Source organism: Sphingomonas sp. MM-1, assembly GCF_000347675.2.
GTDB classification, from domain to species: Bacteria; Pseudomonadota; Alphaproteobacteria; order Sphingomonadales; family Sphingomonadaceae; genus Sphingomonas_E; species Sphingomonas_E fennica.
In genome coordinates this window covers 1-53841 of the sequence record NC_020543.1, presented here as the reverse complement: position 1 = coordinate 53841, position 53841 = coordinate 1, and the positions used below count along the sequence as shown (strand labels likewise).

Sequence of the window (53841 nt, the reverse complement as noted above, 5' to 3'; positions counted from 1 at the left end):
TGACGGCCACCGTAGATTCGGGGTTTCATTGACGCAACGAAAAAGTTCGGGGTTTCATTGACGCTCGCCGACGATTCGGGGTTTCGTTGACGCAGATTCGGGGTTCTGGAGTCACCGGATTCGGGGTTCCGTTGACGCCCAAGGCCAAAAAATGGCCGATTTCACTATTATATTCAGTATCTTACGGAGACGCCAAAATCCCGTAACACGACTCTTTAACCCATATATTAACACTAGGCCGCCCTGTGGATAACTTTTGCCGCGACGTGGTTTCACCCACCAGCATCCCGCCAGATCGGACAACCTGTCCCGGAAATCGGGACAGAGGCAGCGCGACTCACTGGCGCAGTGCTTGAAGCACGGTCAGAGGGAAGAAAAGCGCCGCCTCTTGGGGGCTTCGCCCCCGCCGGCTCGCGGCCTGCGGCCGCCCCGGATCGCTTTGCGATCCTCCCACCCGGCATCCCCCATGATGAGCCGGCTTCGCCGGCACGCTTTTTGTTGGATTAGGGATCGTTTAAACGCTGCGCCCCTGCCGCGACCACAGCGCCAGCGGCACCGTCGCAATTGGCTTTCCAGAAAAGCCAGGCGGATAGGGCAGCGATCAAGCCGAGAGGGCAGGGGAGGCGGAAACGTCGCGGCAGGGGCGATTTCCGGGCCGCTGGGCGTCATTCTGAGCGTTCGGCAGGGTTGGAGAGGTCGAGCGCCCGATGCCGCTCTACGGGCTTCCTAGGCGGCCGATTTTTTGGAAGCTAGATCCTCGCACGATCGCGCGCGACGACACGGAAGTGCGTTTTATGGACGCTAGGGCTGAAAAACGGCAACATCGGGTCCGAGCGGCCGCGATCGGCGCGGCGAGCTTCAAGATTTGTGCGCCAGACAACGATTTCGCGAACCTGGCCCGATCATCGTTGCGGGAGAGGGCGGAATCCTACGCTAAGAACCGGCAGGGGAGGGCGCGGAAAGTCCGCTAAACAACGCCCAGGCCGAACAGACGGCGAACTTGTATATTTGTATACGCCTATACATTCGCGCCCTGTGGCGCGTGGTGCTATCGCTTCAATTCAGGACGGGTTTGTCGTCGGCCGATGGATCAGCGTGGAAAAGGCCCTCCATCGGATTGTCGCGAATATACTCGCCGCCTTCGGCAAATGCCCGGAGAGGATCGTTGCCCTTCATGCGGCCAGCGGTGATTTCGCGTTCGGTCACGCGCAAAAGCACGGCCTTGTCGATCTGCCCGTCAACCAAACTCTCCTGGCGGAGCATGAGATGGTAAGTCGAAAGGTTATCGGCCAGAAAGCCGATGATCTGAGAGCCTGGGGCTTGTGCCTTGGCCAAGCCTTCGGCAGCGATGTTGGTCAACGCAATGTGCATACTTATCAGGCGGACACGGTTAAATTCGTCGCGCTCGACAGCGTGCAGTTCTATCAGCTCATCGACCAATGCTTGTAGGTCACAGCCCGGCTCGCCGATGCTTTTCATGAATCGATCGGCAAATTCCTCAAATCGTTCATTAGGCATGGTCGAAATACCTTGTGTTTGAGACGGTTTAAACGCTCTACACCTTGTCGAACTTCCCCGCGAACTCGCGATCGGCGAAATAGCGTAGCTTGGCGGCGACGATCGGCCGTTGCCCCGCGAGGAACAGGAGCTGCAAATCCTCGCGCAGCGTGCGGACCTCATCGGGCGTGAGCAAGGGGCGGCCGACATGCTGCGATCCGAACGATATGCCGGTCTCTTCCGCGTCGATCGCGCGGCTCATGCTCTCGAACACGACCGTTTCCTGGCCGAGCAGATCGGAGACGAGCTTGGCGCTGTCGTGATCGTTGACGCCGAATATCTGCAAGACGCCGGCGTTCGACAGGAAGGTGCCGGCGCGGCGCTCGTAGAGCGCGCGGAGCTGGTGAACGTCTTGCAGGATCGGCCAGAGCTGGATGCCGTAGCCGGCCATGAGGCCCATAGCGCGCTCGACGGGTTCGAGGCGGCCGAGGGCGGCGAACTCATCGAGCAGGAACAGGACGGAGCGGGCAGGGGAGGCCGGCGCGCGCGCGAGATCGGTCAGCCCTTGCGCGAGCATCAGGCGCAGCCAGCGCGCATAGGTGGCGAGCCGATCGGGCGGCAGCACCAGATAGACGCTGGTAGGCTGCGCCTTCACATCGGCGAACGTGAAATCCGAGTGCCCCAGCACCGCCGTCATGCGCGGGCTGTCGAGAAAATGGGTATGGCGCTGCGCGGCCGACAGCACGCCAGCGGCTTCGCGATCGGACTTGCCGAGGTGGCGATTGGCGGCGCGGGCGGTGAGGCCGCCTTGCGCCTGCATGGCTTCGAGCTGGGCGGCGAAGGCTTGCGGAGCGAGGGTGAGCCGGTCGCGCAGCGTGGCAAGGGTTCGTGTGCCCGCCGGCTCCTGGCAAACGATATGCAGGATCAGGCCGGCGATCAACGCCTTGGCTTCCTCGTTCCAATGCGCCTCGCCCGCTTCGCCGGGGGCGTCATAGACCAGTGCGTCGGCCAGCGTCATGCAGTCGTCGGCGAGATCGAGGCCGGCAGGGTCGATACGATCCAATGGATTGAACGCGGCCCCGACCATGCCCGTTACGCCGAAGGGATCGAGGACATGGACCGGGCCGAAGCGTGCGCGATAGTGGGCGGTGATACGCGCGTTCTCGCCCTTGGGGTCGATGCAGACGACCGGGCCGGGATAGTCGAGCAGGTTGGGGATGATGGTGCCCACGCCCTTGCCGGTGCGCGTCGGCGCGATCGTCAGCAGATGGGCGGGGCCGGCATAGCGCAGCGGCTTGCCCGATTTGCGGTCGCGGCCGATCAGCAGGCCGTCGCCATTTTGGGCGAGGGGGCGCGTCTCGCGATCGGTGGCGAAGCGGGCCGAGCCGTGGGTATCGTCGCCGGCAGGGCCACCATAGCGCAGGATCAGCGGTTGGAAGAGGGCGCGCAGCGTGACCAGGATGATGACGAGGAACGTCAGCATCATGCCGAGCTGGTAGAGATTGGAATCGCGAGCCAGGCCGAGCAGGGAGGCGAGGACGAATTGCATCCCGCCGGCCAGGACGATGCCGACGATCAGGAACAGGATCGCGGTGCGAAACAGATGGCGGATGAGCGCGAGCGGGCTAAGGGTCAGCGCCGTGATCGCCCAAATCGGTTGCTCGCGCGCGAGGCGGGCGAGGTTGCGGATCGCGCGGCCGAGCTGGCGGAACCATTCCATGCCGGATCACTTCGCCGCCAGGGCGAAATCCACCCGCACGGTCACGATGTTCATGTTGGTCCCCGCCATCACCGGGGGCGCTGCCTGTGGCACGACTGTCGGGGGAGCGGCGATGCGGGCCTCCATGTCGGCCATTTGCGGCATATAGCCGCCCTGGCCGCCATCGCTGATCGCCAGCACGCGCGTAACGCGCAGGTTGGCGGCGGCGGCATAGGCATCGGCCTTGGCGCGCGCGGCCTTGTAGGCGGTGCCATAAGCGCCGAGGTTGGCCTTTTCGGGATCGGCGACCGAGAGATTGGGGCCGGAGACGATGTTGGCCCCGGCAGCGGTGACGGCGGCGAGAGCTTCGCTCACCCGTTTGTTGTCGCGGACCCGCACGGCGACGCTGTTGCTGGCCTCATAGCGGCCCTTGTTCGCGCCATAGTCGATCCGGTTGACCGAGAGGTTGCGGGTCTGAATATCCCGCGCCGGAATGTCGAGCCTGGCGAGCGCGGCGGTGATCTTGTTCATGGTTTCCGCGTTGCGGGCGCTGGCGGCCTGCGCGTCGGCGGCGATGCTCGACAGGCCGGCAGTGAACAACGCCTGATCGGGGGTGGCTTCGGCGCGCCCCGTGCCGGTGACGGTCAGCACGGTTTCGTCGCGATCGACACCGCGAGGGTCGGGCGCAGCGGGGGTGCAGGCGGCGAGGCCGAGCAGGGGCGTGAGGAACAGGGCTGGTTTCATGGCAATCCTCCTGGGTCGTTTTTGGTGTCGATCGTGGCGAGATGTTCGGCGCAGATCGCGGCGGCGATCGTGTGGAAATGCCTCACGCGCTCGACGAGCCAGGCCAGTTCGTCGGGGGTGATTTCATAGGCGTGGGAATAGCGGGCCTCGACATAGGCGCGCTGCAACTGTGCGAAATGGCGGCGGGCCGCGCGAGTATCGCGCGGCCATGCTTCGATCAGCCGGGGGTCTAGATTTTCGGCGAGCGAGCGCAGGATGCCGAGACGGTGCGATTTGGGCGCGTAGAGCGTCAGGACGAGCAGCACGGCATTGTAAGCCCGCTCGACGGCCTGGTGCAGCATGAACGCCGCATCGCGCGGCACGCCGTCGGCGATGCTGTCCTGGGCGAGCTTGAGCGCGTGCGCGGCGAGCGGGAACCAATGGTCGCGATGGCGCAGGGCTTCGGCGTGGCGTTCCTGCGCGTCGAGCTGGCGCGGCATGGCGAGGCCCTGTCCCGGCGCTTCGTAGAGGGCAATGCCATCGCGGGCTATGTCGGCAAAGAAGGGACGGCCGCGCGCGAGCTGGTCATTTACGTCCATCAGGGAATGGACGATGAAATTGACCGGCGTTGAGAGATGGCGGGTGACGGTCAGCTCGCGCACCAGATGATCGTCGGCGACCGCCCACCATGTTTGCAGATCGGTGAAGGTCTCGGAGTTGACGACGACGAGAAGGTCATAGTCGGAGATGTAGCCGCTGGCGCGATCCTCGACCCAATCGCCGCGCGCGTAGGAGCCGAACAGGATCAGCTTGAGGATGCGGCCGCCCTTGCGTTTGTCGGAGAGCTTGGTTTTGACGGCATCCTCAAATTCATCGAACAGGACGCGGGCGACCCGTTCCAGTTCGCGGCGCTTGGCGGCGGGAAGATGATCGAGATCGGCCCGCATCGTCATCCGATCGTTGCCGGCGTGATCGCCAGCGCCGGGTCCGCGTCGGGATGATCGAGCAGCTTGAGGACGATCGCGGTGGCGAGGGGAGGGGGGACAGCTTCCGCGCGCAGCATGTCGAACAGGGCGTGTTCGTCGGCGTCGAGGTCCATGCCTTCGATCGCGAGATTGGCGCGGGCTTCGGCATCGCCTTCGCGCCACATCGCGACTTCGGCGGGGGTGCCGCGCACATAATCGAGCGCGCGGACCTGGGCGCGGATCGCCCCGATGTCGAGGGCGCGCGTCACGGTTCCTGTCCTTCGCTTGCCGGCAGCGCGATATGGGTGATGCCCGGAGCGGCGGCGATTTCGTCCACCAGGCTATCGACGGTTTCCATGCGGTGACTGGGCCAGTCGCGCGAGACGGTGACATAGCCGGCATCGGTCTGGACGGCTCTGTTGCAAAAATCGTGAAGCTTGAGCATGCTTGGCGGAGATTGGACGGACGGAACGATGACGGATTTCAAGTGGCGCCATTTCCAGGGTGATGTGATCCTGTGGGCGGTGCGCTGGTATTGTCGCTATCCGATCAGCTATCGCGACCTTGAGGAAATGCTGGCGGAACGCGGCATTTCGGTCGACCATACGACGATCTATCGCTGGGTCCAGTGCTACGCCCCGGAGATGGAGAAGCGGCTGCGCTGGTTCTGGCGGCGTGGCTTTGATCCGAGCTGGCGCCTGGATGAAACCTACGTCAAGGTGCGGGGCAAGTGGACCTACCTGTACCGGGCAGTCGACAAGCGGGGCGACACGATCGATTTCTACCTGTCGCCGACCCGCAGCGCCAAGGCAGCGAAGCGGTTCCTGGGCAAGGCCCTGCGAGGCCTGAAGCACTGGGAAAAGCCTGCCACGCTCAATACCGACAAAGCGCCGAGCTATGGTGCAGCGATCACCGAATTGAAGCGCGAAGGAAAGCTGGACCGGGAGACGGCCCACCGGCAGGTGAAGTATCTCAATAACGTGATCGAGGCCGATCACGGAAAGCTCAAGATACTGATCAAGCCGGTGCGCGGTTTCAAATCGATCCCCACGGCCTATGCCACGATCAAGGGATTCGAAGTCATGCGAGCCCTGCGCAAAGGACAGGCTCGCCCCTGGTGCCTGCAGCCCGGCATCAGGGGCGAGGTGCGCCTTGTGGAGAGAGCTTTTGGCATTGGGCCCTCGGCGCTGACGGAGGCCATGGGCATGCTCAACCACCATTTCGCAGCAGCCGCCTGATCGGCGCAGAGCGACAGCCTACCTCTGACTGCCGCCAATCTTTGCAACAGAGCCCGCTCGCGGACCTGGACGGGATCACCGCCCCGGATCAGATCTCGCGCGAGGAAGCCGACGCCGGGCTCGATCGCGCTGACTTCATAGACGCTCATGACGGAGGTCTTCAGCGCGCGCATGTAGAGCTTGTTGGGGCCGGCCTCGTTCCATCCGCGGCGCTTGAGATATTCGTCCACGATGTTGCGGCCATCGGGCTCGAAGACGCGGGTCACCAGGTCCTCGAACGCGCAGCCCCACAAGGTCATGGCCCAGTGATCCCCGATGATGCCGGGCAGTTCGTCGGAATCGATGTCGAACTGCGTGAGAACCGGCCCCAGATGATCGTCGAGCGCGTCATGCAGGTCGTCGGCCCACTCGGGCCGTGTCGCGAACTTCATCAGCCCGGTCAGGTCGTGGCCGCGTTTCATGCCGGTAGCTCCATAGTCTGTCGGTGCGCGGCGACGATGCGCGAAACGGTCGGCTCGCTGACATGATAGAGCCGCGCCATCTCGGCGCCGGATTTTCGTCCGGAGATGACGGACTCCGCGATCTCGCGCCGTTGCTTTTCGCCGAGTTTGCGCCGGCGTCCGCCGATCCGCCCTTCGGCACGCGCCTGGGCGAGGCCGGCGGAGGTGCGCTCGCGGATCATGGCGCGCTCGAACTCGGCGAAGCTCCCGACCATCTGCATCATCATGCGACCTGCGGCCGTGGTGGTGTCAATCGCCTCGGTCAGCGAGCGGAAGCCCGCGCCCGCCGCCTCGATCCGCTCCATAATGTGCAGCAGATCCTTGAGGCTGCGCGATAGCCGGTCGAGTTTCCAGACGACGACGACGTCACTGTCGCGTAACTGGCCGATCATCTCCAGGAGCTTTGGCCGGTCCCAGCGCCCGCCACTGGCAATTTCCTCGAACACGCGCCTGCACCCAGCCGCGTCGAGGGCGCGGCGCTGGGCGGCGTTCGACTGCTCGTCACCCTTCGACACCCGCGCATAGCCGATCAGATAGGGTGCCCTGGTCAAATCCTGCCTTTCACAAACGGCCGTATCCGGAGGCCAGTGCGGCATGAACGGATTCCTGCGGCCTCTTGTCTTTCACAATCCTCTTTCAGAATCATGCCGAAAGGCAAGTGGTTTTTGGAGGTTCAAAGATGCCCGGACGGATTCCGATGACGACGCGGCAGCGCGCTGCCCTGCTGATGTTGCCCGACGACGAGGCGGCGATCGTGAAGCACTATAGTCTGTCAGGTGAGGACATGACCGCGATCGACACCGCGCGCACGCCCGCCACCCGACTCGGCTACGCCCTGCAGCTTTGTTGCCTGCGCTACCCGGGCCGGCATCTGCGCCACGGGGAACTGCTGCCTGCGGTCATGCTCGACCATATTGCCGAGCAGGTCGGGGTGGATGCAAAGGTCATAGCTGATTTCGCCAGACGCACGCCCACGCGCTACGATCAGCTCGCCGCGATCAAGACGCGCTTCGGCTTCAGCGATCTGAGCCGCCCGCACCGCGTGGAATTGCGGACATGGCTGACAAACGAGGCGGCGAGCATCATCGACGGACGCGCGCTGCTCGGCCGGCTTCTGGATGAGATGCGCGCGCGTCGGATCGTGATCCCGGGTGTCAGCGTCGTGGAGCGCATGGCGGCCGAGGCGATACATCAGGCGGAAACGGATCTCGTGGCCGCGATCGATGGCGGCCTTGGCCATGAGATGCGTCAGCAACTCGACGCGCTGATCGATGACAAGGTGCATGACCGGCAGAGCCGTCTGTCCTGGCTGCGCGAGCCAGAACCGCGTGTCGCATCCGCTTCGCTTTTGGAAATCGTCGAAAAGATCACGCTGATTCGTGGGACGGGCATATCGGCTTTCTCCCCTGATGTTCGCCACGAACCGCGCCTGGGGCAATTCGCCCGGGAGGGTGTGCGCTACACGGCACAGGCTTTCCAGCAAATGCGCCCGGCCCGCAGGCGGGTCGTGCTGCTCGCGACGCTGCGCGAGCTGGAGGCGACACTGACCGATGCGGCGATCGATATGTTCATTGCGCTCGTGGGGCGGGCCCATCTGCGCGCCCGCAAACGGCTCGAACAGCGCGTGGCCGTTTCCGGCCGCGAGGGCCGCGAACGGATGTTACGCATCGCCAGGGTTCTGGAAGCGATCAGCCAGGCGGCCCGGGCTGGCGGCGATGTCGCCGCGGCGGTCGATGCCGTGGCATCCCTCGACATCATCGACGCCGACGCCGCTATCATCCGACGTACCGCCTCACCGCACCGGAACGAGGTTCTGGACGAGATCGCGGCGGAATATCGCGCCTTCAAGCGGATGGGGCCGTCGTTCGTGCGCGCTTTTGATTTCCAGGGCCGGGCCGGAATGCAGCCGTTGCGCGATGCGATGGCGATCCTCGCCGATCTCGACGGAGACTGGCGCAGGGCGTTGCCCGATGACGTGCCGCTTGGCCATGTCGAGCACCGCTGGCGTCGGCATGTCATGACCGCAGGCGGGATCGATCGCACCCATTGGGAGATGGCGACTTACAGCGCGCTTTCCAATGCTTTGGCATCCGGTGGTATCTGGGTGCCGACCGCGCGCGTCCATCGCGCGCTCAGTGTGCTGCTTGCCCCACCGGCCAGCCCCGTACCGAAGCCCGCTTTCTCGCTCGGCGATCCGCACGCCTGGCTCGACGAGAGGGCGGCAAGGCTTGATAGCGCCCTGCGCGAGGTCGCCCGCGATCTGGACAAACGCGATCCCCCCCTTTTTGCCGGCGAGCGGCTGCGGTTTCCGAAAGACCCCAAAGAAGACCCTGGTCAGGATGAAGGGCGGCAACTTGCGCTCACCTGCTACGGCATGGTGCCTGCCACCCGTATCACGGATGTGCTGTCGCAGGTTCAACGATGGACCGGCTTCATCCAGCATTTCGGCCATGTCTCGACCGGTCTGCCTCCCGCCGACGAACGCGCCTTTCTTGCCACCTTGATCGCGGAGGCGACCAACCTTGGTCTGTCGCGCATGGCCGAAGTTTGCGGTGTCGCCTCGCGTCGCGCACTGTTGCGTATGCAGACGTGGCATATGCGCGAGGAAACGTTTCGCGCCGCGCTCGCCAGCCTGACCGACGCTATCCATGCCGAACCGCTCGCCGCCTGGTTTGGTTCGGGGCATCGCGCATCGGCCGATGGGCAGGCTTATTATCTCGGCGGTGCCGGCGAAGCCGGAGGAACGGTCAACGCACATTACGGTCGCGACCCCGTGGTCAAGATCTACACCACCATCACCGATCGATACGCACCGCTTCATCAGACGGTCATCGCCGGGACGGCGGGCGAGGCGATCCACGCACTCGACGGCATCCTCGGCCACGAAAGCAGCGCGGACATCACCGCCCTCCACACCGATGGTGGCGGCGTCTCCGATATCGTGTTCGCCGTCATGCATTTGCTCGGCCTCGATTTCGAGCCGCGCATTCCGCGCCTGTCGGATCGACAACTCTATGGTTTCGAGCCCGCGCGGCGCTATGGTCGGCTCGCACCGCTGTTCGGGCGCCGCCTCGGTCGGGACCTGATCGTCAGCCATTGGGCCGAAATTGCGGAGGTCATCGCGGCGATGCGCGACCGCACTGTCACACCGTCGCTGATTTTGAAGAAGCTGTCCGCCTATCGTCAACAAAACAGTCTTGCTGCGGCACTTCGGGAGGTCGGACGGATCGAGCGCACACTGTTCACGCTGCGCTGGTTCGACGACACCGATCTGCGCCGGACGGTCACCGCCGAACTCAACAAGGGCGAGGCACGCAACAGCCTGGCCCGCGCTGTCGCCTTCCATCGGCTCGGGCGGTTTCGCGACCGTGGCCTGGAGAACCAGCAGACCCGCGCGGCAGCGCTCAACCTCGTCACGGCCGCCATCATTCTTTTCAACTGCCGCTATCTCGGTCGTGCCGTCGATGAACTGCGGCACCGCGGCACACCTGTCGATCCCGCCATGCTGTCCCGATTGTCGCCGCTGGGATGGGACCGCATCAATCTCACCGGCGATTATATCTGGTCCGAGAGCCTCGACCTCGATGCCGATGGCCTCATGCCGCTGCTCATCAAGCCGCTACCGTGAATCTGTGTCCGAATAATGTACAGAGGCCAACTGGTATCTGTCGCCCGAAAATTATCAGGCTGCGCTGGGCATGATCGTAGCCGCGCACCATGATCTTCCCTTCACCCGCCATTGGGGTGCCGGCACCAGTTCATCCTCCGACGGGCAGTTTTTCCGCTCAGGTCGCAGCCGATCGGCGGCGGCCGACATCAATGCGAAATATGGCAGCGAGCCGGGCCTGAAGATCTACTCCCACCTGTCCGATCATTTTGCCTCGTTCGGATCGCGGATCATGTCGGCCACCGCCGGCGAGGCCCCTTATGTGCTGGACGGTCTGATGCTCGGCGCCGGCTCGCTGCCGCTGCATGAGCATTATACCGATACCGGCGGCGCGACGGACCATGTCTTTGCCCTTTGCCATCTTCTCGGCTTCCGGTTCGTGCCCCGTCTGCGCGACATCGCCGACCGGAAACTCGGCTCGATCGCCGCACGATCCACTTACAAGGGCATCGAAAGCCTTATGGGCCGCACGATCAAGATCTCCGCGATCGAAGCCGATTGGGATGACATCGTCAGGATCGTCGCCTCCATCAAGGAGGGAACCGTCGCGCCCTCCGCGATCCTGCGCAAGCTGGCCGCCTACAAGCGCCAGAACAGGCTGGATTTCGCGCTGGCCGAACTCGGCCGCATCGAACGGACGCTGTTCACGCTCGACTGGCTTGAGCAGCCCGACTTGCGCCGCGCCTGCCAAGCCGGCCTCAATAAAGGCGAAGCACGTCATACCCTCGCCGCCGCGATCTACACTAACCGGCAGGGGCGGTTCACCGACCGTTCGATCGAAAATCAGGAATATCGGGCATCGGGCCTCAATCTGCTGATCGCGGCGATTTCCTACTGGAACACCATCTATATGGACAGGGCCGCCCAGCATCTCAAATCATCCGGCGGCACCATCGACGATACGCTTCTTGCCCATCTCTCGCCGATGGGCTGGGCACACATCAGCTTGACCGGCGACTATCTGTGGCACCGGGCAAATCGGCTCTCCCCTGGCGAGTTCCGCACCCTCAACGATCCGATGGCCCGCCTCAAACTCGTGGCATAGCCGATGTTCTCATTATGTCCGCCAAATCGTTGTCTGGCGCACAAACCTTGAGGTGACGCCCGATAGGCAAAGAGGTCGAGTGCGACGCGACCGTGATGGGCGCATTTCGGGAGCAAATCGTTGCCTTGATCCCACAACCATCGACTGGAGCGGCTCATGCAGTCGAACCCGCGGACAGGCTCAAGCCAATCCTCAGGCATTCTGTGTCGATGGATTTGGCAACCGCTGTCGCCAACTGATGCATACCAGCTGATCACGAACTGATCACGTTGGGACAGGCCGGGGTTCGTCCTTCGGAGCTCGGCGAATAAAGGTGGGGCGAACCTCCTGGCAGCGGCCGGTAGCGCTTCACCAGCCTTGTGGGCATCGACGAGTTGGGATGCTAGCCGGGTTCGATCGACGTTCTGACCGCCTATGGCGAATGCAGCGGTTTCGCTGGCTCGATGGAGCTTCCGTACTGGCCCGAGATTGCGCTGCTGAACGAAATCCCAACGAGCGCTGTCGGCTGCGAGGAACGCGAACTCTGGCGTGGCATAGGCAATGATGGCGGTCATGCATGGCCAATAGGTGGTTTCGGCCGGCCGTGCGAGCCTGACTATACCTGGCCCCGAGGCGCCGCGTTAAACGATATGATATATCGTTTAACATAATCCCTATTATCAGTCTTTTATCCTTTTATATCAATATGTTATAAAATCACTCCCTCTATGTTCCAAGCTTCAGCGCAAGCCGGTCCGCCCGGTCGAGCACAATCATCGGCAAATCGCCAAGACGAGACACATCCTCAAGTCCGGGCACTTCGATCCCAGCGATGATGGCGCCCCGGATATCGGTAGTCATACTGGCCGGCCCGCCATCACGATCCCATCCGGTCGCCGGATCTGGAGTTCACAGCCCAATGCTGCAAGGACCGCGATGACTTTACCGATCTGGGCTGTCGCCTTGCCTCGCTCGAGTTCGACAAGGAAGCGCAGCCCGACCCCGCTTGCGGCCGCCAATTCATCCTGGCGGAGCCCAAGCGCCTTGCGTTCGTCGCGAATGATTTGTCCGATCGCTGTTGTGTCGAGCATAGCACCCTACTTTCCCGAACGGGAAATATTGGGCCCGACACCGATTTCAAGCAGAAATTTACCCGATCGGGTATTTCTGGCCCGATCCCAGCAGGAAAGCTAATAAATTTCCCGTCCGGGATATCGCCGCGCACATGCTGCAATTGAATCAGCCCATATCTGAAGTTGAGACAAGCTGCTGTAAGTCCCTTTGCAGACGTCGACGACCGCTGGTACCTTCCCGGCCATGGTATCTGCTTGTCTCCTCTGTTGAATTTTATGGTCACGCCGCAAACGATCCTGCTGCCCACCGACTTTACCGGCCGGTGCGACCGCTCCCGCGACCGGGCGGTGCTATTGGCACGCGCCTGGGGCGCCAGGTTAGTGCTTCTTCACGTCCTCGAGGACGATGCGACGATACCGTGGGATCGCGAAGAAGCCATCGATCGGGCCCAGGCGAAGCTTGAGAGCGAAGTGCAAAACAGTGATATCGCAATTTGCACGAGGGTCGCGTTCGGTGATGTCACTTCGACCATTCTCGATGTCGCTGCCGAATTCTCGGTCGATCTCATCGTCACAGGCATTTCCCGCAAGGACGAGCTCGGAGATTTCCTCATTGGAACCACGGTCGAACGCCTGGCACGACGGGCAGGCTTGCCGCTCCTGATCGTCAAGGGCCGCGCGGAAGATGAATATCGGCAGCTGATGGCGACCACGGATTTTTCGGAATGCTCGCGAACCGCGCTGATAACCGCGGTTGACCTGTTCCCATCGGCGGCGATCACGCTCGTCCATGCCTATCACGTCCGGCTTGAGGCGTTGCGCGGCCGCGAAGGCCCCGCCGCGGCGCAACAGGCGGAAATCGCGATGGAGCTAGACGCGTTTCTGAACGCGACCGCCCTGCCTCATGGGACGCAAGCACTCATTGATGTCAACGTGGATTATGGTGACGTCTGCCAGGTTGCGCGCGACCATGTGCAGGCGAACGTTGTCGATCTCGCGGTCATTGGAACCCATGGGCGCTCGGCGCTGGCAACAGCAATGCTCGGTAGCACGGCGCGCGCCCTTGTCGGCTGCCTCGAATGCGACGTCCTGCTGGTTCCGCAGAGCAGCCGGGCCAACCAGCCGGCGCACCACATCATCCGCTGAAGCGTGCCTGTCGATGCAGGACAATAAGCCAGTTGAGGAGAAGCGAGCGAGGTTCGCGCATCTCGTCATCCTCGTCGCCCTGCAATCCGTGATGGCAGCGGAACTTGTTTTTCTGGTCGTCGAGGAGCAATGGGTCCACGTCTTCCTGGTGGCTGGAATCATGCTGACGATGGCGTTGCCTGTCGTGCTGAAAGCCCGCTTTTCCGTTCAGATACCACCTGAAGTACAGATACTTGCCATCCTGTTTGGTTTTGCCACTCTCTTCCTCGGTGAGGTCCGCGATTATTATGAACGCTTTTGGTGGTGGGATCTGGTCCTTCATACAACGGCAGGACTACTCTTGGGCCTTCAAGGGTTCATGACGGTCTACATCCTCAATGAAGACCGCCATGTGGACCTTCATATGAGGCCTTCGTTTCTCGCAATCTTTGCATTCTGTTTCTCCCAGGCGATCGGCGCCCTTTGGGAGATATTCGAGTTCGGGATGGACCAGATTTTCGGGTTGACCATGCAAAAGCCCATGCTCGGCGACCCGTCTGGACTTACCGACACAATGTGGGATCTCATCGTCAACGCCATCGGTGCGCTCGCGATCAGCGTGGCTGGCTGGCGCTATCTCAGTCGCGCCCGATCCTCCTACGTGGACGACTGGGTCAAACGCTTCATCGCTCGCAATCCCCAGCTCTTCGGTGATTGAAACGATCGCCGTCCCGCCGATGGCGTGAGAGAAGCACCTGAAGCAGCCGGGCTGACCAAGCATTTGACGGCAAAGCCCGCGAAAATCGCCGGTGCCGCCCTGGCCAACAGGCTCCATCGGATGGCTTGGGTCGCCACAAGCCGAAGCAAAACATATCGGACCGCGGCCGCCCCTTAATCCCGGTCCTTCTGTGCTCTGCGGCGCATAGGACCCTTACGTAATGACCCTCGCCACCTCCTCGGCGATGGTCACCTGCGAAAACGAGGCGATCAAGGCGGTAGCGCGCCTGGCGCCGTACCCAAGCTGGAGGGGAGCCATGCCCAAACCATTGATCCTGTGGTTCGAGGAAATCGCCATCGCAGACGTGCCGGCCGTTGGCGGCAAAAACGCGTCTCTGGGCGAGATGACGGCGGCGCTTTCTCAAAAGGGCGTCAAGGTGCCATCCGGTTTCGCCACAACCGCTGAGGCTTATCGGGCATTTGTGCATCACAACCAGCTTGCCCCGCTGATCACCCAACATCTCGCCGCTTTCCATTCCGGCAAAAAGACGTTGCAGGAAACCGGGCAAACCATCCGTCGCCTGTTCCTGGAGGGTGAGATGCCTTCCTTCATCACGGAAGATATACTGGCCGCCTATGAGGAACTCGGCCGTCGCGCAGGAATTGATCGTCCGGCCGTTGCTGTCCGTAGCAGCGCCACCGCCGAAGACCTCCCCGATGCAAGCTTCGCGGGACAGCAGGAAACCTTCCTGAACGTGAAAGGGCAACTGGCACTTCAGGACGCCTGCCGGCGCTGTTTCGCATCGCTGTTCACGGACCGGGCCATCAGTTACCGCGATGCGATGGGCTTCGATCATCTCGACGTTGCCCTTTCGATCGGCATCCAGCAGATGGTGCGTTCGGATTTATCCGGTTCGGGCGTAATGTTCTCGATCGACACCGAAACCGGATTTCCCAACGCGATCGTCATCAGCGCCGCCTGGGGCCTTGGTGAAACCGTGGTTCAAGGAACCGTCAACCCGGACCGATATGTCGTTTTCAAGCCGCTTCTCGTACAGCCGGGAAACGAGCCGATCATCGACAAGGAGCTTGGCGGCAAGGCTTTCCGCATGGTTTACGGCGAAGGCGGCAGCCACCGCACGCGCATCGTCGAAACGACAGCGCAGGAACGCCGGTCGTTCGTGCTCGACAATGCCGATATCCTCCTACTCGCGCGCTGGGCCGTCGCGATCGAGGACCATTATCAATGTCCGATGGACATCGAGTGGGCGAAGGACGGCGAGACAGGTGAACTCTATATTGTCCAGGCCCGGCCCGAGACGGTCCAGGCGCAATCCAGCACCACCACCTTCCGACATTACAGGCTCCAATCGAAAGGCACCGCGATCGCGACCGGCGCCGCGATCGGCACCGCCATCGCCGCCGGAAAAGCCTGCGTGATCCGCACAGCCGCCGACATCGAACAGTTCCGCGACGGATCGATCCTCGTAACCGAAACGACGGACCCAGACTGGGTTCCCGTCATGAAACGGGCTGCGGGCATCGTGACCGACCATGGCGGCACGACCAGCCATGCCGCCATCGTCAGCCGCGAACTTGGCGTGCCCGCGATCGTCGGCACAGGCAACGCCACCGAGGTCATCGCCGAAAACCAGGACATCACGATCAGTTGCGCCGATGGGGACGTCGGCACGATCTACGACGGCATCCTCGAGTTCTCGGTGACCGAGGTCGATATCGGCGCCCTGCCCGTCACCAGGACCGACATGATGGTCAATATCGCCAACCCGGCAGCAGCCTTCCAGTGGTGGAGGCTGCCCGCAAAGGGCGTTGGCCTCGCCCGTATGGAATTCATCATCAACGCGCACATCAAGGTCCACCCCATGGCGCTTGTCCATCCCGAGCGAGCGAGCCCGGAAGCCCAGCGCCAGATCCGGGAACTCACACGTGGATACGCACACCCGTCCGACTATTTCGTCGACGTCCTCGCTCGCGGCATCGCCAAGCTTGCAAGCCCCTATCACCCCCACCCTGCCATCGTTCGCCTCAGCGACTTCAAGACCAACGAATATGCCCACCTCGTGGGCGGCGACGTCTTCGAACCTGAGGAAGAGAATCCGATGCTCGGATTCCGGGGCGCGTCACGCTATTATGACGACCGTTATCGCGAAGGCTTTGCGCTCGAATGCCGCGCCCTCAAACGGGTGCGTGAAACCATGGGCTTCCGCAACGTCATCGTGATGGTTCCCTTCTGCCGTACCCCGGCCGAAGCCGATCGCGTCCTTGAAGCCATGGCGGAAAATGGCCTGCACCGCGGCGAGGACGGCCTCCAAGTCTATATGATGTGCGAGATTCCTTCGAACGTCATCCTGGCCGAGCAGTTCGCCACGCGCTTCGACGGCTTCTCCATCGGGTCGAACGACCTCACCCAGCTGGTGCTTGGCGTCGACCGCGATTCAGGCTTATTGGCAGGCTTGTTCGATGAGCGCGATGAGGCCGTCACCCGGATGATCGCCGAGGCCATACGCAAGGCACATGCCGCCGGCATCAAGATCGGCATTTGCGGCCAGGCGCCGAGCAATCACCCCGATTTCGCGGCTTTCCTCGTGGCTGAGGGTATCGACTCCATATCGCTGAACCCGGACAGCTTCGTACGGACGGTGCAGGCCGTTTCGGCAGCCGAGGGCATCTCGGCGACCTGATCTCCCCTGCCCGACCGGCGCGTGAGCCGCGATTTTTCCCGATGCGCCGGTCCGGTGCGGCCAACCGGAAACCCTTCAGTCCCCTGCCATTCGTAAAAGCCCTAATGTCTTCCCCCGATTGGCCTCGATAGCCTGCTCCCGCACTGGCTCGAATCAGCAAGAGGGCAAGGGCTGGTCCACGCAGCGCACCAAGAGGGTCCGCCGCACTCAAAACCGCCGATCGCCGGGGGACGAACGGCAACAGGAGGTCGTGTCCCATGTCTGCTGTCGCTGCGTTTCCTATTCCGTCCCACCCCCACCCGCCCGCTTCCGACCCAGGGATCGTTGCCTGTATCGACTGCGCCGATCGCAACGCCTGGATTTATCCGCATGCCGCTGCGCTCGCGGCTGCACTCGAGTTCCCGGTTACGCTCCTCCAGGTCCTCGATGCCGAGACATCGCCTGACGTGCGCCCGGATCCGATCGAGTGGAATCTTCGGCGACGCGAAGCGTTGCGCGCGCTGGGTCGATGCACCACTACGGCTCAAACACCAACGCCCCAAACCACGATCGAACTCGCCGAAGGACAAACGGCAGAAGAGATCTGTCGCTTCATTGGCGAGCGCAGCGATGGCCTGATCGTGCTGGGAAGGCGCGGAAAGAAGGAGCTGGGCAAGACCGGAATAGGCGGCACCGCTCAGAAAATCCTCGCCCACGCGCCAAGCCCAATCCTGCTCGTCCCTGTCGAGGCTCAAGCACCGGACCAGTGCTACCAGCGCATTCTCGTGCCGCTTGATGGGTCGCGCTGGGCGGAAAGCGTCCTGCCCATGGCCGCGCGCATTGCGCGCGCCGCCAACGCGGAGATCCTGCTCGCCCATGTCGTCCCCGCCCCCGAAATGATCGAAGCACGGCCGCTGGAAATGGAAGACAAGGAGCTTCGCCAAAATCTCATCGAGCGCAACGAACAGGCCGCGCGCAGCTATCTTCAGCGGATCAAATCGAACCTGGCAGCGAGCGGCCTTCGCGTTCGCACCCTGTCAACCCGCGCAGAGGATGTCCGCGAGGCGCTCAACGCACTGATCGAAAAGGAAGCCGTCGATCTCACCGTGATGTCGGCCCGCGGCCATAATCGTCAACACGTGGTGGACGTTCCCTATGGCACGGTCGCATCCTACCTGATGGCGCACTGCAGCGTACCGATGCTCGTTTTGCCGACCACATCTCGCCCGGCGCAGACAACTCTCCCAACCACGCATGAGAGGCTCCGCTTGCCGATCGGCGGCCTGGGCTGATCATGGCCGATCTGGAGGACCGCGATCCCATCAGCGGGATCGCCGCTGACACCGCGACCCGCCACCAGCTCACGGGCCTGATCAGCCGATCGACCCCTCTCATAGCCTGGACCCGCCTTGATGCGATGAAAGGGTGGTTGACCAGGGCGCGGCTCGCGGCGGGCAAGGCCGAGCCGCATGCCAGTTCGGCGGCCGAGTGGCTGCTGGACAATGACTATCAGATTCAGCGGGCCATCCTCCAGATCCGTGAGGATCTTCCGCAGGAATTCTACGCGAAACTGCCGGGTCTCGGCGAAGGAAGCCTCGCGCGCCCGCGCATCCATCAGCTTGCTCACTCGTTCCTGCAGGCTTCGCACCTTCAGGTGTCGCTGAACTCGGCTGTCCACTATGTGGACTGCTACCAGGAGCGGATGCCACTCAGCATCGCCGAAATCTGGGCCTTTCCGACGATGCTCCGCATCGTCTGCCTGGAGTTTCTGGTCACGGCCTTCAGCCGGCTCTTCCCCGATGTCGAGCCACCCTTCGAGGTCGTCGAGACCCCGGACGCATGCGCAACGGCATTCGACGAGACAGAATATGTGGCGCGCGCCATCGCCAATCTGGCGGTGATAGCAACCATCCAGTGGAACGACTTTTTCGATCGAACGAGCCGGGTTGAGGCGATCCTCAGGCGCGATCCGGCCGGGGTCTATCCGCGCATGGATTTCGACACCCGCGACCGATACCGTCACGCCGTAGAGCAGCTTGCCGAGCAGTCACGGTTGGCGGAATGGGAGGTTGCGGAACGGGCCCTGCGCCAGTGCCATAGCAGTGAAAACTCGCCGTCGGGCCATGTCGGCTATTGGCTGATCGACGAAGGGCGGGCGTTCTTTTCGGATGCTATCGATCCGCGCCCCTGGACGTTGAGCTCGATGCTGCGCCGCATACTTCGCTATCCGGGCGTCATCTACGCGTGCGCTCTGCTCCTGGCCGGGCTTACCGCCTTCGCCGTGCCAGCTGCCTATCTCGCGTCAGCCGAAGCTTCGATCGGCTCTTGGCTGCTCGGCATTGCCTTGACACTCCTCCCCGCGTCGATCCTGAGCATCACATTCGTCAACTGGCTCGTGACCCAGATTGTTCCCCCACGGGTTCTTCCCAAGTTCGAATTCAGAAAGGGAATCCCCAAGGATTGCGCCACCGCCGTCGTCACGCCTGTGCTTGTCGCAAACGCCTCGGACGTCCCTTCCCTCCTGCAGCGGCTCGAGGCCCATCGGCTGGCAAATCCCGATGCAGCTCTCCAGTTCGTCCTGCTCAGCGACTTCGCCGACGCGGATTCTGAGGACATGCCGGCCGATGACGACATTACCCATGCGCTGGTCTCGGGCGTGGACGAGCTCAACGGGCGCTACCCGGACGCCCGGGGCGACGGTCCGTTTCACCTCTTCCACCGGCCTCGCCTCTACAATGAGGCACAGGGATCCTGGATGGGATGGGAACGCAAGCGCGGCAAACTTGAGCAGTTCAATGCCTACATCCTCCACGGAATTTCCGCGCCTTTCAGCGTGACCGCCGGCCGGATCGATGCGCTGCGCAAATGTCGCTTCGTGGTGACAGCCGATGCCGACACCCGCCTCCCGCCCGGTGTCGTCCGCCGATTGGTCGGCACGCTCGCGCATCCGCTCAACAGGGCGCATTTCGATCCCGTTTCAGGCCGGGTGGAACGGGGCTATACAATCATCCAGCCTCGCGTCGAGCTGGCGCCGGACACGGCCGGTCAGTCGCTCTTCTCCCGTTTCTATGGCGGAGATACGGCGATCGACATCTATTCGCGCGCCGTATCGGACGTCTACCAGGACCTCCTGGGCTCCGGTGTCTTCGTCGGAAAGGGCATCTACGAGGTCGCCCCCTTCGAGCGCAGCCTTGAAGGCCGTGTTCCTGAGAACACTCTCCTCAGCCACGATCTGTTCGAGGGCCTGCATGGCCGCGCAGCCCTGGCGAGCGACATCATCGTCTACGAGGGTTTTCCGACCGGCTACCTCGATTTCGCGTGGCGATGGCACCGATGGGTGCGCGGCGACTGGCAGATCCTGCCCTGGCTGTTTCCCTTCGTACCCGGCCGCGACGGGCGCTGGCTGCGCAACCGGCTCGACTGGTTCGACCGCCTCAAGATATTCGACAATCTGCGCCGCAGTCTGATCCCCTTCAGCATCGTCGCGCTGCTGCTGGGCGGCTGGTTCCTGCTCCATGGCGAGCCCTGGGTGTGGACGCTCCTCGCGCTTGCTGCACCCGCCGCCTATCTTTTCACCGATCTCGTCACCGGCGTCGCTCGGGGCCGACGGCGCGGCGTCATGCAACGCGTTCTTCGGAGGCAGGCCGATCAGTTCGGCCGATGGGCGCTGGCGATCACATTCCTCGTCAGCGACACATTCATCGCGCTCCACGCCATCCTGGTCACCCTCTGGCGGCTCCGATCGGGACGAAAGAGGCTTGAATGGACCTCTGCTGCGCACATGGCGAGCCGGATCGCCGCGCGCCATCCCCGGCTTGCCGCCTGGCGTGATATGGCCGCATCTCCCGTGCTTGCGGTGCTTGTTGCCGGTGCCCTGATCATGATCGCCCCTGCCGCCTTGCCCGCGGCCGCGCCGGTTCTGCTGCTTTGGTTTGTTGCGCCGGAAGTTGCGATCCGGGTCAGCCGCGTCCTTCCTCAACGCACGGAAACCATCTCCGAAGAGGACAGAAAGTACCTCCGGCTGGTGGCGCGCCGCACCTGGCTCTTTTTCGAAACCTTCGTGCGGCCCGAGGACAACTGGCTCCCTCCCGACAACTATCAGGAACCACCGAACGAAGAGACCGCGCACCGCACCTCCCCAACCAACATCGGCATGATGTTGATCTCGTCCCTCACTGCCTGGCGGCTTGGACATATCGGTCTCAATGAACTCGAGATGCGCCTGCGCAACGCGTTCGACACGATCGATCGCCTGGAACGCTATCGCGGCCATATTCTGAACTGGTACGAGACGAGAACGCTGGCCGCTCTCGAACCCCGGTATGTTTCGACCGTCGATAGCGGCAATCTGGCGGTTAGCCTGATTACCGTCGCGCAAGCTCTGCGCGATGCGCGTAACGCGCCGCCGGTTGGCATCGATCCGTGGCATGGGCTCGAAGACACCATCGGCCTGCTCGCCGGAGCGCTGGATGCACTCGATTCGAAAGCGGCTCCGGCGATTCGCGCGACTCTCGCCGCCATGCGCGAAACCGCCGAGCGTACGCGGGACAACGAACCCGAATGGATCTGGACGATCGAAGACCTGATCTCGATCGACATGCAACGGCTGCGAGAACAGACCGGCTTGCTTGCCGAGAGCGTTGCCGAGAACAATATCGCCGCCCTTCGGGACGTTCAGACCTGGCTCGAGCGGCTGGAGCATCATCTGCTGGGCATGCGGCGTGATCTTCGTATCTTCGCCCCCTGGACAGAGCGTCTTGCAACTCCCCCGTCAGACTGCGCCGAAATCGCGGCCCGGATCGCTGACCTCATGACTTACGGCTTGGCATCGCCGGTCGGCGCCGGGGAGGCGCAAGCTCTCGACATCCTCGACGCCTTCTCGCGAGATGCGGCTCCGGATGCTGCCGGGGAATGGCTGCAAGATCTTCGCGCCGCGATCGCGGAGGGCCGCCTGTCCGCGCAGGAACTCTCCGAACGCCTGGACAGCCTTGCGCACCGCGCGACCACGCTTGCCCACGAGATGGATTTTGCGCTGCTCTTCGATCCCGCCAGCCGCCTCTTCCACATCGGCTACAATCTCAGCGCCGACCGTATCGATCCCCATCACTACGACCTCCTGGCCAGCGAAGCCCGGCTTGCCAGCTATTTCGCAATAGCCAAGGGCGACGTCGCGCCGGCGCATTGGTTCCACCTGGGCCGCCCGATCACCAGGCAGGATACCGGATTGGCGCTGGTGTCCTGGAACGGCTCGATGTTCGAATATCTCATGCCGAATATCTTCCTGCATAGCGATCCGACCACTCTTCTCGGCATGAGCGATCGCACGTCCATCGACATCCAGATGGCGTTCGGTCGATCCCAGGCGATCCCCTGGGGAATTTCCGAGTCCTCATTCGCATCGATGAGCCAGGAGCGCGTCTATCGATACCACGCCTTCGGCGTCCCGGAACTCGGGCTGCAGCGTGGCCTGGGTCGCGATCTCGTCGTCGCACCGTATGCGACCGCCCTTGCTCTGACGACACGCCCGTCGGTTGCCGTACGAAATCTCAGGGCGCTAGAGGACCTGGGCGTCATCGGCCGCTATGGCTTCTATGAGGCCATCGACTTCACGCCCGAGCGCGTGCCCACTGGAAAGCGCTTCGCCCTCGTGCGCTCCTACATGGCGCACCATCATGGCATGAGCCTCGCGGCGCTTGGCAACGTCCTGTTCGAGAACCTGCATGTCCGCTGGTTTCACGCGGACCCCCATGTGCGCTCCGTCGATCTCCTTCTCAACGAGCGAATCCCGTGGGAATTGCCTCCCGAAATCGCACGGGTTGAGGTCCGGGAACCGCAAGTCACGCCCGAGAGCGCAATTCCGGGCCTCTACAGCTGGACGCCGAACCGCCGTTACGGCAATCCTGCCTGGCAGGTCCTTGGAAATGGCCGCCTCTCGACCCGAATCCGCACGGACGGTGCCGGAAGCATCGGCTGGAATCAGAACGCGCTCACCAGGGTGGCCCCCTTCGACGCGGAGGCCGGTCACTGGCTCTATCTGCGCGACCTTGATGGCGATGATGTCTGGTCGGCGACCGGCGGCCCATTTCCGCAACCGGAAGAGCCGCCACAAGTGGTTTTCCACGCCCATCAAGTCGAATTCCATAGGCGGGCGCATGGCCTGTCGGCCACAACGACGATCACCATCGCCAATGGTGATGACCTCGAGATCCGGCGCCTCAGCCTCGTCAATGTGGAGGACCGTCCCCGCATCATCGAAATCACCAGCTACGCCGAGATCGTGCTGGCGCCGGCCCATGACGCCGCGCGCCATCCTGCTTTCAGCAAATTGTTCGTCGGCGCGGAACCTTTGCCGGGTGGGGACGGGCTGCTGTTCACCCGGCGCCCCCGCAATCCCGCCGAGAAGCCCCCTGTCATGCTCCATCGGGCGATCGGCGATGACGAGGGTTTCACACATCTGGGTGTGGAAGCCGATCGCAGGGCCTTCCTCGGCCGCCACGGCAGCGCCACCCGCCCGGCCGGAATGGATGGAGAGGCGTTCAGCGGAACACTGGGATGGACGCTCGATCCGGTTTGCGCGGTCAGGCTTCGGATCGAGCTCCCGCCCCATGGCCGGCGCGAACTTGCCTTTCTGACAATCGCCGCCGCATCCCACCAGTCCGCACTCGATATCGCGGAGCGCTACACAACCCTCGCTTCACTCGAGTGGGCCGTCAGTGACGTCGCAACAGCAACCGCGCGCGCCATGCACGCCCTCGGCCTGGCGCCAGAATTCGTACCGCAAGCGCAGGAACTCTTGTCCTTCCTCCTCTCTGCCCGCACCAATCTTCCGTCATCTGCGGCACACAGCTTTGGCCGCGGCGACCTTTGGGCACTTGGCATTTCCGGCGATCACCCCGTCCTGCTACTGCGCGCCGGATCCGCAGAGCAGACCGGGCTGCTCCGTTTCCTCATCCCGGCGCACGCGCTCTGGCGGCAGCGAGGGATGATCGTGGACCTTGTGGTCACGCACGATGGAACCTCAGGCTATGTCGAACCCGTACGCGAGCAGCTTCTTGAGGTGCTCAGAGACCAGAACGCCCAGGATCGCCTCGGGACAAACGGCGGCGTCCACGTGATCGGTATCGGTCCCGGCGATGGCGAACGCGCGGCGCTCCTTGATCGGGTTTCGCGGGTGATCCTCGACGAAGGCGGTGGACCACTCGGAGACCAGCTTACCCGCCAGGAGCAGCCGTACCATCAGGGACCATCATTCATCCCGGTCGATGGCACGGCAGCGGTGCACGCATCCGCCCCGCTGCCCAGACCATCCAATCTGCAATTTGACAATGGCTGGGGCGGCTTTGCTCCCGATAGCGGAGATTATGTCATTTACCTGGAGCCCGGCGCCACCACGCCTGCTCCCTGGTCCAACGTCCTTGCGAACGACGCCTTCGGAACGATCGTGACGGAAGGCGGGCTGGGATTCACCTGGGCGATCAACAGCGGTGAAAACAGGCTCACGCCCTGGTTCAACGATCCCATCCGCGACCCGCAGTGCGAACGACTGTACCTGCGCGACGAAGAGAATGCTCGCCTGTGGACCCCGACGCCCTTGCCGGCCGGCAGGCATTCGGCATGTCAAATTCAGCACGGCCCGGATCAAACCACCTGGCGGAGCAACAGCGAGGGCCTTGAACAGGAACTCTCCGCCTTCGTTCCCGCCACCGCGCCAGTCAAACTGGTCCGCTTGCGTTTGCGCAACCTCACGCCAAGCCCTCGCCGCCTCACGGCGACCTATTATGCGGAATGGCTGCTCGGGGCAGTCCACGGCGACGAGGCGCCGCTGCGCACATCCGATTACGATCCGGAATGCCACGCAATTCTCGCGCGGAACCCCTGGACCGAGGAATTTGGTGGCCGCGTGGCTTTCCTCGCCACCACGCGCCCGGTCCACAGTTTCACGACCTCCCGCCAGGATTTCGAAGGCGGCCAATCCGATCCCGCGCGCCCGGGAGCACTTTTGAGCTGGGATCTTGGAAACAGACCGGCAACCGTCGCTGACGATTGCTGCGCGGCCCTTCAGGTTCACCTCGACATTCCCGCCGACGGGACGGCGGAAGTCTGTTTCTTCCTCGGACAAGGCGAGAATTGGGATCATGCGCGTGAACTCGTACGCACCTGGCAGGATCCGGCTAACATCGAAGCGGCCGCCAGCGCCTGTGCAGACGCCTGGGAAGAGAGGCTGAGCCGGGTTCAGGTCACGACACCCGACCCCGCCTTTGACCTTATGGTCAACCGCTGGCTCCCTCACCAGTCGATCAGCGCCCGCGTGCGCGCCCGCGCCGGCTTCTATCAGGCAAGCGGGGCTTTCGGTTTCCGCGATCAGCTCCAGGATGTCCTCGCCCAGTTGCACGTCGATCCAGCGGCAACGCGGCGCCATATCCTGGCAGCGGCCGCCCATCAGTTCGAGGAAGGTGATGTTCTTCACTGGTGGCATCCGCCCTTTGACCGGGGTGTTCGAACCCGGTGTTCGGACGATCTCGTCTGGCTCCCTTATGCGGTTGGCCATTATGTGGAGGCCACGGGCGATACAGGGATTCTTTCAGAGCAGATCCCCTATCTGCAAGCGCCGCCGCTCACAGCCGATGAAGGCGATCGCTACGCCCGATTTGACGTCAGCCCATACACCCGGTCCCTCTTCGACCATTGCGACCGGGCGCTTTCACATGCCTATCGTCTCGGACCTCATGGGCTTCCCCTGATTGGTGCCGGCGACTGGAATGACGGGATGGACCGCGTGGGCAACCGGGGGCGCGGCGAAAGCGTGTGGCTTGCCTGGTTCCTCATTGCGACCATCCGAAATTTTACGCGGCACTGTCTCGATGAAAGCCAAACCGAGTTTCGTGATCGCTGGAACGGGCGCGCCGATACTCTCGTCGCCGCCGTCGAGCGATTCGCATGGGATGGCGAATGGTATCTGCGCGCATTCGATGATGACGGCAGGGCCTGGGGTACGTCCGAAGAGCAGGAGTGTCGCATCGATTCGATCGCGCAGTCCTGGTCCATACTTTCGGATGCCGGTGATCCAGAACGGACGGACGTGGCCATCGCCTCGGCGAGAAAGCACCTCGTCCGGGATGACGACAGCATTATCCGGCTACTTGATCCCGCCTTCGATCGAACGCCTCGCGAACCAGGCTATATCAAGGCCTATCCGCCCGGCGTTCGTGAGAATGGCGGCCAATACACCCATGCCGCAGCCTGGCTCGCCATTGCAGTGGCACGCAATCGGGATGGTGACGGCGCCATGTCCCTGCTCGATCGGATCAATCCGATCCGGCACACATCAACCCGCGAAGCTGCGGGACATTACCGGACCGAGCCCTATGTAGTCGCCGCCGACATTGCCGGTGTGATACCCCATCTGGGTCGCGGAGGCTGGACCTGGTACACTGGTGCGGCCGCCTGGACGTGGCGCCTGGCCGTCGAGGAAATCCTTGGCGTACGGCTCATCCGGAATGAATTGCAGATGCGCCCGAACTTGCCGCGAGATTGGGATCGGGCCGAGATGACCTTCCGTCGGGGGACCGCAGCCATTGCTGTGACGCTACAGGTCGATCACGATCTTGAACTGGAAACGCAAGTAGTCGTCGATGGCGCGGAGTGGCATGCACCCGGAATTCCCTTCCCCGAGGAGAGGGAGACGCGCCACGTTCTCGTGCGACTTGCCCGGCCAGCATGACATCAGGCACACATCGCCTCCTTCGTACGCCACCCGGTCATCTGCGTATTTCGCCCTGATGCCTGAAATGCTTTCTGCGCTCCCCGACCCATATGGTGTCCGCTCCCGACCGCAAGGATCCGGCGTCGGTGTTGCTCGTCCATCTTTCACCTGCTTTGTTGCGCTCCCTGCCCGCACATTGTTCCATAAAAGAGACGTTGCATGACGACAGGCCCGACTCCGTACCTCACGCGCCGTTCCTTGCTGGCAACCGCAGCGGTGAGCGCCCTTGGTCTGGCCGTTTCGCCGGCATTCGCCCAAACACGGCTTGACGAAGGATCAATCACAGCAACCGTTCAGACTTTGCGGCCGGGACAATTTCTCTGGGCGCCCGAAGCGGCCCCGGAAGGCCCCGTCATCATCGTCGTCAGCCTCAGCAAGCAGCGCGCCTATGTCTATCGCAATGGTGTCCTGATCGGGGTTTCGACCATATCATCAGGCACCGCCGGCCATGAGACGCCGACCGGGATTTTCACGATCCTGCAGAAGAAGGTCGACCACAAATCAAACCTTTACGATGATGCACCGATGCCGTTCATGCAAAGGCTCACCTGGAGCGGCATTGCCATGCATGCTGGCTATCCCGCATCGCATGGCTGCATACGGTTGCCGCTGGCCTTTGCGGAACACCTCTATGGAGTCACCCAACTCGGATTGACGGTGATCATTACCCAATCGGCGGACATCCCGCGTTTCGCTCCAGCCCCGCATGTGCTGGAAAATCGGGGGGCTTCACCCTCTTCATTCGAGAGCGCCTTCTCCACGACCTGGCAGCCAGAAAAAGCGCCCACTGGTCCGGTTTCCATCATACTCAGCGCCTCCGACGCGCGTGCCGTGGTCCTGCGCAATGGCGTCGAGATCGGCTCCGCGCCCATCGCGATCCGCGGACAGGTTTCAGGGTTGCAGGCCTTCACGCTTTCCTCCATCGACCAGCACGGCACGCATTGGATGTACCTGCCCTTGCTCGGAAACACCCGGACGGGCGAAGTATCCCGGCAGGAGCGCGAGCGGCTGACGCTGCCGGAGGACTTCCGCCAGAATCTTCTGGTGATCCTCAAGCCGGGAAGTACGCTTATTGTGACGGCGGATAGCTTGCAGAGCGGGAACACGGGCGCAGCGGTCACCGTAATCACGAGTGAGAATCCGGAATAGTATTCGTCATGAATTGCTGATTCCATCCAACTCGACTCAAGACCGCCAAGACGCTCAAGAATAGGTCAACGTCCAGCCGGTGTAATCATGAAAAGGGCGGGCGGGCGTGTCCGCTCGTCCGCCGGCCTGCACCGTCCAACGCATAGCTCGCAAACGTCATTTTCCCGTCTTGTGAGAATGGCATCAGGATCGGGATGGGGGGCCTCGAGACACGGAGACTCCTGATGACGGATCCGAGCAACAGCATAGCCACCGATGAGAAGCCGGGCTTCGAACGCGCCTATACCACGCGAGTCCAATGCCACTGCGGCTCGACCTATCCGGAATTGTAACTGACACGGGATCGGTGGCGGCCCAGCAAGGGCCGCGCCGCAGTTTCCTTCCTTCAGACTCGCTGAGCATCTCCCATGACCATCATCACGATCGACTTCGAAGCCTCCTGCCTGCCATGCCACGGCCGATCCTTCCCGATCGAGGTCGGCATCGCGAGCGTTGGCGACCTCTCGTGCTCCTGGCTGATCCGGCCGCATGAGGCCTGGACCGGCTGGGACTGGACCAGCGAAGCCCAGTCCCTTCACGGCATCGCCCGCGACCAACTCTACCACGACGGCCTTCCGGCTGATCGCGTGATGGCCGAACTGGCGGCGGCGGTCGGCGACGCGCGCGTTTTCGCCGACAGCTATCTCGACGCCCAATGGCTGAGGACGCTGGCGGGTGCTGCCGGAACCGCCCCACCGGTGGATATCCGCCATATCGAGGAAGTGATCGACCGGCTCGGCGCCGACGACGCAGATATCGCGCGAGCGCAGGCGCTCGTGAACGCGCAGTCCTTCGCTCGACACCGGGCCGGCGGCGATGCGCAATGGCTTGCCACCTTCATTGCGAAACTGGCAGCCATCGTTGCGGACCGTGAAGGGGCCGGGGAACGGCCGCTGTTCGATTGGGTCGCGTCGCGTGCGGTGCATCCGGCGATAGGGGTCGCGGCCTGACGAGGCAGACCGGTCGAGCGATTACGGCTTTCTTGCCCGCTTGAGCCGGCGGGCGTTCGCGGGAGCGCGGGCATGGACCGGTTTCACCGCCCCCGCGCCGAGCGCTACGCTCCGTTCAATCCGCGCGTGCCATGCGCGATATTACGGGCCGTCAACCCGCCCCGTTCGGCGGCGGTTGGCGGTCGCCCTTCAGCGCCACCGGCCCGAACCGCCGGGCCTGGGCCAGCATGTCGGCCTGCGTCGATACCTGCGCGGCGGCGATCACGGCGTTCGCTTTCGAGAACGCCTCGACCTTCTCCGGCGCCATGCGCGCGAGTTCAACGGGAAATCGGCGAGGATGTTGCAGCCGCTGCGGAAGAATAGTCACGGATTGCCGGTCGGCGTAAAACATGATAAGCGCTTAAGTGTAAAACAGCTTATTGGAGTTGGTGGTCATGGGCGATGCAACCCGCTGGACCGTGAATGTGGCGCCTGAAACGGATATCGAGGTGCGGACCTATCTCGCGCAGCGTGGGATGAAGAAGGGCGATCTTTCCAGGTTTATCGAGGAATCGGTCAAATGGCGCCTGCTCGACCTGACGCTTGCGGAAGCCAGGGCCGGGTTCGATGATCTTTCCGTCGATGAATTGGACAGCCTGATCGAGGAAGCGGTCGCCGACGCGCGCAAGCAATAAACCATGCGCATCGTCATCGACACGAACGTCTTTGTCAGCGCCTTGCTGTCGGCCCGTTCGTTGCCGGCACAGTTGGTCGTATTATGGCGACAGGGGCATTTCAGCCTGCTGACCTCCGTCGAGCAAATCGAGGAAGTGCGGCGCGTCACGCGCTATCCGAAGATACGCGCCCGGCTGTCGCCCATGCTGGCCGGACGTCTGGTCAATGAATTGCGCGCGGTTGCCACTGTCCTCGACGAGCTGCCCGTTGTCACTGTTTGCCGTGACCCCTGGGACAATTATTTGCTCGCCACCGTCGAGGCGGGCGCCGCCAATATGCTGGTCACAGGCGACAAAGCGGACCTGTTGAGCCTTGAGCGGCACGCCGGAGCGCGGATCGTGACGGTGCGCCAGTTTCTCGAACTGACAGGCAAGGCCCCGCAAGCCAACAATTGATTCACGGCGAGCGGCGCGTGGTTCCCACGCTGCTTCCTGCCTTTCTTCGCCAGGCGCCGGAAATTCTCGCCGAATACACGCGACCGGTGGAGCGGCCGCTGTTCGAGCGATTACGGCTTCCTTGCCCGCTTGAGCCGGCGGACGTTCGCGGTTGCGCGGGCATGGATCGGCTTCACCGCCCCCGCACCGAGCGCCACGCCGCGTTCGAGCGCGCGCACGCCATGGGCAATGGTCCGTTCCGTCATCGCGCTCCATTCGACAGCCGTCGGCGGCCGCCCCTTGAGCGCCATCTGTCCCAGCTGCTGCGCCTGGGTCAGCATGTCGGCCTGCATCGCCCACCATTCTGTCGCGATGGCCGCACCCGCTTTCGAAAATGCCTCGACCTTCTCCGGCACCATGCGCGCGAGTTCGCGATAGTTCGCCTCGAGCGGCGAGCCCAGCGCGGTCCGGATCATGCCCGAACGCGCGCCGATGACATCGTGCGATGCCGCCATCGTTTCGGACATCCTTTGCCCCATTCGGGTAAGTTCGAGGCTGGCGTCCATCATCCGGGTCCAGAAGGTGAAGGGATTGAGCATCGAGGGTCTCCAGCGCGGATGGCCTGCAGGAAAGGAACGCCCGCGATCGCCAAGCAAAACGGGGGGGTCGCAACGATTCTCCGCGCTCAGCGCCAGAAGCGCTTCATGTCGATCAAATCGTCATGGGCGTCGACGGCTGCCTCCAGCAGCGTCTCGCACTTGCCTTCGGCCAGCAGCCGCGCGGCATCCGGATCGTCCGCAAGGCCGAGCTGTCCCACTAGCTGCGGCGCGGCCGCAAGATCGTTGAGTGCGCCGAGCTGGTCCTGGAGATTTTCCAGCGCGTCGACGAACCGTTTGTACCGCCGCCGCTCGCGCTTGCGCTCGAACAGGCTGGTGAAGAATTCCGACGCATAGCGCAGCTTCTTGGCGTCCTTGCGGACCTCGTGGCGCGCCTCGTCGTCGATATGGGCGAGATCCCGCCCACCCTTCTTCACCTTGCGGCGATACCGGTCGAGCGCGGTGACGGCAAAGTCACGCGCTGGTTGATCGCGATCTCCCGCGGCGCCGGGCGCATCCAGCCAGTCGCCGCTCGCGGTCCATTCCGCCAGACCGGGCATCAGCGCCCGCACCCGCGCCGAGGCCAGCACCTCTCCCACCCGGTCATAGGCAGCCTCGCGCGCCGCCGCGATCCGGTCGTGCAACGCGCCGGGTCCGGCGCGTTCGAGCAGCACGTCGAGGTTGCGGGCATCGGCCAGTTCCGAGGCGAGCCAGCGCAGCTCCCCACGCAACGCCAGATGGTCCTTCCCGCCGATCACCGGCTTGAAGATCGAGAAGGCCGAGCGCAGGCGGCGCAGCGCCACCCGCGCCTGATGCAGGGCGCCGGCTTCCCGGCCACTGAGCAGCAGCAGCAGCGCCTCGTTCAGCCGGAACTGCCGCACGCAGCTCTGGACGATATGCCGGAACGCTTCGGCCGCCGTCATCCCGGCGCCGAGCGTCACCGGCTCGGCCTTGACCATGGTCGGAGCGCGGCCGGTAAGCCGATAGCCCCGCTCGGCCTTGCTCTGCACACCGAGGCGGACGGGCGCGACCGCATCGATGCGGCGGGCCAGCGCGAACAGCGCGGCGGGGTTTCCCTGCTTCAGCTCCAGCTCGATCTCACAGATCGGCGAGCTTCGTTCGCCCGCCACCGCCTCGCCGCGATCGAGCACCAGTTCGATCGTCGCCTCGCCTTCGCCGATGATCCATGTCCGCCGCTCGATCCACACCTCGAAGGCCGGGGCAATGGTATCGGTAGCACCGCCAAGCAGCGCCCGGATCGGTGTGGTGTCGTCGAGAACAGGCGTATCGCTGTCGACGGGGCGTTCCCATTCGGAGCGCATGAACAGCCCGGCGGCGCTGGCGCCGTCCGCCTTGACCGTCTGGATGCGCTTCTTGCCCGAACGGCGGATGCGAAGCGAAAGCCCGGCCTTCGACAGCCGGTGGTCGGGCGTATCGAAATAGATCGACCGTTGCTCGGCGATGTCGGGATTGCCTGGCAGCAAGGCGGCGGCTTCGAGCGCATTGGCCGCCTCCGGCGTCAGGTCGAGTTTCAACTCTATTTCGTCGGCCATGCACGCCCTTCTTGCAACGGCTCGTGCGTCACACGGCCGATCTCGAATCATTACGGTCCCCTACCGCGCATGATCGTGAACAGACGGCTTCTGCGATAGCTAAATCTGTTCGCCCGATTGTTTTATACTTTATTGTCGCAACCCAGGCGGTCAGATGTCGATTTCCGCCCAGACGGCAGCATGGTCCGAGCCTGCATCGGCAGGGCGGCCGACCTCCGCATAAGCATCCCAGCGCCTGGGGCGCGAACCCGGCCACATCCCCTTGCGGAATACGCCGCCGCCCCGCACCTTCCCGAACAGGCCCGGCGAAAGCAGGATGTAGTCGATCTTGTTGGCGGCGTTGCACAGGCCGTAGGTGCCCGGATAGCCGCCATCGTCGAATGCCGGATGCGTGAAGACATCCTTCAGATCGGTCGCTTCCAGCAGCGGCGCGAGCGGCGCGCTTGTCGGCGTGTCGTTGAAATCGCCGATGACCGCGACATGGCTTGCGCCGTTGGCGATCAGTCCCCTGTAGATTTCGGCGATCCGTTCGGCCTGGGCCTTGCGCTTCGCGTTGGACGCGGCGGTGCCGCCATAGCCCTTGCTCTTGAGATGATTGACCAGCACCAGCAGCTTCTCACCCGATGGCGTCGTCACCTCGAACTGCGGACAGTCGCGCGAGAAGACGGGCTGGCCGTTCGGCAATCGGTCGTCGACATGGCTGCGCATCGTGCCGATCGGATAGCCCTCGCAGCTCATCAGACCGACATCGATGCCGCGTTCGTCATTGCCGTCGATCAGCATGACATGGCGGAACGGGGCGCCGCCGAGCGCCGGCAGTATCTCGCTATTGAAGGCGGCAAGCACCGGGCGGCTCTCCGCCTCGATCACGCCGAGCACGTCGGCCTCGATATCCATCATCACCCGCGCGGTGTTACGCATCGCATGTTCGTTGACCGGCTCGTCGCGCAGTTCCAGCGAGCCGACCCAGTCCGCACGGCCATCGGCTTCGATCACGACGCCTCCTGTCCTCGGCCGCCGCAGCAGGCCGCCGTGGTTCCGGCGCAGGATGACGAACGGGCCGGTATCGGATTTCTCGAGGCCGAGATCGTGCAGCAGTTCGACCATCCGGGTCTTGTCGGCGGGCGAATAGGCGATCTGGCCAAGCAGGCCGTTGAGTGCGGCGAACTTCTCCAGCACCGGGCGGCCGTCCTCCCAGCTGTCGAGGTTCATGGCCTTGGCGCGGTCGAACAGATTTTCGACATTATAGACGGCGAGCTTCATCCTTTTCTCTCCTTGTCCGGACGATCATGCCCGGCGACTGTTGCGTGTGCGAGACGTTCAGATCGCCGATGTTCGGACGGTGCGCCGGTTCCCCTTCATGCGCAGAACAGCACTGGCCCGTCACGGCAACGTCACGACGACACGCGATGGATGCCTTCTCGCAGCGCAGGAGAATAGCATCGCCATGTTCAGCCGCCATTGGATCGCCACGATCGTCTGCGCCGCGCTGCTTGCGGTCGGCGCGCCGGCCTGGGCCGAGCGGTTCACTGTCGCAGTCGTTCCCGACACCCAGAATTATGCCGACATCACACTTGCCCAGCCGCGCGGCGAAGAGACTTTCGCCCGCCAGATGCAATATCTGGTCGACACGCGCGAGGAGAAGAGGCTGGCGTTCGTCACCTTCGTCGGCGACATCGTCCAGCATGGCGACGGGCAGTTCCGCCAGCAGATCGGGACGAAAGAAGCGCCTCGCTATCGCGCGTGGGATGGCCGCGCCGAATGGGATATCGCAACCCGCGCCGTCTCGATCCTCGGCCGCGCCGCGATTCCTTTCGGCATGTCGCCTGGCAATCACGACTATGACAATTATAGCTGGTGGGAAGACGAGAACGGTCCAGGCGTGTCTCGCCCCCTTTCCGGCGGGCGTGTGTGGGATCTGTATTTCGGCCCGCAATCGCGCCATTTCGCGAACAAGTCCTGGTATGGCGGGTCATTCAACCATGGGCTGAACAGCTATCAGCTCTTCACCGGCGGTGGGCAGCGCTTCCTGCACCTGTCGCTGGAAATGCAGCCGACACCTGCGGCTCTCGCATGGGCGCAAGGCGTGATCGACGCCCATCCCGGCCTGCCCGCGATCATCACCACCCATGAATGGCTCGTGCCCGCTCTGGCCACCTCCAGCCCCGCGCGGTCCAACGGCTACCAGGCCTATTTTGCTGGGACCGACCATCTGCCGCCCGACGAGGTCTGGAACCGGTTCATCGCCAAAAACGCACAGATCTTCATGATCCTGTCGGGGCACAACTGGACCCCGACCGTCGACGGCGTGTCGCAGGGCGAAAATCTGCGGATCGACCGGAACGAGGCGGGCTATCCTGTCTATCAGATCCTTCAGGACTATCAGGGCAACACCATTGGCCCGGACGGTGTTTCCGGCTCGGCCAATGGCGGTGCGGGCTGGCTGCGGTTCATGGAGTTCGACACAGAGGCCCGCAAGATCCGCTTCTACACCTATTCGCCGTTGCTCGATCGATATGCCGGCCGGAACAGCGAACGGACGTTCGGTGCTGAGGCGCGCTATTCGAACTTCGAACTGGATTTCCCGCCGCAATTGCTCCGATAGCCGGGCAGCCCTGCCACCGATGCCAATAGGGCTGTTAAACGCGGGGATTTCCGCTTGGGCGGACTCGCGCGGGCTCTGCGATCAGTGCCATGATTTCCGCACCGAGGCGCAAATCCGCGACGTGACCGAAATGCTGCGCCCGGCGGTGGCCGTCGCGGCCGATCAGCACGAGGGTCGGTGTGCCTTGCATGCCGTAGCGCGTCATCGTGACCGGCAGGCCGCCCGCTTCTCCCGGCGCGTCGACGGCGACCGGGAAGGCGATGCGGTACTCATGAAGAAAGGCCTTGAGCGATGTCGGGCCCTGGGCCTCGTGATGTTCGAAGACGCTGTGCAGGCCAAACACGAATACATCGTCACGGCTGAAGGTTTCATGGATGCGGGTCGCCTGCGGCAAGCCATGGCTGACACAGCCAGGGCACAGCATCTGGAACGCCTCGATAACGACAACCCGGCCACGCAAGGCGTCGAGCGTCGACGGCGTCTCGGTGTTGAACCATTGAACCGCCTCGATCGCCGGGGCTGGTCTGGTCGGTGCTGTCATTCTCCGGGATTTCCGTAGTTGGGTGGCGGTCCCGGCGACAGACGCCGCCGGGACCGACCGATCAGGCCGAACCCTTCACATCGGCGAGCGAGGCACCGAAATTGATGTGAAAGGGCTGGCCGGCAATCACGAGCGCCGGGACCGAGCCGACGCCAGCCGCTTCGGCTTCCGCGATCCGCCCCGGTACATCGCCGAGATGCACGACCTCGACATCATATTGCGCCGGATCGAGCGCATGGGCGAGACCCTGTTCGGCGCTGATGCAGACCGGGCATCCGGCATGGTAAAATGTCGCTTTCTGAGGCATGATTGAATGTTCCTTCCTTATCCGAGGGTGGACAACCGAGCGCCCCGTTCGTTGCCGCGAGCGGGGCGCTCACACATGGGCAGGCTCCGTTGTGAAGCGAGCCCAGCTTTCAAGCCGCGCGGATGCGTCGGCTTCCTCGTGATCGCCGCAATCGAGACGCAGCGAAGCGTCGCCGAAAGCCGCGTCCACGAAGGCGCAGTGATGCGGACGGGCCGCATCGGAATGGACATTGGGCCGAAAGTGCGTGCAGGCGACGCACATGCGCTGGATGGGAATCGCGCCGCGCATCTGGAGCGCGCCGATCATCTTGGTGAGACCTTTGAGGAAAGCAGCGCGTTCGCTGTCATCGAGCATATCGACCGCGGCCAGCAGGGCGTCCGGCCAGACGGCCAGTTGGCCCGCCAGTCGTGTTCCGGCATCGGTCGAATGCAGTTGCGCGGCGCGCGCATCAGCGGGGTCGGGCCGCTTCTCCACATAGCCCTTGCGAACCAGCGCGGCGACAGCATCGCTCGTGGTCGGCTGCGTCACGGCGATCTCGGCCGCGATCGCGCCGATACGCGCCGGCCCCCGCGCGACGAGATGGGCGAGAATTTGGCTCTGCGTCGGCGTGAGTCCGGTCGCCTCCGCCTGCCGCCAGCCTTCCGAGCGCAGCAGCATCCCGATCCGCGACAGTCCGGTCATGATATGGGCGTTGGCGGTCATCAGGCCTCGAAATCAAATATGATTAGGAGTCCTATATATAATCACCAGACAGGTCAAGAATAGCTCTGTATCGGCGTAAGATAGCTCCAAGTGCAATTCGACGGCGTCGCCTTGACGCCGAGCCTGGACACCATGATTGCGCACAAGGTCGGCCTGGTCGTGAGCTGCGGACTCGGCACCTGATCCGCCCAACCCAGAGTGCCGAGGCCGTCACAGTGCGAGCGCGGTCATCATCTCGGTGGTCGGCACGCTGCCTGAAAGTAGATTGCCGCCGACAACAAGACTGTTGCCATTGGTCGCCGAAGGCGAAACCATCAGCACATTACGTACCCGGTCGTTGATCCAACCCTGTCCGACCCCTTCCAGCCACACTAATGGGCAACATGCCAGATTTTCTCGCAAGAGTTCTGAAGGTCAGTGCGAGATAAATATCGGCAGTTTCGGCGTATCGAGAACGGATCGTGTCACGCCGCCCAGCACGAACTCGCGCGCCCGCGAGTGCCCGAACGCACCCATGACGAGCAGCTCGCGGCCGTCGCGTTCACAATAGGCCTGGAGCGTCGCCGCCGCATCGCGCTCTTCCAGTTCGACTGCCACCACCTCGGCCTCGATGTCGTGGAGCTTCAGGTTGCGAACCGCCTCTGCGGGAGCAGCGGCCTTGGACAGATCCTTCTCGCCCGTGATCTGCACGATCGCAACCGAACTCGCCTGCCGCAAGAGCGGCATCGCGTCGGACATGGCCCGCGCCGCAACACTGCTCCCGTCCCAGGCAATGGCGATCCTGTCGAACTTAAGCTCAGGCACGGTCACCTCGGGCAGCAAAAGAACCGGACGGCCGCTTTCGAAAACCAGGCCTTCGGCCACCGAGATCGTCTCCGCATGGCCATAGACCGGAACGACAGTGAGATCATGGGCCCTCGCCCGCACGGCAAGCTGCCAATGGGTCACCGTTCCCGGGCAGTCTATGACGAATGTCTCGCCAAGGTGATCGGCGGGCACCCTGGCCTTGAAGGTCTCCCTGATCGCGTCCGCGTTGACCGCGCTCTTCTTGTTCTCGCCGGCGATCATGCCATCGATGTTCAGCAGCTTGTTCGCCAACCAGTTCGAGACTTGAGGAATATGGACCTGGCAGACCCCAAGGGACACCCTGGCGCCGAGACGAGCGGCGAGCTCCCTGACTCTGTCGATCGCCCATTCCGGGGTCGGCTCGGGATGCGTATTGGCCTGCAGCAGAATATCTCGCATGGTCATCGTTTTCCTCCAGCTTCCCGTTCCTATGGCACAGGGTCGGCAGCCAACTGATCCGTAAAGTCCCGGAGGCTGACGTCCGATCAAATGCCCCTCGGGGCAGTGGATCGAGTACGCACCCGAGGACAGCATTCCACGTGTGGAACAGACATCCGGAGCAAGGTCAGACCAAAAAATCCCCGCGCGTTTACGTGCCGCTCCCGGCCCGCCACTGAAGCAAATGGGAACAGCAGCGCCTGCAATCGGTGCTTCCGAAGCCTTTCAGGGGACTTCGAAATTCTCCGGTCGCGACGAGAACTCTGACAATATCACATTCGGCCCCACCCTCGATCAGCACCGCCTGTAGCGTCTTGGCCCGATGGGTCAGATGGTCGATGTGCCATCGGATCGCCTTGCTCTTCCGAAAGTGGCGCTCCACCCTCGCCCTCATGCCGCCCGGACCATAGGCGCTCCCTGCATAAACATAACGTCCAGGCTCAAAGTGATGCGGTCCGTTCGATCGGCAAAAGAGCACTGGCTCGGCAAGATGGAGCGTCAACGCATAGGCCCCGCCCGTAGATGGCGCCGATAAAGATAAAATTGTAGTCGGATCAACCGGGACGGACTCTGGCAAATAGGATTGTACTGTTCTTGCAAGCACCGCATCCTCCTTCGCTGTGCCACAAACTTGACAAAACCTGTCTGTCAGTATGGGTAAAGCTTGGTGCTCAACCCGCCGCTACGTATAGTTCCCAATCCCGCCTGCGCCGTGACGCCGATAACAGGAAAATATCCACTGCCAGCAGGCCCTTCCAGCCAGGATCTCACCGTGACGTTATTTTCCGCGCTCCGACCGCTTGCCTTTTGCAGCCTGTTGCTGGCCACGCCATCTATCGCAGCCGAACAACCGCCGGCGGCCGGGACGGCCCAGGCCGAAATTCCCGATGGCTTTTCCCTTGCGTCGGACGGGACAACTTTGGTCCATGTTGCGAGCGGCCTGCGCTTTCCGACCGAGTTCGCGGGATTCACCCGGATGCGCGAGCGTGCCTTCGACCCTGGCGGCGAATATATCGCGGTGGGTTATGACCGTCCGCTCGGTACAGGTAGCGACCGCATCGTTGTACGCATCGCCGTGGTCCACATTGAGGATATGTCCGCGCATGATCATTATGAGATCATGCGGCAATCCACGATGTCCCATTTCTCGGCCCCGACGCTGCTTTCGCAGGGCCCCACGAAGATTCCCAACCAGCGCCGTCTCGACGCCTATCGCGGCACGTTCACCGGGGCGCGGGACAACCAGCCTTGGCTTTTCAGCCTGACAACCGTCAACTATGGCTACTGGAGCGGACGGATGACCGCAGCCTATCCCGAAAACCAGGCCGCCGAAGCACAAAAGCAACTCGGCACACTGCTTGCTGCAATCCGCTTGCAGCAGCCCAAGCCTCCGAAGCGCTAGGCACTTTCCCGAGCCGGATCGACGATTGGGCAGCAGGCACGCATCGGGTGAACAGGCAGGGGGCAGAACTGGTGGCCACCTGTATCCGGGGCATTACGTAGCGCGTCCGTTGTCCTTGTTCGATAGTGAAATGAGGCTGCGGCGCTTTGCAGGCCCAGGAGAAACGACATGAGTGCACTTGATGACCTGAAGGCGGATCTCGCCAAGCTCAGGGACGAAGCCAGGGTTCAGGTCCACCTCGGGACCATGGAAACAAAGCAGGAATGGGAAGAAATCGAGGCCAAGTGGAATCACTTCGTCGCGGAGGCTGGTCTTCACAAGAGCGGCGAGGGTATCAAGGCAGCCCTGCTAAGCCTCGGCAATGAACTGCGCGCCGCCTATCAGCGCCTGAAGCAGGCCCTCTGAACGCCTCCCGATGCGATCGCGGCCTTGGCCCGGCCCTCGACAGACGGCATGCACGTGTGAAGGAATGACCGAATGACCGATACCGCCGCCATCAAGACCCAGCTTGAAGAGCAGCTCGTCGAGCTTCGCGGCAGACAGGCCCGGGTCGAAACCGACCTCGCGGAACCGCTGAATGCCGATTTTTCCGAGCAGGCGGTGGAAATGGAAGATGATGCCGCGCTCGAGGGTCAGGCTGCTCTCATCGACCGCCAGATCGCATCCGTGAGCCGCGCTCTCGAAAGGATCGAGCGGGGCACTTATGGCGAATGCGTCCGCTGCGGCGGCGCCATCGCAGCCGCGCGCCTCGCGGTTCGGCCCGAGGCGGCGCTTTGCATCGCATGCGCCCGTAGCGAGCAATGACCGCGTTCCATCGTATCGTGTGAACAGAACGGCTGCCTCTCGCGGCCTGTGCCCCGGGCTCAAGTCCTCCGGGGAAGATCGGCAATGAATATGAACGGGACGGGTCCACCAGCGTCGGGGGCTCGCCGCCGATCATTCTCCCTGTCTATGGACCATGGCATTCCTCCACTATCTGGAGCGGACAATTTTTCCGCCGCAAACGACCTCGCTGCACTGCTCGAATGTCTGATTTGCGCCGCCGACCAGCACATCATTCCGGCGCCCGCCGCTGCTCCCGACCATCCGTCCATAACGGACGCGCTCGACGCGCTGCTCATAGCCGCCCAGGATTTAGAGGTGATCCCCGGCATGAGCCTGGCCGACCATCTCTGGACTCACGCCGCCCCCCTCCAGTCCGGCGAAGTCGCGTCCACGCTGATCCGCCGCGGCCGTCCCCGACACCCGATCCCAGGCTTTCTGCTACTCTACGCGGTCGATGCCCGGTCACCCCTGCTCTATTTGCCGCAAAGGCAGCCTCTCCGCGTCCGGGATGGTATCGAACTAGCCCATGAAGCGGCCGGTGGCTCGTTTCTGGCCCTCATCCGGTGCGAGGCCGCCGCTGACGGCCGAGCACACGCCGTCACAGCCTGTGCAATACCAATCTACCATGCCCGCCGCTTCGTTCCCGTCTCCGCAAGCCTTGACCGTGACGTGCTCCGTGCGCTCGAGCACCTCCAGGTGGCGCTTGACGCACATGGCGCCGAATGTGCGATCCGGCGCGAATTGCCGTTTTTCCGCACGGGGCCGACACGGCTCACGCTGAGCCTCTCCTTGCCGGGCCGTGCGACCCGTGAAATTCACCTGGGGGTCGCCGGCGATGAACGGTCCGGCCATTCCGCCGCCAGTCTCCCGCCAATCGATTTCCTGGTGACCTTGGCGAACTGGGATGATGGCACCTTCATCGACTGGCTCGGGAAGACCCTGCCCTGACCTTCAACCGGCGCCGGCCTCACCCGGATTGTAAGGGTCGGGTGCCATACCCGTCCGTGCTGTCGGCGTCTTTTCTGTTGGCTATTGTCAAATGGTAGCGCGTGTAGCGTCGCTCGCCGACCCGCTCCAGCGCGCCCAGTTCGACCAACTCCGCCAGATCACGCGTCGCCGTCGCCGAGGCAGCTTCGGTGATCGTGCGATAATTATGGGCGCTGAGTCCCCCGACGAAGCCATCCGGCCCTTCCGCCATCATGCGGATCAGCGCCTTTTCCTGGCGCGCATTGATCCTGCCGCGCAGACGATCAAGCAGGCGGGTCTTCTCAATGAGGAACCGGATGCTCTCTATCGTACGCCCATGCGCCTCCAGCACGATGTCGGCAAACCACACCATCCAGGCGTCGATCTGGTTGGTCTGGCTGGCCCGATGGAGCTGGATATAATAGGCTTTCTTGTGGCGGTTGATGGTGGCCGCCAGCGCAGTGAGCGTCGGCGCCTCCAGGCTTTGCGCCAGCGCTTTTTCCGCAAGGGCGCGGCCAAGCCGGCCGTTGCCATCTTCGAAGGGGTGGATCGTCTCGAACCAGAGATGGGCGATCGCTGCACGTGTGATCGCCGCCAAGGGTTTGCCGCCCTGAGGCGAGCTATCGTTGAACCAGGCAATGAACCGCGCCATCTCGTCCGGCACCCGGTCGGACGGCGGCGCCTCGAAATGAATGCGCGGCGCATGCAGCGCGCCCGACACGATCTGCATCGGATCGGCACGGGTCCGATAAGTGCCGATGCCGGCCAGATCGCGTCGCCCGTTCATCAACATCTTGTGCCAGTCGAACAGAAGCCGGTCGGTCAACGACTCCGCATAGCGCCGATAGAGGTCAGCCATCAGTTCGGCTGCCCCAGCCTCAGCCGGGTTGGACCGCCGCCTGTCCGCCGCAAAGCCGAGCTGGCGCGCGATGGAGGATTGGACGCTGATACGATCCAAAATCTCGCCCTCAATGGCCGAACTGTCGACCATTTCCTGCGAGATCAGCTCAACCACGATCCCATGACGGGCTTCCCCATCAAGGTGATGCATCGATCCGACGACGACACCGGCGCCCCTGAGGAACCGCGTCTCCGCATCGCGCAACCGGGCCTCATCGAAGGTGAATTGGGTCCAATCGGAGAGTTGCCAGTTCCAGAGCATGATCGATAAACGCCTTTCTATCGATCATTTTATGCGCCATTTCTGATTTATGAAAGCGCTCGTTATCGATCATGGATACCCGATGGGGATATTCTCGCCGTTCCCGATGACCATCTCGACGCCGATCGATGACGCGAAGTCCGCCCGAAACCAGCGGGCTCGGTTGTGAGGCGGCAGAGGTTGTGATAGATATATCAATGCCATGGTCACCTTCGTAAAATTCGATGTCGAAACGTACAATCGTACGAAGGCTTCGGGTACGCCGAATTGTACGCATGTCGAGGAAGAATTCCCCGATATCGAGATGATTACCGATGATGAGGGTAATCCAACTCTCGGTAGCAGAATTGGCTATGCCTTGGCCTATCTTCTGATGGCGGGCTTTATCGGCTATTTCTTCCTGTTCATCTGAGCAATATCATTCGCGTAGCTTGGGATCATGGAAAAAACCGTGATCCCGGCCGCGGCTCACTTCGCCCTGCACCTCGGCCGCACCCTGGACGCGCTGCCCACGCATGGTCTGCGCAGCGGCGCGTGCGCCTTCGAGTTCTGCCTTGCCCGCGTTGATGATCTCCGCCGCTTCTGAGGGTTGCCCCTTTCCCGGCCCCGCAGGCAGGCCGCCCAGGCCCCGCGGCCGATACGCCGCCCGCACATCGGCCGCACTGTCGACCGAGGGGCGGTGTACATCGACCAGATCGGGAGCCTGCAACCGCCCTTCAATCTCGCCCCGGATCGAGGCCTGCTTGTCCGCCATCCAGCGCGTGATCATCTCCTGCCGGACCGCCCGCTGCTGAGCCGTCAGATCGGTTGCCCACAACTCGGGCGCGTCAAGCCCAGGGTTCGCGACCTGCTGCTGGCGGTACCATTGAGCGAGATCCTGGCTCAGATTCTCGCTCAATTGCATGCCGTGCGTCTCGGCATAGCTCGCATCCCGCGAGAGCTGCTGCGACAGCTCATCAAGCCGGCGCGCGGTTTCCGAATAGGATTTGGCGAGTGCCAGCGAATCCTCGGTGCTCATCGAAGAAGAGTCCGTCGTCGCCGCCCGAGCGAAGACGCCGCTGCGCACATAGGTGCCCTCCGACATCGAGGCACCCATTCCATTCGCATGCTCGTCCCGGACACCACTCGACGATGTATTCCCGTTCTCGCTGCTCCGGGAATCATCGGTGGTCCAGTTCATGGTGTCCATCTGACTACCCGACTTGGAAACACTGCCGCTAATGCCTGGTAGCCCTCTACCACCTCCTCCGCCTTTGCCGCGCCCGCCGGCGCCCGCGCCGATGGTCCCGCTGACCTGATCGGAAATCTGGGCTTGCCGGTCGTGTCGTCCCGACACCCGCTCGCTCTGGGAAATCGTCGAACGTTCCTCGATACCCTGCGAGCTGCTTCCCGTGCGCCGATCGAACTGCTCGACCGAGCTATTTGCCTGGCTGCCGCTGCTCGAATCCCACCCTCGGCTGTGTTCGGTCGAGGTACCGAACGCGCTGCGGTTGGCATGGGTCGCCGTCAGGACCTCGTTGGCCGCATTTTCATAAGCGCGCGCCTGACGATGGGCCTCGCTGGCCATCTCGCGCCATTCAGCCACCGATCCAGATGTCATGGTCGGCGTGAAAGCAAGCCGCGAAATCGCCGCGGATGTATCATAGACCTCTTGCCCATTGCCGAAGCCCGTCACCATCGCACCATTGTCCTGACGCCAACCGAAGCTCGCCCCACCGCCCATGTATGTTGGAGCGGTGGTCCACTGATCAGCCTGGCGCATGTTCGACGTCGCATTCGCCCAGCTGACATTCCCATAGGAATAGTTTCCGGTGGTCTGCTCGAGCGCGGCCGCCTCGGCCGCATTCTGGGCAGGCGCCAGCATGGACATGGAGTGTCCGGCGATCGACATCGCGCCGCGTGCGAGGCCCGCGGCAAGGAACGGCACGCTCATGAGCATGAAACCGGCGATCGTCGCGGTCTCGCCGTTGACGGCACCTATCCCGGCATAGCTCGCGAGCGACACGCCGCCGCCGGCAACGCCCGTCGCCGCCGACGTCGCCCGCGTCATGCAGATCATGTGAAGAATGACGTAAAGCGGACCCCAGGCGGCAAGATAGAAGAAACCCGTCGTATAGCCCTTTAGCGTCGAAATCCCGGTCTGCGGCATCAGGAACAATGGGAACACGATCGGGAACATCGCGAAGAAGACCACCGTCAGCACGATATTGAGGATCGGCACCCACGCCATCGCCTGCTGGGCAATCGAATTATAGGTGTTGCGGGCCTGAATATCGGCGCGGGTCTGCGCGAATGTGTCGATTGACGCCGCGCCGGTCCCGCCCGACATCGCATTGCGGGCCTGCATGAAAGCGTTGATTGCCGTGTTCTGGCGCATCACCTCCGCATAGCCTCCTCCCGAGCCCGTGAATGCCGCGCTGACGATGGGCACGTCATGCTTGAGCTTGTCCGCCGCCAGAGCGTTGCTCAGCTTGGGATAGACCTCTTTCCCCCAGAGAGGCGTGTTCGCCTCGATCATCGGCCCCCACTGCGCGTCCAGCGCCTGATAGGCTTGCCTGCAGGTGATGATGAAACTGTTGACCGTCCCGTCGCCCTGGCGCTCGAGCCACTGCTGTGACCGCGCCTCCGACCCCGGCCCAACGGCGGCCCAGAGATCGGTCGCCGTCGCCAGATTGGTGAGCGATTTCTGATAGAGCATGACGTCGCCGAACAGGCAGTTCTTGAAGTGGTTTTCGAGATTGGTCGAGAACTCCGCATCACGGATGATGAAGTTGCGCGTCGCATCGAACAGGCGCGCGCCATAGACCATGCCATTGGTGCTATAGTTGAGTTCGCTCGGCATGGCGAAGACCGTCTCGGCCGTCCGCGTCAGCCAGTCACCGATCTGTGTCGTGAAGCTGGCGAGGACCCCTAGCCCCAGCGGGACATTGTCGACTGTCGCCGGCGCGAGGCTCGGGTTGATGCGATCGGTGACCTTGATGTCGATCGTCGGGACCATCAGGCACAGGTATATTGCCGTCGCCTGGAGGAACCAGTTCATCCAGGCCTTCCAGTTCAGCGTGAAAGCGACCACAAGCAATGAATAGATGAGGCCCATGACCATGACGACGCGGATGAGCGAACGATAACCCCCTCCCCCCGACCAGGCTGCGACCGCGTTGAAGATGTTTACGAGATATTCGCCGCCCCCAACCGTAAAGACCTCAAGCATTGGCCTGCCCCTGCGTCTAGTTCAGCCGCCTAGTTCAACCCCTGGGCATTGAGCCCGCGCGAGAAATTCAGCGCAGCGGCCATCCCCGGTGACATCGAATTCTGGAGCGTCGATTCCAGCATGACGCTGCGATTGATGATCTGCATCGTGACCTGCAGCTTGTTGTTCAGCCTGACATCGCGCTGACTGAACTTCGCACGTGTTGCGGCAATCTGCTGCTTCCACTGCGCCGCCGTCTCCTGGTCGAAGGTCTGGTAATGGACTTTCGCCTGCTCGACCCGGTCGAGCATGTTGTCAAGCATGGCCGACAAAAGGTCGACGGCGACGATCTCGGAGAGCGTCTCGATCTCGCCCTGCGTCAGCGCGTAATGCGCATAGGCCTGCACGCTAAGAATCTTGTAGATCGGCACGGTTGCGAGATTGAGGAGCTGCTTCTCGGCGGCATCGAGCGGCGTGTCCGAGCGAATCTTGTCGCTCATCGACCGGATCATCGTCGCGATCCGCGGCCGCAGCGCGGAAGACGCGGGCACCGAGAGCGTCTGCTCGCCGACGTCGTAGCAGTTCTCATCGTTGCAGCGCAGGATCTTGACCGGCGGGGCTCTGTTGCAAAGATTGGCGGCAGTCAGAGGTAGGCTGTCGCTCTGCGCCGATCAGGCGGCTGCTGCGAAATGGTGGTTGAGCATGCCCATGGCCTCCGTCAGCGCCGAGGGCCCAATGCCAAAAGCTCTCTCCACAAGGCGCACCTCGCCCCTGATGCCGGGCTGCAGGCACCAGGGGCGAGCCTGTCCTTTGCGCAGGGCTCGCATGACTTCGAATCCCTTGATCGTGGCATAGGCCGTGGGGATCGATTTGAAACCGCGCACCGGCTTGATCAGTATCTTGAGCTTTCCGTGATCGGCCTCGATCACGTTATTGAGATACTTCACCTGCCGGTGGGCCGTCTCCCGGTCCAGCTTTCCTTCGCGCTTCAATTCGGTGATCGCTGCACCATAGCTCGGCGCTTTGTCGGTATTGAGCGTGGCAGGCTTTTCCCAGTGCTTCAGGCCTCGCAGGGCCTTGCCCAGGAACCGCTTCGCTGCCTTGGCGCTGCGGGTCGGCGACAGGTAGAAATCGATCGTGTCGCCCCGCTTGTCGACTGCCCGGTACAGGTAGGTCCACTTGCCCCGCACCTTGACGTAGGTTTCATCCAGGCGCCAGCTCGGATCAAAGCCACGCCGCCAGAACCAGCGCAGCCGCTTCTCCATCTCCGGGGCGTAGCACTGGACCCAGCGATAGATCGTCGTATGGTCGACCGAAATGCCGCGTTCCGCCAGCATTTCCTCAAGGTCGCGATAGCTGATCGGATAGCGACAATACCAGCGCACCGCCCACAGGATCACATCACCCTGGAAATGGCGCCACTTGAAATCCGTCATCGTTCCGTCCGTCCAATCTCCGCCAAGCATGCTCAAGCTTCACGATTTTTGCAACAGAGCCGTTCGGAGCTATCGCCCATTTCGAGCGGCGGCTAATCTCTGAGCGGACCCGCGATGGGATCGCCGCTGCACGCGCCAAGGGCAAGCAGCCTGGCCGTCAGCCGCTCGACATGTCCAAGGTGGATGCGGCCATCAAACTGGTCGAAGCCCGTATCTCGCCGACAGAGGCAGCACGGCAACTCGGCATCGGCAGATCCACCATCTATCGCGAAATGCGCCGCCTTGGCGTGGAAAGGCCTGCCTGAATGTCCAGATTGAAATCTGCTCACGATCTGTCCGGGCTGATGAAATATGCGGATCGTGCTCCGTGGGACGAGGCGATGGATGAAATGCTGTCCGCGCATCTCGGTCCGGCATGTGAAGCGACCGGCCTCGAACCCGACGCCATATTCGAGATCATCGGTGATCATTGGCAAGGGCCGCTATGGGGCTGCGCCTTTGAAGATCTGCTGACACAGGAACTGGAACCTGACGGTCGCAATCTGGTCGATGACTATCTCAAGCGCCGAGGCTGGAACGAGAAGGCGCCGAACAAGGCCTATATGCGCGCGTTACGCGATACGGTCATGTCGCTCTATGAGGTCAGCGAAGTCGTGCCTGGTCAGTCGATGACCTTGCGCGATCTGCTGCGCGACGTTGCTCCGGTGACGGTGCGCGAACACGGTGCAACCCAGACCCTGGTCAACTGGGACAAGATCGCCGCAAGGGTTGTCGACGTGAACGGGCGCCATGGCATTTCCGGAGCGCTGTTGCCGTTCAGCGCTGAGGGCGCCGTGCGAGTGGTCGATGCATTTTCCCGACTTGCCGACGAAACTCAGGACACTGCGGAATTGGACCCGTCCGATCGGGACGCGCTTCTGGGAGCATCGGGACCGATGTTCACGAACATGTGGCTGCTCGACTGTCTGGGCAAGGCCATGCCCGGCAGCGCGCCGGATATGGTCAACGCCGACGGCGATGACCTGGTGTTCCACCGTATCGTTTTTCCGCTGGCGAAAGGCGTGGTCGGCAAGAGCCTGATCCGAAGGCTGAACGCGGCACAATGGCTGGAACCTGCCAGCGACAGTTTCTGGAACTGGCTGGCACCAGCGACGAAGAACAAGAAGCCGCAAGCGACCAAAGGCAAGCGGGCCTTCGTCACGACCATGGATGACGGCACGCCGGTTTTTGCCAATGTGGAACTGGCAGGGCGCAAGCTGATCGTCGAGGTAAACAGTGCCGCCCGCGCGGAGCGAGCAATTACCCAGATGGGCGAATGGCTTGGTGATTGCGTGAGCGCGCCTATGGCCGAAATCCGGACGCTCGATCAGGTTATGGCCGACGATGCCGCCCGCACGCCACAGGACGAGGCGCTGGATATTCCACCGCATGAAATGGAGCGCATCGTTCACGATATGCTGACCCGTGAATATACGAAAACGCTCGATGAGCCGGTCCCAGCCCTCAGCCACAAGACGCCACGCGTTCTGGCCTGTACAAAGGCGGGGCGGGTAAAGGTAGCCGACTGGCTCAAATATATCGAAAATGGCGCGGCAAAATCGGGCACCGCCGATCCGATGGGCACCTATGACTTTACATGGATGTGGGAAGAACTGGGGCTTAGCGACCTCCGGCGGTAACGGCCATCATACGGTTCTTGAAATGTTCTCGCTTAGCGTTGTCTGGCGTACCTTCCACGCGATGCCCTCAGGTAGAAATCGATCGTGTCGCCCCGCTTGTCGACTGCCCGGTACAGGTAGGTCCACTTGCCCCGCACCTTGACGTAGGTTTCATCCAGGCGCCAGCTCGGATCAAAGCCACGCCGCCAGAACCAGCGCAGCCGCTTCTCCATCTCCGGGGCGTAGCACTGGACCCAGCGATAGATCGTCGTATGGTCGACCGAAATGCCGCGTTCCGCCAGCATTTCCTCAAGGTCGCGATAGCTGATCGGATAGCGACAATACCAGCGCACCGCCCACAGGATCACATCACCCTGGAAATGGCGCCACTTGAAATCCGTCATCGTTCCGTCCGTCCAATCTCCGCCAAGCATGCTCAAGCTTCACGATTTTTGCAACAGAGCCGGCGAACGGATCGCCGCTCGCCATACCGTTCGCCGGCGGCCTGCTACTCGGTCGCTTCCAGGCCGAACCAAAGATCGACAATTCAGGCGGCCATGTGACCTTCAACAAATATTGTATGCGGAATCACACCGTCTTTTACCCCACCCCGACGAATTTCGTTGTGCGAACCTACGTCAATCCGAAGCTGTTGAGGCCGGAACAGCATGAGATCGTGCGCGAGATGGAGGCATGGCTTGCGGCGCACCAGGCCGAAGCCGAGGCGGCCGTCATGCAATATCACCGGCTTGAAGATAACGACCAGGGCGAGTTTCTGGACTCCGCGAGCTGGGCGACGCTGCAAGCAGATTTTCAGGCTTTGTGGCCCCGGCTTTCCGCGCAGTTTTAGGCCGTGCCGGCCAGCGCCGGCGCACAGGACCAGCGGCCACCTTCCCAATGAAATCCTACCCGCTGCGCGTTGGCGATCGCGGGCGGCTCGCCCTTGCGCCAGAACGCCCGCATCTTGGCCCGTTCGTCCAGATGGGCGTCAGCGACGATCGCGCGCGCGGCCTGGATGAACTGCCCATGCCCGAACACATAGACCAGCGATGCAGCCGGCATGGCGGCGAGCCGCGCCAGCGCGGCCTCGCAGCGCCGTAGCAGGGTGGCGAAGCTCTCCGCCCCTTCCCCGTCGCAATAATCAGGATCGGCCGCGCTCCAATAGCGTTCGAGGTGCGGCATCCGCTCCGCGCTGCGCGTGCCGTTCCAGCGCGCCGGTTGCAGATAGGTGAACTCTTCGATCGGCCACACTTCGACCGGCACGCCGGGAAAGCGCGCGATCGTCGGCGCGGCCGTCTGCCGGGTGCGCGTATAGGGCGACGTGACGATGAGCGCGGGCGCTTGCGTCCAGCTCGCCGCGACTTCGCGCGCCTGTTCCTGGCCCAGCTCCGTCAGCTCGATCGCGCCGAGATCATCGCAGGGCACGCCGGCGTTGCCGGTGCTTTGGCCGTGGCGGATGAAAATCGCCCTCATAGCCGGTTGTCCCGGAGCCGATCGGGCGTCCAGCCTTCGGGCAATTCGTCGCCGGGTTCGGGAGGCCGATCGGGCACCTTGGCCAAGATGCGGTCAAGACCATCCAATGTGGAGCCTTTGGAACGCCGCCTGAAAAACTCCGCAGCCGTTTCCCCTTTGCGCGGCCGATCAATCGCCATCATGCAAATCCGTCATAAGCGCATCGACGCTGGGGAAGCGTGCCCCCTTCCCCGCTTCCAGTTCCTCGATCGCCGCGCGCGTCGCGGCTTGGCCGGTCAGCTCGGCCGTCGCCGCCATTTCGGCCTCGAACTGCGCCTTGCGCGCCTCATACTGGGCGCGGCGCTCTGGACTCCAATCCTTCATGCGATCAGCCACAAGATCGCGAAACGGGCGATGGCCTGCCATTTTGCCCGTCGCTCAGGCCGCTTCTTTCAGCGTCAACTCGACGTGCAGATGGGCCGACGCTGCAATGTTGACGAGCGCATCCAGGGAGAACTTGGCCAGCTTGCCGCGCAGCAGATCATTGGTCCGGGGCCGTGTCAGCCCAAGCCGCTTGCCCGCTTCGTCCTGTGAGACATTCCAGCCCTGCACCACCTTGCGGATTTCATACAGCAAGGACGAGCGCAGTTTCAGGTTCGCGGCCTCCTGCTCGGTATCAGCGAGCGCGTCCCACACGTTCTCATAGATTTCCGATGTCATTGCTCCGCCTTCCATCGTTTCAACCTTTGCGCCGCGAGTTCGAGGTCTTTCTTTGCCGTTGCCTGCGTCTTTTTCTGGAACGCATGAAGCACCAGAACCCGGTCTTCCAACGTCGCCAGATAGATCACCCGGAACGCGCCCGACGCTTCCCGGATGCGAATTTCCCGAACGCCTTGCCCCACGGTTTTCATGGGCTTCCAGTCGTCGGGATCGTCGCCGCGTTGGACAAGCTCAAGCTGCCAACCGGCATCTGTTCGCGCATCTTCGGGGAAGGCGCGAACATCGGCCTTGCTACTTCCCAACCACTCTACCGGCTTCATGAGGCTGGGTGTATCAAAACGGAGACATTAATTCAAGCTCCTTCGCCTTGGGCGTTCGGAGGCTGGGATTTGCGCCTGCCGCTGCGCGGCACCGTGGCCCTACTCGCTGCGCTCCCCAAGCCCGCAAGCGGTCTTGGCCCAAGGTGACGACCCACATGGCGGGGGCGAGATCGCAAGCGGATCTCGCTAGCCAAGGTGCCGGCGTTCGCCGGCGCGTCGTCTGCCTTGTGGGGGAAAGCCGGTCCCGGCCTTCTCTCCCCCGCAACGGGATTAGACGGGGCCGTGCCTCGCTGCGCTGCGGCCGCTCCACCCCCATCGAATCCCGCTGCCCCCCTCTCCCGCCGGCGTTCTTGGGCGTCCGTGTTCCGGCCGATGGCATGGCCATCGCCGGACAGGCGATTTGAAGGGAGTAAGGACGATGACCCACCAAACCCGTGAAAGCTGGCTCAATGCGGTGGCGCAGGGCATGGCTCCGCTGTTCGAGGCGCTGGACGCCCCCCTGCCCGACCGCGTGCGCGTGGCGATCGGCTTCACCAGCAGAGGCGCGAAGGCCAAGGCGATCGGCGAGTGCTGGGATAATCGCTTGAGCGCGGACGGCCATTTTGAAATCTTCATCCGGCCCGACCTGGCGCACGCGCCCGACGCCATGCCGGCGCAGATCGCGGCCATCCTCGCGCATGAGCTGGTCCATGCCGCAGTCGGCATCCCGGCAGGGCATGGGAAGGCGTTTAAACGGGCCGCCCTTGGGCTGGGCCTAGTCGGGCCGATGCGCGCCACCACCCCCGGCGAGGCGTTCCTTGCGGCCATCGCGCCGATCTTGGAGAGCGTCGGCCCCCTCCCCCATGCCCGCCTTGATACGGATGGAGAGTCGACCGCGCCCAAGAAGCAGAAAACCCGGATGCTCAAATGCGAGTGCGCGACGTGCGGCTATACCGTCAGGACCGCGCGCAAATGGTTGGAGCTGGCCGGAGCGCCGCTTTGCCCGATCGAGGATCACGGCCAGATGCAGCATGAGCCGCTGGACGATGACGAGGCCGAGCCGGAGGAATGATGCGCCGCGCTTTCGTCAGTTCAGATTCAGCGCCGCCCTATCGTCATTTCAGCGACGATAGGGCTTTCCCTCTCGGTTCACCGCGTATACAAGTATAGGACTATACGTGTAGGAGTGTAGCATGAAGGTTCTCGCCATTCTCTCACAGAAAGGGGGCGTCGGGAAAACGACGCTCGCCACCTGTCTGGCGGTCGCGGCCGAGCAGGCCGGCAAGGTCGCTGCGATCATCGACCTGGACCCGCAGGCGACGGCCTCGTTCTGGAAAGACGTGCGCCAGCTCGACACGCCCGCCGTGGCGTCGATTCAGCCGGTGCGCCTGCCCGCCATGCTCAAAGCCTGCGAGGATGCCGGCACCGATCTTGTCGTGATCGACGGGGCGGCGGTCGCGCGCGACGTGGCCTATGAGGCAGCGCGCCAAGCCGATTTCATCCTGATCCCGACCAAGACGGCCGTATTCGACACCATGAGCATGACGCACACGCTCGACGTTGTGCGCCAGCTCGACCGCGCCTTTGCCGTGGTCCTTACCTTCGTGCCCCCACAAGGTCAGGAAACCGGCGATGCGATTCAGGCCGTGGCGGAGCTGGGCGCGACGGTTTGCCCGGTGACGATCGGCAACCGCAAAGCCTTTTTCCGCGCCCAAGCCGCAGGCCAGGCCGTGCAGGAGTTCGAGCCGCACGGACCAGCGGCCGACGAAATCCACCGGCTATACGAGTATACAACTATACGCCTATACAATGAAGCGGAGGCGGCGTGATGGCGAAGGGCGGAAACAGTCTGCAAGCGGTGCTGAACCGCGCCAAGGCGGACGGAGACGCGGCCCCGGCACCAGCGCCGGCGATCGAGCCGGTAGACGTGTCCCGCAAGGCCCCGCCGAGCGGCCGACAGGGGACCAAGTTGATTGGCGGGCATTTCCCCCCGGAGGTCAGCACACAGCTTCGTATTATCGCGGCCGAGGAAGGGACGACCGTTCAAAGCCTGCTAGGCGAGGCGCTGGACGACCTGTTCGTGAAGAAGGGGAGGGGGCGCATCACCAGCTAGTATAGGTGTATAGCTGTATACGCCTATACTAGCGCAAGGGGGCGGTCTTGTGCTTGTTGCGGCAGAAGCCGATGAAGGCGGCGCGGGGGCTTTTCAGTTCCGGCCGTCCGCTGTCGATCCACCATGACACCCATTGGTCATAGAGCGCATACACGTCATAGCCAGGCGCAACGCTCTTGGCGTCGTGGAAGCCTTCGGGGTCGATATAGGGCCGTTCGGGTTCCGCCTCGATCGCCTCGACCGTATCCAGCGCCTCGCGATTGCGGAACGTGACCGTATCGCCGTTCATTTCCACGGCATAGTCGGGCAGATGATCGTGCGCGACGAGATCGCGCAGCATCGAGCGGAACACGCGCAGATGGCTACTCGCGCCAGTCTTTTTCTGTAGCGTTTCGACCGAGATCGACCATTTTTCCTGCGCGCCGCAATGCTTGCGCGCCAGCTCGTAGATGCGCCGTTCGAGCGGCTTGCGGAGACGGAAATAGTCGCGGTGCAGCGTCAGGACACTGCGCCCCTCGACCATCTTGAACAGCCAATCGGAGAGCGTGACCTTGATTTCCGACATTTGGCCGGAGCGGGTTTGCCGCACGATCCGCCATTCGTTGATGAGGCCGAACCCTTCGGTGATTTCCTCGCCATCGGCCTTGATGTTCGTGGTGATCCGCGTCCCCGACAGGCGCTCGAACGCGCTCCGCAGTCGGTCATAGCCGTCGCCATCGGTTTGCCGGTTGGTCCACACTAGCAGATCGCGCGCCGTGAGGTGCAAGGTGCGGCTCGGCCGCTCGCCCTGGTTCATCTTCCCGATGAGCTGGGAGATGCAGTAGATCAGAATATCCTTGTCGTGGATCGTCGCCAGCCCTTTGACGCTGGGGACGATTTCGAGCTTGTTGCCGTTATGCTCGTAGCGGAACACGCGCCGATCGGGCTTGGTCGCGAGCGAGAAAATCGGATGCTCCATCGAGGCCATGTCATCCTTGGGGATGGCGTCGAGAACATCGCAAATGAACAGATCGGGATCGGGATAGCGAACCGGCAACAGGGGAGGGCGACCCTCCGCGCCGTTCGGGGTTTCGTTGACGGCAAGCGGAAGTTCGGGGTTTCGTTGACGGTCAGGCTCGATTCGGGGTTTCAT

At 62.9% G+C, this 53841-nt stretch carries 51 protein-coding genes and 4 pseudogenes; 25 read left to right on the top strand and 30 right to left on the bottom strand.

Features of this window, described 5'->3' with window-relative positions:
• Nucleotides 1-1056 precede the first annotated feature (1056 nt).
• The 6 genes from G432_RS21595 to G432_RS23875 are packed head-to-tail and all read right to left on the bottom strand — an operon-like array spanning nucleotide 1057 to nucleotide 5371.
• Nucleotides 1057-1518, bottom strand: a complete 462-nt coding sequence (locus tag G432_RS21595; protein WP_013038681.1) for a hypothetical protein — start codon at nucleotides 1516-1518, stop codon at nucleotides 1057-1059.
• Nucleotides 1519-1555: 37 nt separating this feature from the next.
• On the bottom strand, nucleotides 1556-3217 hold the full coding sequence (locus G432_RS21590; RefSeq protein WP_013038680.1) for a type IV secretory system conjugative DNA transfer family protein: 1662 nt from the start codon (nucleotides 3215-3217) through the stop codon (nucleotides 1556-1558).
• A gap of 6 nt (nucleotides 3218-3223) precedes the next feature.
• The gene (locus tag G432_RS21585) at nucleotides 3224-3940 is read right to left on the bottom strand and encodes an SIMPL domain-containing protein (RefSeq protein WP_013038679.1); all 717 of its coding nucleotides are present in this window, start codon (nucleotides 3938-3940) and stop codon (nucleotides 3224-3226) included.
• The gene (locus G432_RS21580; protein ID WP_013038678.1) at nucleotides 3937-4872 is read right to left on the bottom strand and encodes a HEPN domain-containing protein; all 936 of its coding nucleotides are present in this window, start codon (nucleotides 4870-4872) and stop codon (nucleotides 3937-3939) included. The genes G432_RS21585 and G432_RS21580 overlap by 4 nt, the downstream gene beginning before the upstream one ends.
• Nucleotides 4869-5153, bottom strand: coding sequence for a hypothetical protein (locus G432_RS21575; protein WP_013038677.1), 285 nt, complete (start codon nucleotides 5151-5153; stop codon nucleotides 4869-4871). The genes G432_RS21580 and G432_RS21575 overlap by 4 nt, the downstream gene beginning before the upstream one ends.
• Nucleotides 5150-5371, bottom strand: a complete 222-nt coding sequence (locus G432_RS23875) for a hypothetical protein (protein WP_187294076.1) — start codon at nucleotides 5369-5371, stop codon at nucleotides 5150-5152. The genes G432_RS21575 and G432_RS23875 overlap by 4 nt, the downstream gene beginning before the upstream one ends.
• Between G432_RS23875 and G432_RS21565 the strand changes: the two genes are divergently transcribed.
• Together G432_RS21565 and G432_RS23870 are read left to right on the top strand one after the other, a co-directional pair.
• Nucleotides 5358-6122 carry an IS6-like element IS6100 family transposase gene (locus G432_RS21565; RefSeq protein WP_001389365.1) on the top strand — a complete coding sequence of 255 codons (765 nt, stop codon included), beginning with the start codon at nucleotides 5358-5360 and terminating at the stop codon, nucleotides 6120-6122. The genes G432_RS23875 and G432_RS21565 overlap by 14 nt on opposite strands.
• Nucleotides 6123-6163: 41 nt before the next feature.
• Nucleotides 6164-6649 carry a hypothetical protein gene (locus G432_RS23870; protein ID WP_187294073.1) on the top strand — a complete coding sequence of 162 codons (486 nt, stop codon included), beginning with the start codon at nucleotides 6164-6166 and terminating at the stop codon, nucleotides 6647-6649.
• Here G432_RS23870 and G432_RS21560 read toward each other — a convergent pair.
• Entirely contained in the window at nucleotides 6580-7173 is a 594-nt protein-coding gene (locus G432_RS21560) for a recombinase family protein (RefSeq protein WP_007683474.1), read from the bottom strand. The two genes, G432_RS23870 and G432_RS21560, sit on opposite strands and share 70 nt — an antisense overlap.
• Before the next feature lie 146 nt (nucleotides 7174-7319).
• Here G432_RS21560 and G432_RS21555 point away from each other — a divergent pair, with 146 nt between their 5' ends.
• Both G432_RS21555 and G432_RS21550 read left to right on the top strand, forming a co-directional pair.
• Nucleotides 7320-10250 carry a Tn3 family transposase gene (locus tag G432_RS21555; RefSeq protein ID WP_007683471.1) on the top strand — a complete coding sequence of 977 codons (2931 nt, stop codon included), beginning with the start codon at nucleotides 7320-7322 and terminating at the stop codon, nucleotides 10248-10250.
• A 28-nt stretch (nucleotides 10251-10278) separates the two neighbouring features.
• Nucleotides 10279-11334: pseudogene (locus G432_RS21550) on the top strand (Tn3 family transposase); the annotation flags it as partial.
• Between the two features lie 705 nt (nucleotides 11335-12039).
• Here the strand turns inward: G432_RS21550 and G432_RS24305 are convergent.
• Nucleotides 12040-12174: a hypothetical protein gene (locus G432_RS24305; RefSeq protein WP_257551768.1), complete on the bottom strand. Its 135-nt coding sequence runs from the start codon at nucleotides 12172-12174 to the stop codon at nucleotides 12040-12042.
• Nucleotides 12171-12404: a type II toxin-antitoxin system Y4mF family antitoxin gene (locus tag G432_RS21545; protein ID WP_015449411.1), complete on the bottom strand. Its 234-nt coding sequence runs from the start codon at nucleotides 12402-12404 to the stop codon at nucleotides 12171-12173. The genes G432_RS24305 and G432_RS21545 overlap by 4 nt, the downstream gene beginning before the upstream one ends.
• A gap of 237 nt (nucleotides 12405-12641) precedes the next feature.
• Between G432_RS21545 and G432_RS21540 the strand changes: the two genes are divergently transcribed.
• From G432_RS21540 to G432_RS21510, 7 genes are all read left to right on the top strand, one after another.
• The gene (locus tag G432_RS21540; protein WP_187294072.1) at nucleotides 12642-13532 is read left to right on the top strand and encodes a universal stress protein; all 891 of its coding nucleotides are present in this window, start codon (nucleotides 12642-12644) and stop codon (nucleotides 13530-13532) included.
• A 13-nt stretch (nucleotides 13533-13545) separates the two neighbouring features.
• Complete coding sequence (locus tag G432_RS21535; protein ID WP_015449409.1) at nucleotides 13546-14229, top strand: hypothetical protein; 684 nt, start codon at nucleotides 13546-13548, stop codon at nucleotides 14227-14229.
• A 316-nt stretch (nucleotides 14230-14545) separates the two neighbouring features.
• The gene (ppsA, locus tag G432_RS21530; protein WP_015449408.1) at nucleotides 14546-16930 is read left to right on the top strand and encodes a phosphoenolpyruvate synthase; all 2385 of its coding nucleotides are present in this window, start codon (nucleotides 14546-14548) and stop codon (nucleotides 16928-16930) included.
• A gap of 257 nt (nucleotides 16931-17187) precedes the next feature.
• Entirely contained in the window at nucleotides 17188-18201 is a 1014-nt protein-coding gene (locus tag G432_RS22965; RefSeq protein WP_084673723.1) for a universal stress protein, read from the top strand.
• A gap of 2 nt (nucleotides 18202-18203) precedes the next feature.
• Nucleotides 18204-26630, top strand: coding sequence for a GH36-type glycosyl hydrolase domain-containing protein (locus G432_RS21520; RefSeq protein ID WP_015449406.1), 8427 nt, complete (start codon nucleotides 18204-18206; stop codon nucleotides 26628-26630).
• 201 nt (nucleotides 26631-26831) lie between these two features.
• On the top strand, nucleotides 26832-27821 hold the full coding sequence (locus tag G432_RS21515; RefSeq protein WP_084673722.1) for a L,D-transpeptidase: 990 nt from the start codon (nucleotides 26832-26834) through the stop codon (nucleotides 27819-27821).
• Nucleotides 27822-28228: 407 nt separating this feature from the next.
• The gene (locus G432_RS21510; protein WP_015449404.1) at nucleotides 28229-28810 is read left to right on the top strand and encodes a hypothetical protein; all 582 of its coding nucleotides are present in this window, start codon (nucleotides 28229-28231) and stop codon (nucleotides 28808-28810) included.
• Between the two features lie 151 nt (nucleotides 28811-28961).
• Here G432_RS21510 and G432_RS23555 read toward each other — a convergent pair whose 3' ends face one another.
• Nucleotides 28962-29201: a hypothetical protein gene (locus G432_RS23555; RefSeq protein ID WP_144062205.1), complete on the bottom strand. Its 240-nt coding sequence runs from the start codon at nucleotides 29199-29201 to the stop codon at nucleotides 28962-28964.
• 43 nt (nucleotides 29202-29244) lie between these two features.
• Here G432_RS23555 and G432_RS21505 point away from each other — a divergent pair, with 43 nt between their 5' ends.
• Together G432_RS21505 and G432_RS21500 are read left to right on the top strand one after the other, a co-directional pair.
• Nucleotides 29245-29484, top strand: coding sequence for a ribbon-helix-helix domain-containing protein (locus G432_RS21505; protein ID WP_015449403.1), 240 nt, complete (start codon nucleotides 29245-29247; stop codon nucleotides 29482-29484).
• A gap of 3 nt (nucleotides 29485-29487) precedes the next feature.
• Nucleotides 29488-29919 (top strand): putative toxin-antitoxin system toxin component, PIN family, encoded by a 432-nt coding sequence (locus tag G432_RS21500; protein WP_015449402.1) that lies wholly within the window; start codon nucleotides 29488-29490, stop codon nucleotides 29917-29919.
• Between the two features lie 110 nt (nucleotides 29920-30029).
• Here the strand turns inward: G432_RS21500 and G432_RS21495 are convergent, their stop codons facing one another.
• From G432_RS21495 to G432_RS21485, 3 genes are all read right to left on the bottom strand, one after another.
• Nucleotides 30030-30497 (bottom strand): hypothetical protein, encoded by a 468-nt coding sequence (locus G432_RS21495; protein WP_015449401.1) that lies wholly within the window; start codon nucleotides 30495-30497, stop codon nucleotides 30030-30032.
• Between the two features lie 86 nt (nucleotides 30498-30583).
• Nucleotides 30584-32047, bottom strand: coding sequence for a CYTH and CHAD domain-containing protein (locus G432_RS21490; protein WP_015449400.1), 1464 nt, complete (start codon nucleotides 32045-32047; stop codon nucleotides 30584-30586).
• Between the two features lie 150 nt (nucleotides 32048-32197).
• On the bottom strand, nucleotides 32198-33310 hold the full coding sequence (locus G432_RS21485) for an endonuclease/exonuclease/phosphatase family protein (protein WP_015449399.1): 1113 nt from the start codon (nucleotides 33308-33310) through the stop codon (nucleotides 32198-32200).
• A gap of 184 nt (nucleotides 33311-33494) precedes the next feature.
• On the opposite strand from G432_RS21485, the gene G432_RS21480 reads away from it, so the two are divergent.
• Complete coding sequence (locus G432_RS21480) at nucleotides 33495-34652, top strand: metallophosphoesterase (protein WP_015449398.1); 1158 nt, start codon at nucleotides 33495-33497, stop codon at nucleotides 34650-34652.
• 34 nt (nucleotides 34653-34686) lie between these two features.
• Here the strand turns inward: G432_RS21480 and G432_RS21475 are convergent, their stop codons facing one another.
• The 6 genes from G432_RS21475 to G432_RS24480 all read right to left on the bottom strand — a co-directional run bounded on the left by G432_RS21475 (nucleotide 34687) and on the right by G432_RS24480 (nucleotide 37964).
• Nucleotides 34687-35193 carry a redoxin domain-containing protein gene (locus G432_RS21475; RefSeq protein ID WP_015449397.1) on the bottom strand — a complete coding sequence of 169 codons (507 nt, stop codon included), beginning with the start codon at nucleotides 35191-35193 and terminating at the stop codon, nucleotides 34687-34689.
• 61 nt (nucleotides 35194-35254) lie between these two features.
• Complete coding sequence (locus G432_RS21470) at nucleotides 35255-35500, bottom strand: hypothetical protein (RefSeq protein WP_015449396.1); 246 nt, start codon at nucleotides 35498-35500, stop codon at nucleotides 35255-35257.
• A 69-nt stretch (nucleotides 35501-35569) separates the two neighbouring features.
• Nucleotides 35570-36202, bottom strand: coding sequence for a MarR family winged helix-turn-helix transcriptional regulator (locus tag G432_RS21465; protein ID WP_015449395.1), 633 nt, complete (start codon nucleotides 36200-36202; stop codon nucleotides 35570-35572).
• A gap of 210 nt (nucleotides 36203-36412) precedes the next feature.
• Nucleotides 36413-36574, bottom strand: a complete 162-nt coding sequence (locus G432_RS23865) for a hypothetical protein (RefSeq protein WP_187294075.1) — start codon at nucleotides 36572-36574, stop codon at nucleotides 36413-36415.
• 42 nt (nucleotides 36575-36616) lie between these two features.
• The gene (locus G432_RS21460) at nucleotides 36617-37453 is read right to left on the bottom strand and encodes a universal stress protein (protein WP_015449394.1); all 837 of its coding nucleotides are present in this window, start codon (nucleotides 37451-37453) and stop codon (nucleotides 36617-36619) included.
• A 184-nt stretch (nucleotides 37454-37637) separates the two neighbouring features.
• The gene (locus G432_RS24480; protein WP_443024298.1) at nucleotides 37638-37964 is read right to left on the bottom strand and encodes a GIY-YIG nuclease family protein; all 327 of its coding nucleotides are present in this window, start codon (nucleotides 37962-37964) and stop codon (nucleotides 37638-37640) included.
• Nucleotides 37965-38150: 186 nt separating this feature from the next.
• On the opposite strand from G432_RS24480, the gene G432_RS21455 reads away from it, so the two are divergent.
• The 4 genes from G432_RS21455 to G432_RS21440 all read left to right on the top strand — a co-directional run bounded on the left by G432_RS21455 (nucleotide 38151) and on the right by G432_RS21440 (nucleotide 40661).
• Nucleotides 38151-38888 (top strand): hypothetical protein, encoded by a 738-nt coding sequence (locus G432_RS21455; protein WP_144062204.1) that lies wholly within the window; start codon nucleotides 38151-38153, stop codon nucleotides 38886-38888.
• Nucleotides 38889-39056: 168 nt separating this feature from the next.
• Nucleotides 39057-39293 carry a hypothetical protein gene (locus G432_RS21450; RefSeq protein WP_015449391.1) on the top strand — a complete coding sequence of 79 codons (237 nt, stop codon included), beginning with the start codon at nucleotides 39057-39059 and terminating at the stop codon, nucleotides 39291-39293.
• Between the two features lie 72 nt (nucleotides 39294-39365).
• Nucleotides 39366-39692, top strand: coding sequence for a TraR/DksA family transcriptional regulator (locus tag G432_RS21445; RefSeq protein ID WP_015449390.1), 327 nt, complete (start codon nucleotides 39366-39368; stop codon nucleotides 39690-39692).
• Nucleotides 39693-39839: 147 nt separating this feature from the next.
• The gene (locus tag G432_RS21440; RefSeq protein ID WP_015449389.1) at nucleotides 39840-40661 is read left to right on the top strand and encodes a hypothetical protein; all 822 of its coding nucleotides are present in this window, start codon (nucleotides 39840-39842) and stop codon (nucleotides 40659-40661) included.
• A 19-nt stretch (nucleotides 40662-40680) separates the two neighbouring features.
• Here G432_RS21440 and G432_RS21435 read toward each other — a convergent pair whose 3' ends face one another.
• Complete coding sequence (locus G432_RS21435; RefSeq protein ID WP_015449388.1) at nucleotides 40681-41841, bottom strand: Fic family protein; 1161 nt, start codon at nucleotides 41839-41841, stop codon at nucleotides 40681-40683.
• Between the two features lie 202 nt (nucleotides 41842-42043).
• Here G432_RS21435 and G432_RS21430 point away from each other — a divergent pair, with 202 nt between their 5' ends.
• Nucleotides 42044-42253, top strand: coding sequence for a hypothetical protein (locus tag G432_RS21430; protein WP_041865653.1), 210 nt, complete (start codon nucleotides 42044-42046; stop codon nucleotides 42251-42253).
• A gap of 6 nt (nucleotides 42254-42259) precedes the next feature.
• Here G432_RS21430 and G432_RS21425 read toward each other — a convergent pair whose 3' ends face one another.
• The 3 genes and pseudogenes from G432_RS21425 to G432_RS21415 form a co-directional block, all read right to left on the bottom strand.
• Complete coding sequence (locus tag G432_RS21425) at nucleotides 42260-45052, bottom strand: conjugal transfer protein TraG N-terminal domain-containing protein (RefSeq protein ID WP_015449387.1); 2793 nt, start codon at nucleotides 45050-45052, stop codon at nucleotides 42260-42262.
• A gap of 29 nt (nucleotides 45053-45081) precedes the next feature.
• A pseudogene (locus G432_RS21420) lies at nucleotides 45082-45651 on the bottom strand (conjugal transfer protein TraH); the annotation flags it as partial.
• Nucleotides 45652-45702: 51 nt separating this feature from the next.
• Entirely contained in the window at nucleotides 45703-46467 is a 765-nt protein-coding gene (locus G432_RS21415) for an IS6-like element IS6100 family transposase (RefSeq protein ID WP_001389365.1), read from the bottom strand.
• 62 nt (nucleotides 46468-46529) lie between these two features.
• Here G432_RS21415 and G432_RS22955 point away from each other — a divergent pair.
• Nucleotides 46530-46772 (top strand): annotated as a pseudogene (locus G432_RS22955) (helix-turn-helix domain-containing protein); the annotation flags it as partial.
• The gene (locus tag G432_RS21410) at nucleotides 46773-48146 is read left to right on the top strand and encodes a hypothetical protein (protein WP_015449384.1); all 1374 of its coding nucleotides are present in this window, start codon (nucleotides 46773-46775) and stop codon (nucleotides 48144-48146) included. It begins immediately after the preceding pseudogene.
• Nucleotides 48147-48181: 35 nt separating this feature from the next.
• Here the strand turns inward: G432_RS21410 and G432_RS21405 are convergent.
• Nucleotides 48182-48529 (bottom strand): annotated as a pseudogene (locus tag G432_RS21405) (IS6 family transposase); the annotation flags it as partial.
• Nucleotides 48530-48684: 155 nt separating this feature from the next.
• Between G432_RS21405 and G432_RS21400 the strand changes: the two are divergent.
• Complete coding sequence (locus G432_RS21400; RefSeq protein WP_015449382.1) at nucleotides 48685-48975, top strand: hypothetical protein; 291 nt, start codon at nucleotides 48685-48687, stop codon at nucleotides 48973-48975.
• Here the strand turns inward: G432_RS21400 and G432_RS21395 are convergent.
• From G432_RS21395 to G432_RS21380, 5 genes are read right to left on the bottom strand one after another with little or no spacing between them, the layout of a single operon-like run.
• Complete coding sequence (locus G432_RS21395) at nucleotides 48972-49598, bottom strand: histidine phosphatase family protein (protein ID WP_013038661.1); 627 nt, start codon at nucleotides 49596-49598, stop codon at nucleotides 48972-48974. The genes G432_RS21400 and G432_RS21395 overlap by 4 nt on opposite strands.
• The gene (locus tag G432_RS22950; RefSeq protein WP_020818094.1) at nucleotides 49595-49780 is read right to left on the bottom strand and encodes a hypothetical protein; all 186 of its coding nucleotides are present in this window, start codon (nucleotides 49778-49780) and stop codon (nucleotides 49595-49597) included. Before G432_RS22950 ends, G432_RS21395 begins: the two co-directional genes overlap by 4 nt.
• Nucleotides 49767-49961: a hypothetical protein gene (locus G432_RS21390; RefSeq protein ID WP_021223634.1), complete on the bottom strand. Its 195-nt coding sequence runs from the start codon at nucleotides 49959-49961 to the stop codon at nucleotides 49767-49769. Before G432_RS21390 ends, G432_RS22950 begins: the two co-directional genes overlap by 14 nt.
• Before the next feature lie 54 nt (nucleotides 49962-50015).
• Nucleotides 50016-50297, bottom strand: a complete 282-nt coding sequence (locus G432_RS21385; protein ID WP_013038658.1) for a helix-turn-helix domain-containing protein — start codon at nucleotides 50295-50297, stop codon at nucleotides 50016-50018.
• On the bottom strand, nucleotides 50294-50617 hold the full coding sequence (locus tag G432_RS21380) for a type II toxin-antitoxin system RelE/ParE family toxin (protein WP_013038657.1): 324 nt from the start codon (nucleotides 50615-50617) through the stop codon (nucleotides 50294-50296). The genes G432_RS21385 and G432_RS21380 overlap by 4 nt, the downstream gene beginning before the upstream one ends.
• Before the next feature lie 418 nt (nucleotides 50618-51035).
• On the opposite strand from G432_RS21380, the gene G432_RS21375 reads away from it, so the two are divergent.
• The 3 genes from G432_RS21375 to G432_RS21365 all read left to right on the top strand — a co-directional run bounded on the left by G432_RS21375 (nucleotide 51036) and on the right by G432_RS21365 (nucleotide 52709).
• Complete coding sequence (locus G432_RS21375) at nucleotides 51036-51668, top strand: transcription elongation protein SprT (RefSeq protein ID WP_013038655.1); 633 nt, start codon at nucleotides 51036-51038, stop codon at nucleotides 51666-51668.
• Nucleotides 51669-51789: 121 nt separating this feature from the next.
• The gene (locus G432_RS21370) at nucleotides 51790-52425 is read left to right on the top strand and encodes a nucleotide-binding protein (protein ID WP_004213364.1); all 636 of its coding nucleotides are present in this window, start codon (nucleotides 51790-51792) and stop codon (nucleotides 52423-52425) included.
• Nucleotides 52425-52709, top strand: a complete 285-nt coding sequence (locus G432_RS21365; protein ID WP_013038654.1) for a ribbon-helix-helix domain-containing protein — start codon at nucleotides 52425-52427, stop codon at nucleotides 52707-52709. Before G432_RS21370 ends, G432_RS21365 begins: the two co-directional genes overlap by 1 nt.
• Before the next feature lie 28 nt (nucleotides 52710-52737).
• Here G432_RS21365 and G432_RS21360 read toward each other — a convergent pair whose 3' ends face one another.
• Nucleotides 52738-53841, bottom strand: coding sequence for a replication initiator protein A (locus tag G432_RS21360; protein WP_004213366.1), 1104 nt, complete (start codon nucleotides 53839-53841; stop codon nucleotides 52738-52740).

Excerpts from the sequence above, each read along its gene's own strand:
- ppsA (WP_015449408.1), top strand. The coding sequence starts at position 14,546 with ATGCCCAAACCATTGATCCTGTGGTTCGAGGAAATCGCCATCGCAGAC.
- G432_RS21565 (WP_001389365.1), top strand. The coding sequence starts at position 5,358 with ATGACGGATTTCAAGTGGCGCCATTTCCAGGGTGATGTGATCCTGTGG.
- G432_RS22965 (WP_084673723.1), top strand. The coding sequence starts at position 17,188 with ATGTCTGCTGTCGCTGCGTTTCCTATTCCGTCCCACCCCCACCCGCCC.
- G432_RS24305 (WP_257551768.1), bottom strand. The coding sequence starts at position 12,174 with ATGACTACCGATATCCGGGGCGCCATCATCGCTGGGATCGAAGTGCCC.
- G432_RS21495 (WP_015449401.1), bottom strand. The coding sequence starts at position 30,497 with ATGCTCAATCCCTTCACCTTCTGGACCCGGATGATGGACGCCAGCCTC.
- G432_RS21380 (WP_013038657.1), bottom strand. The coding sequence starts at position 50,617 with ATGAAGCCGGTAGAGTGGTTGGGAAGTAGCAAGGCCGATGTTCGCGCC.
- G432_RS21510 (WP_015449404.1), top strand. The coding sequence starts at position 28,229 with ATGACCATCATCACGATCGACTTCGAAGCCTCCTGCCTGCCATGCCAC.
- G432_RS21580 (WP_013038678.1), bottom strand. The coding sequence starts at position 4,872 with ATGACGATGCGGGCCGATCTCGATCATCTTCCCGCCGCCAAGCGCCGC.
- G432_RS21425 (WP_015449387.1), bottom strand. The coding sequence starts at position 45,052 with ATGCTTGAGGTCTTTACGGTTGGGGGCGGCGAATATCTCGTAAACATC.
- G432_RS21415 (WP_001389365.1), bottom strand. The coding sequence starts at position 46,467 with ATGACGGATTTCAAGTGGCGCCATTTCCAGGGTGATGTGATCCTGTGG.
- G432_RS21430 (WP_041865653.1), top strand. The coding sequence starts at position 42,044 with ATGGTCACCTTCGTAAAATTCGATGTCGAAACGTACAATCGTACGAAG.
- G432_RS21485 (WP_015449399.1), bottom strand. The coding sequence starts at position 33,310 with ATGAAGCTCGCCGTCTATAATGTCGAAAATCTGTTCGACCGCGCCAAG.
- G432_RS21500 (WP_015449402.1), top strand. The coding sequence starts at position 29,488 with ATGCGCATCGTCATCGACACGAACGTCTTTGTCAGCGCCTTGCTGTCG.
- G432_RS21595 (WP_013038681.1), bottom strand. The coding sequence starts at position 1,518 with ATGCCTAATGAACGATTTGAGGAATTTGCCGATCGATTCATGAAAAGC.
- G432_RS21590 (WP_013038680.1), bottom strand. The coding sequence starts at position 3,217 with ATGGAATGGTTCCGCCAGCTCGGCCGCGCGATCCGCAACCTCGCCCGC.
- G432_RS21375 (WP_013038655.1), top strand. The coding sequence starts at position 51,036 with ATGACCCACCAAACCCGTGAAAGCTGGCTCAATGCGGTGGCGCAGGGC.
- G432_RS21535 (WP_015449409.1), top strand. The coding sequence starts at position 13,546 with ATGCAGGACAATAAGCCAGTTGAGGAGAAGCGAGCGAGGTTCGCGCAT.
- G432_RS21475 (WP_015449397.1), bottom strand. The coding sequence starts at position 35,193 with ATGACAGCACCGACCAGACCAGCCCCGGCGATCGAGGCGGTTCAATGG.
- G432_RS21450 (WP_015449391.1), top strand. The coding sequence starts at position 39,057 with ATGAGTGCACTTGATGACCTGAAGGCGGATCTCGCCAAGCTCAGGGAC.
- G432_RS21365 (WP_013038654.1), top strand. The coding sequence starts at position 52,425 with ATGGCGAAGGGCGGAAACAGTCTGCAAGCGGTGCTGAACCGCGCCAAG.
- G432_RS23555 (WP_144062205.1), bottom strand. The coding sequence starts at position 29,201 with ATGTTTTACGCCGACCGGCAATCCGTGACTATTCTTCCGCAGCGGCTG.
- G432_RS21465 (WP_015449395.1), bottom strand. The coding sequence starts at position 36,202 with ATGACCGCCAACGCCCATATCATGACCGGACTGTCGCGGATCGGGATG.
- G432_RS21370 (WP_004213364.1), top strand. The coding sequence starts at position 51,790 with ATGAAGGTTCTCGCCATTCTCTCACAGAAAGGGGGCGTCGGGAAAACG.
- G432_RS21480 (WP_015449398.1), top strand. The coding sequence starts at position 33,495 with ATGTTCAGCCGCCATTGGATCGCCACGATCGTCTGCGCCGCGCTGCTT.
- G432_RS21445 (WP_015449390.1), top strand. The coding sequence starts at position 39,366 with ATGACCGATACCGCCGCCATCAAGACCCAGCTTGAAGAGCAGCTCGTC.
- G432_RS21520 (WP_015449406.1), top strand. The coding sequence starts at position 18,204 with ATGGCCGATCTGGAGGACCGCGATCCCATCAGCGGGATCGCCGCTGAC.
- G432_RS21410 (WP_015449384.1), top strand. The coding sequence starts at position 46,773 with ATGTCCAGATTGAAATCTGCTCACGATCTGTCCGGGCTGATGAAATAT.
- G432_RS21360 (WP_004213366.1), bottom strand. The coding sequence starts at position 53,841 with ATGAAACCCCGAATCGAGCCTGACCGTCAACGAAACCCCGAACTTCCG.
- G432_RS21385 (WP_013038658.1), bottom strand. The coding sequence starts at position 50,297 with ATGACATCGGAAATCTATGAGAACGTGTGGGACGCGCTCGCTGATACC.
- G432_RS21395 (WP_013038661.1), bottom strand. The coding sequence starts at position 49,598 with ATGAGGGCGATTTTCATCCGCCACGGCCAAAGCACCGGCAACGCCGGC.
- G432_RS21390 (WP_021223634.1), bottom strand. The coding sequence starts at position 49,961 with ATGAAGGATTGGAGTCCAGAGCGCCGCGCCCAGTATGAGGCGCGCAAG.
- G432_RS22950 (WP_020818094.1), bottom strand. The coding sequence starts at position 49,780 with ATGATGGCGATTGATCGGCCGCGCAAAGGGGAAACGGCTGCGGAGTTT.
- G432_RS21460 (WP_015449394.1), bottom strand. The coding sequence starts at position 37,453 with ATGACCATGCGAGATATTCTGCTGCAGGCCAATACGCATCCCGAGCCG.
- G432_RS21440 (WP_015449389.1), top strand. The coding sequence starts at position 39,840 with ATGGACCATGGCATTCCTCCACTATCTGGAGCGGACAATTTTTCCGCC.
- G432_RS21505 (WP_015449403.1), top strand. The coding sequence starts at position 29,245 with ATGGGCGATGCAACCCGCTGGACCGTGAATGTGGCGCCTGAAACGGAT.
- G432_RS21435 (WP_015449388.1), bottom strand. The coding sequence starts at position 41,841 with ATGCTCTGGAACTGGCAACTCTCCGATTGGACCCAATTCACCTTCGAT.
- G432_RS21585 (WP_013038679.1), bottom strand. The coding sequence starts at position 3,940 with ATGAAACCAGCCCTGTTCCTCACGCCCCTGCTCGGCCTCGCCGCCTGC.
- G432_RS21470 (WP_015449396.1), bottom strand. The coding sequence starts at position 35,500 with ATGCCTCAGAAAGCGACATTTTACCATGCCGGATGCCCGGTCTGCATC.
- G432_RS21555 (WP_007683471.1), top strand. The coding sequence starts at position 7,320 with ATGACGACGCGGCAGCGCGCTGCCCTGCTGATGTTGCCCGACGACGAG.
- G432_RS21545 (WP_015449411.1), bottom strand. The coding sequence starts at position 12,404 with ATGCTCGACACAACAGCGATCGGACAAATCATTCGCGACGAACGCAAG.
- G432_RS21490 (WP_015449400.1), bottom strand. The coding sequence starts at position 32,047 with ATGGCCGACGAAATAGAGTTGAAACTCGACCTGACGCCGGAGGCGGCC.
- G432_RS21515 (WP_084673722.1), top strand. The coding sequence starts at position 26,832 with ATGACGACAGGCCCGACTCCGTACCTCACGCGCCGTTCCTTGCTGGCA.